Genomic DNA, 57,671 nt, shown 5'->3' with positions numbered 1-57,671 from the left:
CCAGGATTGACGCTTATTTTCGGGAATGGGGGACAAAGCGGAGTCAATATTTTCCTGCGATTTATTATTGATATTTTCCATAGTTAAAATTTTTAAGTTGTTAGTTCTTTAGTTGTAAGCCATTGTTGAAAATAGTTGTAGACTAATGCCAAAATCAAGACAAAAATGGCCGTTAAAACTCCAAGAGTAACGTTATAGTAATGCTCGATAGTTAGTGATATTCGAATTAGGATAGTTGCAAGAACGAAAGCGGTGTACCTAAACACTCGATAATAATTTATAGTGTAACGCAAAGCAACTAGAACTATAATTATATCTGTAAAAATTAAAACCGTATAGAAGGTATCGAATGAGTGTAGGTATATTCCAGTTTCAATAAGAACAACAAAATCTCTCATTCCTATGAGAAAGAATGAAATCAATAAGAATAATGCCAATAGTTTTTTTATTCTTACAAATTGTCTCTGATTTACATAAGTTTCGGATAGCCGTATTCGATTGTTTAATCTTTGAGTGAAGCCCATTATTGTAAATATTGCCAATGCTCCGAAGGAATAAACTAACATTTTGACAACCGTATTTTTAGTGTCGACCCATAAATGAAAGTTATCTAAGTGACTGAATTCTTTAAAAGCATCTCTTAAAAAAATTAGTGAGAGAAGCTCAAACTGCTTTCCCAAGGACCTAGATACTGATTTGGGTAATACAAAAATCAGACTAAGCAACTCTAAAATTAAAAGAATAGTGAAAGCTACTTCAATCGCAAAAAAGGGATGTTTAAAAAGAGAATTAAAAATACCTAATGAAATTATTTTGTAATAAACCAATGAGCTGCATAAACCGCATATTATGAACGATAGGACAAGGAATGAGCTTATTCTATGAATTATTTTCGGGCTTTCCCAAAACAAAACTTGTCTGTCAAATAATGTAATTAATGGTTTTAACATTGGAATTAAATAGAAATCAATCAATTGCTGTAGTCGAGATAAGCGAAATTTTTTCGCTTATCTTCGAGCTACTTTAAATATTAAACTTACACTTGAATATTATTTTCTTCAATCACTAAATAGGAAATACAGAATTTTACTATCTTCAAGAGTTTCCGTTTTGCGAACTTCCTCTTTGTTTAAATAGATTAACTCACCTGAATTCATTATCGTAGAACCTCCACCTTTTGTGGATACCTCCAGTTTTCCTGAAATCAAGTAGGATATTTCATGAAAATCTAATGCTTTAAAAGGAAGTATTTGGCCTTTCATTAACCTTACAGAACCACATTGTATCGATAAATGCTTTTCTTGTATCCGCATTATTTTTTTTAAATAAAAATCTTTTTCACTTGGGAATATCAATTCTTTTACTTCCATTTTTTTCTGTTTAGGTTTCAATAAAAATTATAATGTTCTATCGCTTGTTTTTTAGTGATAAACCCATTTTTTATGTCGCGCTCTACTTTTTCTAATGGACGATTTTTGGGATTGCCATAGCCACCTCCAGTTGCAGTTACTAGTTTAACTTTGTCTCCCTTATTTAGCTTTACGTTTGTAACAATATTATACTGTTCTTCCGTGCCATCTGTTCTTATAACAGTAAAATAATTGTAGCTACCCTCCTTGCCTTCATTTAATCCCCAGGTTGGTATGGAATAACCTAAAAAAGCTCCTGTTAAAAAAGCCTCTTCCGACAAAACTTTGAAAGTTAAATATTGTCCATTACCTCCTTGAAACTCTCCATATCCACCTCCTTCATTATGAAAAGCATATTCTTCTACTATTACTCCGTATTTTCGTTCTCTGGTCTCAGCTGGTATATTGTAGGATTCTCCATGAGCATAGGAAAATTGTCCTCGATTACCATCATGAAATGCGCATGCTCCCCAGCCACCAGAAAGGGGCTCTGCCTGTACATAAAATTCATTGGTAACTGGATGTATTCCTGAAATATAGGTTACGCACACGGACCTGAAATGACCAGCCGGTAATTTTTCAGGAACAATCGGGCCAAGCGTTTTTAACAACAAATCAATAGCCGCAAGGAAAATTTCATAATAAACGGATATGGGTGCTGGAGAATTAGCACTAACTACTGTATTCTCAGGACAAATTAGTTTGACATGTTTAAAAGACCCATTATTGGCCGGTAATGTTGGGGTGGTAATTGACTTGAATGCGGCTCGGACCGCAGTTTCCAAACCAGTTCTTGATAGGTTCAACGGGCCTTTCAATTGTTCGTGTGACCCCGTAAAATCACAGGTCATGTTCTCATTGGAGATAGTTATTTTTAGTTTTAAGGGAAACGGGCCATTACCAAATCCGTCATTTTCTATCCATCCTGTATTTTCATAAACTCCATTGGGAATCTTTTGTAACTCCTTAAGGCTGATACGTTCCCCGTATTCCATAAATTCTTTGGCAGCTTGTTTATATGCGTCTAAACCATACTTCTCTATAAGTTTTATAATTCTTTCAGCGCCAACGTCATTTGCTGCAATTCCTGAGAACAAATCACCCAATGTGCTTTTTGGAAGTCTTACGTTGGCCTCAAGCATTTTGATAACAGCTTCATTCAGTTTCCCTTTTTCTTTTATCTTGATAAAAGGGAAATGAATACCTTCTTGATAAATTTCGGTGGAGACAGTTGATACTGACCCTGGGTTGGTTCCACCTATATCTGTCCAATGCGCTTTGTTGACTGTAAAAGCTACTCGTTCTCCTTGGTAGAAAATGGGAGTAATTATTGCAATATCGGAAAGGTGAGTTCCACCTCCTACATAGGGAGTATTCGCTATTATAACATCTCCTTCTTCTAATTGATTATCGTTTCCGAATCGTTCCAAGGTTTCTTCTACTACAAGGCTCATTGCAGCAAGAAAAGTTATTACTCCATTTCCTTGAGCCAGTAATCTTCCTTCTCCGTCTGTAATACCTACAGCGTAGTCCAGTGCTTCGTAAATAATAGGGCTCATACTTGTTCGCTGTATAGTCTCGAACATTGCTTCGCCTATTGATATTAAAGAATCCTGAATGATATCTGATGTAAATTTATTTAAACTCATAACTACTATATTTTGCTTATTATAATGTTTGCATAATCATCAATTCTAAATTGATGATTCGGAGGCACAACTGTTGATGTAGATTGTTCAACAATGATTGCGGGACCATTGGTATTTATGCCAGGGTCTAGTTTGTCCCTATCAAAAAAATTAGTTTTATGAATTCCTGATTCATCGAAATCTACTTCTGCCTTGTCAATCAACGCTTCATCAATTGAATACCCTTTCTTTTCGACCTGAGCAATTATGGGTTTGTTTACAATGACTTCAGCTACCAAATGATAATTGACTATTTCAATTTTGGTATCATTAAGGCTGAAAGCATACCTTTTCTTATGCAATTGATGAAAATGATGTTCTATTTCATCCATTTTCAAGTTATCTAAATGAGATAATCTTAATTTCACTGAATGCTCTTGGCCATCGTATCGAAGGTCTAAATAATATTCAAATTCAATATCTTCTTTTCTATAAGCGTCCCTGACGTATGCTTTTATTGCTTCGTTTTTCATTTCAGCAAATACTTCGTTCAACACTGAAAAGTTACTTGAGTTTAATTCCATTACTTCGGTGCGAATATAGTCTCTCCTTAAATCGGACATCAGCATCCCAAATGCGGAAAAAACACCTGCATTCAGGGGTACGATAATCTCAGGCATTTGAAGGTCTTCCGCCAAAAACGCACCATGCATTGGCCCGCCACCTCCAATAACTACAAGTGAAAAATCTCTTGGGTCATATCCTTTGTTAACGGAAACACTTTTCAGCGCATTTACCATATTAGCATTAGCCACTCGAATGACACCACGAGCTATTTCTTGCAGATTCATGCTTAATTCTTCACACAGGGGTTTTGCGGCATTTTTAAGACTGTTAAAATCTGGTTTTAATTCTCCTCCCAAAAAGTAATCTTCGTGAATTCGATTACATACTACGTTGGCGTCGGTTGTAGTAAAACTTTTGCCACCCTTACCATAGGATGAAGGCCCAGGATTTGCTGCAGCACTTTTTGGTCCTACCCGCATTTTACCCCCATCATCCAGCCAAGCAATACTTCCACCTCCATTTCCAATTTCAACAATATCGATTACTGGGGTCAATATTGGGAAACCTGCCTGGGTCTTTGTCTTTTCTATATTATATGTGGTTACAATTTTCGGGATGCCATTTTCTATCAATGAACATTTTGCAGTGGTACCACCAATATCTAGGACCAATAGGTTTTTTTTCGCAATGGTTCTTCCTAGGACAACGGCTCCGAGCATGCCACTGGCTGGTCCAGATTCAATTAATGTTATCGGGTTCGCCTTCACATCTTCAACAGTAGTTATTCCACCATTGGATTGCATAATATAAAGATTGTTTTTATAGCCTAGATTTTGTAAATGATGAGTTAAATTGTTTAAATATTTTGTAGCTATAGGTTTTACATATGCAGACAGCACAGTGGAGCTAGTACGTTCATATTCTCTCCATTCCCTGGTTACCTCGTGAGATGTTATAACTTCAAAATTTGGATATTTTAAACGAATGTATTTCGCTAATTTTTTCTCATGAATAGGGTTTTTATATCCGTGTAAGAAACAGATGGCTATGGCTTCTACTCCCTCTTCTATAAATTCGCTTATATGTTCATCCACAGATTTTTCATCTAGTGGTGTAATTACCTCACCGAGATAGTTAATTCTTTCTTCAACTTCTTGCCGAAGATAGCGTTCAACAAATGGCTCTTCTTTTTTGAAGTTAAAATTGTAAAGGTCTGGTCTTGTGCCCCTGGCGATTTCCAATACATCTCTAAAACCCTTGGTAGTAATCAAAGCAGTTTTAGAACCTTTTCTTTCTGTTATGGCATTGATTACTACAGTCGTTCCATGGGCAAAGAATTCTATATCTTTTAAGTCCAAATCAATTTTTTTAATGGTATTAAGAATTCCTTTTTCAAATTCACCTGGTGTTGTACTTGACTTGGATACCTCTACGTTTTTGACTTCTCTATTATTTTTGTCGTAGTCAAAAAAAACTAAGTCAGTAAATGTACCCCCTATATCTGTTGCGACTCTCATAACTCTTATTATTAATTATTAACTCTCACTACAATTTTTCCTACCTGCTGATTTGACAGCATATATTCATAGGCTTTTTTGTAATCCTTGAAATCAAAAACTTTTCCTATCAATGGCTTTAACACTCCTTTTTCCACTCTATCTAAAATGTATTTCTTGCATTCGTTTAATTTATCAATATCCTCTACATGGTTAAATTGGGAATAGGCATCCATTATGGCTTTTTTTCTTATTAGTGGGACAAGCGGAAATAACGTTGGGTTTGGGTCTAGTAGCCCGTAAATGATTACAACGGCTCCTCTTGATAATGCTTCTAAATATTCATCACAAAAAGCACCTGCTACGGGGTCATACACAAAACTAACCCCAGCTCCTTGGGTTAGCTCCATCAATCTTTTTTCGACATTTTCTTCTTGCGTGATGATTAAATGATTAATACCCAGTTGTTCAAGTTCCATTTTTTTAGTGCTTGTTCTAGTAGAACCTATAATGGTTGCTCCTGCGTCTCTTGCCAATTCAAAACAACCATAACCTGCAGAACTCGAGATTGCTGGAATAAAAACATAATCTCCTTTTGTTACGTTACCTATGTGGAATAGTGCAAAATAAGCTGTAGAATATTGCATCCAAATTGAGCAAGCTTCCTCCACGGTTAAATTTTCTGGAACCTTGGTCAAGTAGTTTTGTGGCACTACCGCATACTCCCCTTGTACCCCATATTTTGCGGTATTGAATGGTATTGAAGTCACCCTGTCGCCAACTTTGAAATCAGTCACCTTATTGCCAATCTTTACAACCTCACCAGTGGCTTCAGAACCAATTCGGGAAGGAAAATCAGGTAATGTGGTATGAAAACCTTGGTAATGTAGAACATCGGCTCTATTAAGTGCAAAGGCATCAACTTTAAACAAGACTTCATCATTAACGGGGTCTTGTATGGTTACATTTTCCACATTTAACACATCTAGTTCTCCGCATTCATGGAAGCTTATTATATTACAATTTGTTTTCATGTTTTCTTTTTTTTAGTTGTTATTTAAAAATGGATATCTGTAATCTGTTGGTGACACAAAGGTTTCCTTTATAGTTCTTGGTGAAACCCATCTCAGTAAATTCCATATGGAACCAGCCTTGTCGTTTGTCCCAGAACTTCTTGAGCCGCCAAAGGGTTGTTGACCTACTACTGCCCCTGTTGGCTTATCATTGATATAGAAATTTCCAGCCGCATTTCTCAAGGCATCTTCAACGTAATCAATAACATATCTATCCTTGCTGAAAATAGCCCCTGTTAATGCATACTCTGAGGTTTCATCTACTAATCTTAATGTCTCTTTCCAATCCTTGTCTTCATAGACGTAAATTGTAATTACTGGCCCAAATAACTCGGTATGCATGGTCTTATATTTAGGATTGGATGTAAGGATTACAGTTGGTTCAATGAAATAGCCTTTGGTTTTATCGCATTTACCTCCAACTATAATTTGGGCTTCTTTATCTTTCTTGGCATACGCTATATATTGGGAAATTTTGTCAAAGGAATCTTCATGAATTACGGCATTTATAAAATGGCCTGTAATAAAAGGCCTTCCTAATTTCATGCTTTTTATGTCGCTAATTATATAATCCTTAATGTCGCTCCATAAGCTTTTTGGAATATAGGCTCTTGATGCAGCAGAGCACTTTTGACCTTGATATTCAAAAGCACCACGAGATATTGCCGTTGCTACTTGTTTCGAATCGGCAGATGGATGCGCCCAGATGAAGTCTTTCCCCCCCGTTTCACCTACAATTCTTGGATAGGATTTATAATTGCCAATATTTTTTCCTACTTGTTCCCATAACGCTCTAAACACTTCTGTTGAACCCGTAAAATGTAATCCTGAAAAGTTGGGATTTGCTAGTATCGTATTACTTATCATTACGGGGTCGCCATATACAACATTAATTACCCCATCGGGTAAACCTGCTTCCTTTAAAAGTTCAATAATAACATTAGCGGAATATATTTGACTATTTGAAGGTTTCCATACACAAACATTGCCCATCATCACCATTGAAGTGGGTAAATTTGCAGCAATAGCAGTAAAATTAAAGGGCGTAACTGCATAAGTAAACCCTTCTAAGGGACGGTATTCCATTCGATTCCATACTCCTTTTGAAGACTTAGGTTGATTTTTATATATCTCAACCATGAATTGAGCATTAAACCTAAAAAAGTCTATCATTTCACATGCCGAATCAATTTCAGCTTGATGCACATTCTTAGATTGGCCAATCATAGTAGTCGCATTCATTTTTGCTCGGTATGGGCCAGCCAGCAATTCTGCGGCTTTAAGAAAAATGGCTGCACGATGTTCCCAAGGCGTTTTAGCCCATAGAGCTTTTGCTTCTAGGCAACTTGAAATGGCTTGTATGACATGTTTTTCTTCTGCCTCGTGGTACTGGCCGACTGTTCTTTTAAAGTCATGTGGCGGATTAATGGCGACAGTTTTACCCGTCCTAACTTCTTCTCCATTTATTAACATAGGTATATCAACAAAGTCAAGGTTCATACTTTGATAAGTACTCATTAAGTCCTTGAGTTCCTGACTACCAGGGAGGTATTCTTTTACGGGCTCGTTTTCAATATTGGGAACATTATAAAATCCTGAAGCCATTTTTGTCTTAATTTTTAATATTGCGATTAGAAGTCTCTTCCAGCAAAATTTTTAAAATTTTGAAGGACTCAATTCGATAGAAATGTTTCAGCTTATTTAAAACCTATATGACAGGTCTATTCCAAAGGTTGTCGGTGTGTTGGGAAACCTCAAGTTATTGAATCCAAATTCTGCAGTAGGAAAGAATTCGGTATTGAATTCAGTATCAAAAATATTATTGGCCCAAAGAGTAAAAGCAAAGTTATTCAGTTTTAAGTTTACTCTGGCGTTTACAAGGGTATACGGTTCTTGCTTGTACTCTTCTAGCGGGTCCCAATATTGGGTACCTCTATTATCAACATTTATGTGAAACCCTAACTTGGAATTTTCACTGAGCTCAAAATTGGCATTTGCACCTAATTGAACCGTACTCTTTATAGTAAATGGTGACGTGTTACCGCTAACATCTACATCTTCATGTGTGTCATAATCAAAGGCAGCAGCATTAGTCAATCGGTTGTAGCTTCCTTTTTTAATCTCGCCATCGTTAAAACCTACGCTTGCAAAGAAATCAAGATTATTCGTGGCCCTGAATTTTATTTCCGATTCAAAACCTGAAATTTTGGATTCCTCAAAGTTGTATATACCCAATATTGAAGGTGTTAAAGGAATAAAGGTATATTGCTGCTGATTTTCAAAATCTATATAGTAAAATGAGTTATTAAATATAATCCTGTTATTAAGAAAACTTGTTTTTAAGCCGATTTCGTAGTTGTTAGTAAATTCAGGCTCATAAGTTTTGTTGAATTTTACTGTTTCATCAGAATTGAAGCCACCACTCCTATAGCCTCGACCATAATTCGCATAGGCCAAAACATTCTCTGATGCTTCATAAGCTAACGAAAATTTCGGTTGCCAAACGGTAATGTCGTTTTCTTGGGATGTATTTGAAATACGGGAGTCATTGGTTAGTTTGTCATAATCTACACGAACTCCAGCAGATAATGTGAATTTTGAAGATAATTTGAAATCTAAAAACCCGAATGCCGCAAGTGTTTGGATGGTGTTGTCATCATCGTTTCCAACTAATGGGTCCGTGCTGTAGTTTGCGTTTTCAGCTGAGGCATCGATAAATCCTCCTTCGTAAAATGTTCTGTTTAGAAATGTAGAAGTATTCAAATAGCGTTTACTATTTTGGTAAAGCGTTCCAAAAGTATAATTGAGTTTAGATTCATCACTGGCATTTGAAGTGAGTCTGATTTCCTGGCTGAATGTATCCGAATCAGATTGTTGAGAAACTTTGCTAAAGGCGTATTGAGAGTAGTCATTTTCACCTATATAATATCTTTTAGTAGCATTATAAGAAGTTACAGACTGAATTTTAGCTTTATTCAAAGTTCCCTCTATTTTAAAACTACTTAGTGAGTTGGATAATTCTGAATCTCCTTGAACGTCACCAAAAGGGTCATTTGAATAATCGTCATCTGCAAGTACTGGAATATTTGGGTCAAAGATATCCGTCTTGGTTACATAGTAGTTTCCACCAGCATCGATTTTAAAATTATCTTGGACAATAACTGCAGACCATCTTGGGCTGAATCTATACTTTAATTTAGCTCTGATATTATGTTCTTTCGAAAAATCAACTTTTTCGTTTAAAAAGGTATTATTAATTAGCCCGTCAAAGGAACTATATCTTCCAGTTACACTGTAGTAGAATTTATTCTTAGTGATGGCCCCAGAAGATGAAATCCCTGCACCAAAGAGACCTCCATTTCCTGTAGACAATGTCACTTTGTTTTTACTCTTATTGGTAGGGTCTTTTGTCGTAATATTAACTGCACCAGCAATAGCGTTTTTTCCATAAAGGGTTCCTTGTGGACCTTTTACAAATTCCAATAATTCAATATCATAAAGTGACATATTCATCGCGCTTGCATCTGGTAGTGTCATACCATCTATAACCACAGCTACTGGAGATTCTGCATTTCTGATTTGTGAAATCCCACGCACTGTTAGAAAATTGACACCTGGTTGTTGGGCTTCATTAAATACCACATTTGATATTTGTGAAGTAAATGATTGGATATTATCAATACCATTGGATTCTATTGTCTGAGCATTAACGGCAACTGTAGTTTCTGGTAGTGTTTGAATTGCTTGGGCCCTATTACGAGCCTTACTGGCCACAGAAGAAAAGCCTTGGATTGTAACACTTTTTAGTTGACTGAGCTCTTGTTTCAGTGCAACGCTTACAAAATCCCCTATTATCTCAACTGTTTTATTTTCATATCCTATAAAAGATATAACTAATTCCTTGGCGTTTTCATCAACAGATATAATGAATTCCCCATTAAAATCGGAAACAACTCCATTGGTTGGATTTCCCTTCTCGATAATAGAGGCACCAGGAAGAGGGATTCCCGCTTGGTCAACTATTTTGCCACCAACGTCTTTTGAAGACTGAGCATTAAAAGACATTGAATAGAAAAGTACGATTGCTAAACATAAATATTTCATTTTTGTAAAGTTTTTTAGTTAGTTAAATCATTTACGCTGGTAAAACTATTAACTAAAACCTGTTTATTCCATCATTCCTGTTAATTTGATATTATTTTTTTATAATAGGAATTTAACTGGAATATCCCTATATTCGTTGGTATTGATAATTTTCATATTATGAATACTAGAGGAATTCAAGTTTCGAACGATTTCATGTTAAGTCTTCACAAAGAGCTTCTAACGACATTTGCGAAACATTATTCCCTTGAAATTAAAACTCTTACCGTATTTCAATTGTATGGTTTTGGAAGCTATGATGATAGGCGACCTAGCTTAAAAGATTATATTACTGAAATCACAGGTCAATGGATAAATGGCAAATATTTATACAATAAAATAAGAGAGATTGAAAAAGGCAATAGTAAGTACCTAAAGCTTAGACGAGATTATTTGTCTCTTTTGATTTTAACTGCGGGTTACGATAACTATAGCGAATATTTGAACAATTCGCCATTTATAAGTTCTGAAACAAGAAAGCTTGAAGGCAGAAATTTCAATGAGCCCTCTAATGATGTTGACTCTCTATATTACATTGGCTATTATGTTGAAGACAGACAGTATTATATTAAATCAAAGTTCACAATAAACAAAATGAAAACTGCCTCTTGGGAGATTTTGTACTGGGAAAAGAGCTTTGAGCCGACATTCTATACTTATTACGGAAAATGCGTGCCAACAGGAGAAAGCGCATTATCTTTTTACTTTAGCAAAGAAAATTCCAGTTTGAACAAAGAGTGTTTTGTTAATTTATTTTATGGAAACAAGATGCAAACAAAACCAGTTCTTCTGGGAGCCTACTGTGGATTTGACAGAAATAACAATCCAGTTATTGGGAAATTGGTTTTTGAACAGGTAAATACGTCAGAGGAACAAAATGAAAAAGTTAGAAGTTCAGAAATAAATCCAATTTTTCATCATTATTTATATTCTCAGCGGATGGAAGTAGATGGAATTTTACCCCATAAGGATTCAGACCTCTCCATTTCTTTAAATAGGCTTGAAATTGTTAATTTTTTAATTGGTAGTTATCTGGGGTTTTACTTGGATAAAAATAACTATTTGATACCAGTTTCTTTTCAAATTTTAAATGAGCTGGGGGAGTTAAAGTTTAAAGTAAATAATACCAATTTCAAAGGGATTGGTAGGGTTAGTAGAACTGAAAACTATCTCATTTCTGAGTTTAGTGAAAAGAATAGCTCTTTTTCCCAATTCTCGATTCAAATTCAACCTCTAGAGCGAGACTTGTTTTTGGGACATATGCTTGTTTACTCTGGAGCAAATGTTTTAAATGGAAGAGTACTGCTTTGGAAAAACAATAAAGAGTTAACTAAGTTTATGGAAAACAACAAGGAATTTTACTTAAACATTAGTGATGTTGATGAATCTTTTGAGGACAAAATAGGGCAGTATTTAAAAAACTAAATAAATCCGTAAAAAATCATTTGGTGGTGGGTTTTGGTGGTGGGTTTTTGCATAAAAATGTATACATTTGCAAAGTTTTGCAAGTAATTACCCTTTTGCAAGGTCATTGCAATTGGCCTTTAAATGCTTGTAAACCCTGTAAATACAGTATATGGGGATGTAGCTCAGTTGGCTAGAGCGCTTGACTGGCAGTCAAGAGGTCGTCGGTTCGAGCCCGATCTTCTCCACGGTTAATGAAAAAGACTCCATTTTTTTGGGGTCTTTTTAGTTAATAGGGGTTTTCGTGATTGGGCGAGTTCACCTGCCTATGGCAGGAAGCCTGTCCTGAGCGAAGCCGAAGGGAGCCCGACCTGCCTGCCGGCAGGCAGGTCTTCTCCACTGAATTATACAAAAGCTTTCAAGAAATTGAAGGGCTTTGTTGTTTTTATAGGGGACACGATGAGGTGCCCGATGTTCTCTTCTGATGAGAACCCTCTTCCGGTTTGTCTTTTAATGTCCTTGACCGATTTCTTTTTTGCCGTAATGGTTACTTTTTAAGGTTTGTAATAAAGCCTTGAAAACATGCTTTCAAGTTAATGATCTATTGCTTAACTTTATTCCTTAACCAATAATCATTGAGCTGACGCTACACAAAGCCACGCGGATGTTAAATGATGTGTTGAAAAAAAATCAAAATGAATTTGAATTGAACATCACAAGGGAAAGGTATATGAAAATGAAACGACTTTCAATGACACTATTTTTATCACTATTTCTTTTGGGATGTACGCAAATGGAAGAAAAGCCAAATGTACTATTTATAATGATGGACGACCTGGGTTATGGCCAGTTTGGTGTTTATAATGATACGTTGACGGTCAATGGCTTTAATCCTTTTTTTGCACATTTGGAAGATAGCTTGCAGGGGTATTCAAAAGAGAAGGCTCTGGAATTTACAAAACTGGCAATTCCAACGATAACCACTTTGGTGGAGCATGGTGTTTTATTTACCAAAGCGTATACGTCAAGTAGTTTGTGTTCTCCATCACGTTTGGGAATAGCAACTGCTACCCTGCAAAATAAATGGGGGGTGTATACTCTTGAAGATGCTGAATCGCATGGCTTAGTTCCCGGTTCTCATTTGGCTGAGACATTTCAGCAATCAGGCTATAAAACCGCACATATTGGGAAATGGCATTTGGGAAAACACGACGAGAAAATCATACCTCATATTTTAAAGCGAAACGGGATCTATGAAAAATTGAGTAGACGAACGATTCGTGATCAATATCCGGATGTGTATAAAGAAATAGAAAATAGTGGCTATTTAGGTTCAGTAACCAATAAGCAAAACCCATTAAATAACGGATTTGACTATTATTACGGGTATAACTACTGGGCCAGTCAGTTTTATAACTCTACTCTGGTATGGGAAAATTTTAAGCATGCAGGCAAGCAGGAGGGATACAATACGGATGTTTTTACCGACAAAGCACTGGACTTTATGAAGGAAAAGGTTAATCGGAAGGAGCCATTCTATGTACAGTTGCATTATCATGCGGTTCATGATTCGCTGGAGCCCAAAGCCCCGGATTTGTATTTAAAACGATTTAACTCCGAGTCGTTTCATCTCAATAATTTTTATGCGCATATTTATGGCGTCGATTATAATATTAACCGGATTGTAGATTTTTTAAAGAAAAAGGGAATTTATGAAAATACCATTATGGTCTTTACATCCGATAATGGGGCTATGGCAGCAGGGAGTTATAATGGTGATAAAACGGGATCACCACTGCCAGGCAACGCTCCTTTTTCTGGTCATAAAGGAAATTATTATCAAGGGGGATTCAGGGTTCCCCTATTTATCCACTGGCCAAAAGGAATCAGAAAATCAGGTATTATGCGGAATATGGTTTCTACGCTGGATATCATGCCCACTTTATTGGAGGCAACAGGGTTAAGTACTCCGGATCGTTTGGATGGTAAAAGCTTGTTACCGGTATTAAAAGGACAGTTCAATGATACGCCTCATGATTATTTGGTTTGGTCTGGCATTCATTCCTCGGCATGGGGGTATTTAATTGAAAAAACCACAAAAACACACACCACTGAAAGGGAATTTGCACCCCCTGCCTGGGTAATCATCAAGGAGGACTATCTGTTACGCTTTACTGGTAAATTGGAGCCCGGTATATATTTAGAACACATGGCGGGCCGGGAACCCATTATGGAACTTTTTGATATTAAAAATGATCCGGCTGAACGCAATAATCTTGTAACAGAGATGCCCGAAAAGGTGAAAGAATTATCGAGACTCTATTTTGAAGACTCTCATAGTTTTCTTCCTCCTGTGCAATGGAATTTGGACAAGTGGAAAGAACTAAAGGCGTCGAAGTCTCTGTTCAATTAATAAATTAGGACCCGTTGCAGATAAAGGTGCAACATTAACAGATTACATTAATATTAAAAACCATGAATCATTTAATTAAAGTATTTAGAATCTCATTTGTTAGTTTAACGTTCCTGTTTGTATTGGGGCAGGAGTCTTCAGCTCAAGAGACCGATAAAAAAGATAATTCCGGTTCTTCTGGACACCATTCTTCTCATATCAGGACGTCAGAATTATCCTTGGCAGAAGACAAAGTAAAAATGACTGAGGAGATGTGGGAGTTGCCAACATATAAAGTAGAGGCTTCAGAAAAAGCACCCTATTTCTACACCGGAGAAAACTATCAGGGGGCCAGAAAAGTGATCTACCCCTATGCCTTAAATGACGTTATTTCTAAAACCAAAGTAATACAGGCATGGAAAACCTTGAAGCTGGAGAACGAATATATAGCATTGGGCATCACCCCTGAAATGGGGGGTAAATTATATTATGCCACAGATAAATCCAATGATTACAATTTTATTTATAAAAACAATGAAGTAAAACCTTCAAATATTGGGATGACTGGTGCCTGGACTTCAGGGGGCATTGAATGGTGTGTGTTCCATCATCATCGCCCGTCAACCATGTTACCGATGGATTACAGTACGGCAGTACATGAAGATGGCAGTAAAACCATTTTTATAGGAGAAACCGAACCCCGCCATCGTATGCGTTGGACTGTTGGAATTACCGTCCATCCTGGCAAATCTTATTTTGAAGCAGAGCTGTCAATATACAATCCAACACCCTATACCAATACCTTCTTATATTGGGCAAATGTGGCGGCACACACTAACGAAAACTATCAGATCATATTTCCTCCTAGTGTAGAATTTGCGACTTTTCATTCCAAAAATGATTTCACGCAATGGCCTTTTTCAACGGTGGAATACAAAGGACAGGATTTTACCAAAGGTGTAGATATTAGTTACTGGAAAAATGTTAAGCAATCCGCATCCTTTTTTGCCTGGGATTTACAAGAAGATTTTATGGGAGGCTACGACCATGGAACCAATACGGGTACCGTACATATTGGAGACCATAATATTGTTAAAGGGGCCAAATGCTGGGAGTGGGGCTCAGGACCCGTAGGGCAAGCCACCGAAGGGCGCTTAACCGAGACCAGTGGACCCTATGTAGAAATCATGGTGGGCGCTTATTCAGACAACCAACCGGATTATACATGGATTAAACCCTATGAGGTTAAACGATGGAAACAATACTGGTATCCCGTAAAAGATATTGAAGGCTTTAAAAATGCGAATCTTGATGCAGCTGTCAATCTTGAAAAGCGAAAGGGGAATCGTGTTTTCCTTGGGTATTATTCCACTCAGAAATTAGAAAACGCAAGGGTTATCCTTAAAAAAGGGAGTGAAGTCGTCTATCAAAAGGATATACAGATATCCCCGGATAAGGCCTTTGCGCAATATATTAAAATGAAAGATGATTTTAATGAAACCGATTTGTATACCGAAATGGTTGATTTAAAAACGAATACGACCATCATATCCTACAAGCCTCTTGAAAAGAAAACGTCTGGTGATTTACCGGAAGAAGTTAAACGACCGCCCCTTCCAGAAGATATTGAAACGGTAGACGAATTATATACGACAGCCAGTAGAATGGAGCAATTCTATAAAAATCCGGATCAATATTACGAAGAGGTGCTCAAGCGAGACCCAAATCATGTGCAAACCAACACCGCCATTGGCAATCAATATTTAAAAAACGGCGATTACAAGACGGCCAGAACCTATTTTTCAACGGCGATAAAAAGGTTGACAACCGATTATACTCGCCCTAAAGATTGTGAAGCATTGTATCTTCAAGGCTTAACTTTAAAAGCACTGGAGCTGTATGATGAAGCTGTTGACACATTATATCGTGCTACCTGGGATTATGCCTATCACTCCGCTGCTTATTTCGAGTTGGCTCAGATTTCGTGTATCAACGGGGATTTTGAAAAAGGACTTCATCAAATAAACGAATCCTTATCTACAAATACCCGAAATACCAGAGCTATTGGCTTAAAAGCTTCCATTCAAAGAAAATTGGGAGATCTTGAGGGCGCCGGTGAGACCCTTTCAAATAATCTGGAAACCGACCCTCTTAATTTTAGAATGGCTCATGAAGCCTATCTCGTCGCCAAAGCGTCCGGGAACGCTGACATGGCCGAAAAGGCAAAGGCGTCGTTCACGAAAAAAATGAGGAACTTCAATCAAAACTATCTCGAACTTGGTGTAGGCTATATGAATGAGGGTATGCTCAAAGAAGCAAAAGAGGTGTTCTTGGGATATGAGGGAGCAGATCCCATTATACACTATTATTTAGGATTCATTGAAAGTGAATGGGGTCATAAAAATGAAGCCGCTGCCCTTTTTAAAAAAGCGCAAAATCTATCGACAGATTATGTTTTTCCATATCGTTTGGAGACCGTTAAAATTTTAAATAAAGCACTAGAGTATAATCCGGGAGACGGTAAGGCCTATTATTATCTTGGAAATATATTGTATAACAAGCAGCCAAAAAAAGCAATTGAGTACTGGGAGAATGCTATAAAAAATGAACCGGATTTATATATGGCCTATCGCAATTTGGGATGGGGGTATTACAGGCATTACAACGACTTTGAAAAAGCGATTCCCTATTATGAAAAAGCACTGGATCTTAACAAAAGTGATGCCATTTTATATACCGAACTGGATAATTTATATGAATTGAATAACAGTCCCATAAAAACCAGATTAAAGATATTTGAAGGTAACGAATCCGCAGTCAATGATCGTGATGATGCCTTTATACATCAAATTACCGTGCTTACATTGGCAGGAAAACCAGAGCAGTCCGTTGCCCTATTAAAAGACAAAGTATTCAGTTATCGCGAAGGAAGTTCCAGAGTACGTGAAGTCATTATTGATGCACAATTAGCAATGGGTTTGCAATACATGGCCAAAAAGGCGTATGATAAGGCTTTAGCACATTTTTTAATGGCACGGGTTCCAGATGAGGAGGCAGGAAGTGCCAGGTCAGGAAACAGAAATATTCAAGTGAATTATTTTATTGGTAAAGCCTATGATGCCTTAAATGAGAAGCATACCGCCAAATCGTTTTATAATCTGGCAATTAACGAGGAAACATCAAGGCGATCAGGTATCATGACCTATTATAAGGGGATGAGTAATTTAGAGCTTAACCATAAGGCTAAAGCAGATGCCATTTTTAATGAATTGATTGAAGCAGGCAATGCGATTTTAAATGCAGATGATGAAGTTGCAGATAATTACTTTGCCATTTTTGGAGAAAGAGAAAGAGACAATGTTAAAAATTCCAGAGCTTATACCCTAAGAGGATTAGGATACAAAGGTCTCGGCGAATCCTCAAAGGCAAAGGAGGATTTGGAAAAAGCTATAGCATTGTCGGTAAGTAATTTATGGGCTAAAGTAGAAATGGAAGATATGGGTTCATTTTAAGCGTTTTATGTTGTCAGACTAGTCCATTTAAAATTATAAATCAAACTCGTTGAGTATTTTGAATAAAATTTGTCAACCCGCCTGACCGGACGGGCAGGTTCGAGTGAATTTTACGAATGGAAATGAAATAAATTAGCCTGCCTGTCTTTGGTAGGTATCGAGAATCAAATTTTAGTTCTTAAACTAGTGTTCTCGATACAATTTTCTATCGAAAATCACTCGAACTGACATTTATTTGTAACCTATAAATCAAAATGACAACGGGTAAATCAATAAAAAAAACGAAAGTCAGTTAACCTTGTTATGTGTATTACTTTACGGTACAAGGTCTTTAATGTATGGGCAGGCCCCATTTAATCACAGGTGTATAATACGCGCTCCGATAGGGAGTCGGTTAATTTGATCAATTCCAGGATCTTTCTAAATATAATGCTGCAACATAAAAATTAGTTATGTTTTAATTGCAGTGAAGCGTCATTAATTTCAAAATCATTGTATTTTATAAGTTTTAGAATTTCTGCTCCGGCTAAAATGACCGGACCATAACCGTGAGCGGCAAAGACATGGATAGGACGATTGTAGTAGAATGCGGGATCGAAGGCCATACCGGTTCCCACACAGGTTCCCTCAACCTGGCCTTTTTCATTAACTTTTGTGGATACGGCATTCCAGGCCAAAAGAACCGCAGGGGAATAGGCGGTCTTATCGATAAACCCCCTATTAATGGCGCGTGCCATGGCGTAGGTATATATAGCCGTGGCGGAGGTTTCCAAATAACTGTCGTTACGATCTATTAATTGATGCCAAAAACCCGTTTGATCCTGATAGGCGGCCAAACCTTCTACGTGTAAGTTTAATTGCTTTAAAACAGTAGGATAGCCTGTATGCTCTTTTGGAAGGACATCCAATAATTCCACAATGGCCATGATTGCCCAACCATTGGCACGAGCCCAATGGTATTGCGGGTGTACCTCCATATCCTGAACCCAACCATGCATGTAAAGCCCTTTGTCCGTATTAAACATACGGTCCGAAAACTGGATAACCTGTTTCACGGCATCGTCATAATAGGTTTTTTCACCGGTAAGTTTTCCCATCTGAGCTAATGCAGGGACACTCATAAATAAATCATCCAGCCACAGTGTATGGGGATGCGGACGATTTCTGGCCAAGGTGCCATCGGTTAAGCGAAATTGTTTAAAACTTATGTAATCAATGAAGTTGTCAATATAGGGTCTTAAATTATCCCCCATTCCCATGCGATTAAGCTTTATCATGGCCGCGCAAATAGCCCCGGCATCATCAAGTGCTCCCGGATTTAAAACAGAATGCACCGGAGAATCGTCGGCCTCATTATGGGTGTTTTGGGTTTTAAAATAGTCTGCCAGATGGGCAATTAAGTTTAGTCTCTCTCTGGAGTAGTCCGTATATTTTTCATTTCCGGTTTCTTTACCGGCATGAATCATGCCTGCATAAGTCACCCCCCATTCATAACTGGTCAGCCGGAAAAGCCCTTCAGCGAAAACAGTATGATTATTGAGTTCTTTAAAATTGTTCAATTCCTTTTTAGTTCTGCGGTCCATGAGTCTGGCCGGTGTCGCATCATTTAGAAAGGTATATACACGACCAATAGTTGCTTTTACACTTTCGGCTGTTGGTGGTCCGTAAAGTGTTGGATAATCCGGTTTCATGAGATGCAAAGGATTCGTCACATCATTGATGGGTGTATCCTGGGCTGATATCACTTGGCCTGTAAAGGTGATAACCGTTAAAACGATAAATTTTGATAAGGCCTTAACGGGGTATAGTTTTGTCTTCATTGATTCGTTGTTTTGCGTTTGTTATGTCGAGGGATCGTAATACAAGGTATGGATTAGAAAATAGTCAGCCATAACCATAAATACTGGATCTTCTTGCTGTTATCCGATAGTCATTTTATGATAAAATGGCGTAAAGCCGGTAATATAAACATGAACACCATCGGTACGCAGGGTTCCTTGATGATAGGTGTACTGCTCACTGTCTAATCTATTCACATTCACATGGGCTATCTTTCCCGGCCCCACTTTTATGACATCCGAGCCCACTGACAATTCACCAAAACCGGATTTTAATAAATAGTTTCCATCGGCATCCCTGTCTGCTCCCGTAAATGTACTACCTTCCTTAAAACACATCTCTATGGTCACTTCAACATGGGGAGGCCCTTCTACTTTAAAATCCAAATCCAGTGTGCCATTATTTTCTGTAATTTCTATGATCGTATCTTGTTGTTTAACATCGCTAACGTTTCTGGATTTGAAATCCATCTTATTCCAGAAGCGTCTGTCCAACGACTCGGATAATTCATAATCGCCATCTTCTTTGAGATATTTTTCTTCGAGTGGCTGATAATAATAGGCTTTTTTAGTTTCCCTTAAAATATAGGTATTCCCTTGTTTATTTATACCATCGCTACTGAAATATCCCATTCTGAAAAATGAAGTCGATAGGCGCATGTATTTTAAAATGGCCTCTCCCTTCCTGTACATTAAAAAGTTGGGATTTGAAGATCTCCCCGAAACAATCATCACCGGTTTATCGTTTCCTCCAAAAAGGGTAATGGACGTGTTGCCGCGTCGTATTCGTGCTAAATTTGATAAGACAAAAAACGTTTCAAAGTCATTCACAGCTTTAGGCTCAACAGTTATGTCCTGCTGAAGCAAGTCGTCTGCCATAAATAACACCAGATCTTTAGATAAAATACTGGTCTTAAAATCCGGTAGATTTTCAATGAATTTTACCATATAGGCAAACATGGGATCCTTTGCATAGATCGCCATAAAGCGATACTGTAGGTAAAAGTGGGTTACGGTTAAGGTCATGAACTGATCCTGCCTTCTGGAATCCACCGATACCACATCGCCATTAGGTTCTGTGTGATAATAGTAGGTCCTTAGATTTTTAGTCACTTTTTCAAGCAACTCCGGCTTATTTAGTAATCTGGCCATCGTTATTAAAGCTCTATTTATGACGGCCGAATACACCCCACTGCGTTCTGAGTAATGCCCATCTTCGTTTAAATAAACCCCTTCTGCCAACCATTGATCAATGCGTCGCAGATATTTAGGATGGGGATAAAGCGAATTAATATGGGCTAAGGCCGCAGAGACCACCCATCTGTGATTTGGAGTATGCACCCCCCCGGAAACCAGGGCCTCTCCGGCATTGAGGATGAAGGTTTTTAATTTATCTCTAAGACGCTGCAATTCCGGGGCCTCATTCAATCGTAATACCGTAGCCGAAGCACACATGGATTCTAAAATAAATCCGGTATCCGGTGGGGATTGTCTGTTACCTCCGGCATCTAAAGTACCATTTTCATATTGGACTTGAAGCATGGCATCCAGAGCGTCGTCAATTCGCTTAACCACAACTTCAGAGTTGTAAAACTCAGACATATTATGACACAAAGAAGCCACCATAATGGAAATCTCTGAACCTAAATTCCTGAAATTATTAAGTTTTTGAATTTGGTCAAGGGTATTATTTTTTAATATGTGGTCTACTTTTATATCGTTGTTTTCAACAAACTTTTTTAATAAGTCTTTGTCCAATTTAATCGAATCATTGCGGCCCATGGTTGACGTGCCAAATGCAAAATCATGCGTTAAAAGACCTAATAATGTTAAACCTCCCAGTTTAATAAATTCTTCACGGGTAACTTTATGTTCCAAAATAGTTTCTTATTTAGTTCAAATTAAAAACGCTGTATAGTTTCACTAGAAAATTAAGGTGCAAACCTCAAAATAAAATAGTGATTGGTCTAATTTAAAAATAATTCTTGATACTGTTTTTTTCCGGGGTTTAAATTTTGAGTTTACTTCATTTTCATGTGTCATCTCAATAAGGCCAGTTTAGAAATGAATTCTTTGATCTCTACTTTAAGACCACCAATATACCAGGCTTCCCATGGGGATTTTATTTTATAAGCATCCCTTCGGAAATCTGTAGTGAAGGGATTGAAATTTCTTAGGCATCCATAAGAGAAAAACTCCTGTGAATTTTGAAAATTCACAGGAGTTTTTGAAAAATTTACAGGAGTTTTTGAATGGTTCCCGGTTACAAATGAACATGCCCATAAGGATGGCCTGTCTATTAAGTAACCAAAGGTTTTAAAATGCCACACCGGTCATGGATGTTCCCTTGTGAGCCTCATCGATTCTAAACGTAAAAATGACTTCCTGAATAACGATTTGGACCCTTATCCTTCAGCGGTCCATTAATTCACCTTAAATTCGAATATGGAAGAACTTGAATGACTGCCCTGACCGTCTTTTGTAATGACCTGCCAGTAATAGGTGACTCCCGAAGTTACCGGTACCAGTAACTCAGAATCGCTTAAATTGGTGGCCTGGTTGTTGGTAGGGGGATTACCCGTTCCAAAAAGGACATCATAACCAACGATGTCATTATCGACGTCGCTACCCGACCACTGTAGAAGCACATTGGGGGTCGATGCATTTAAGGACACGCCCATTTGTGGAGCAACCAGTTCTGCGGGAAAGGGAGCATACGAGGAGGCGCCCACACCGGCATTATAAAATTTCCAGGTGGCACTCGGCGTGGTTTGGGTTCCCGAATTTTTGGAAATCACATACCAGGCATAGGGCGTCCCTCTTAACAGGGTGACGTTAATTTGTGAATCGGCGGTGTTGTATTGCGCTGTGGTTTGGGCCGACAAATTCTTCACTACCAACTGGTACGCGTTGGCATGGGGTGCATCGTTCCAATTGAACAACACATCGCTTTCGGTGTCGGTTGGGTTGGTGCCTTCGGTACACTCCGAATTCTGTTCCGGAAATACCAGGGCAGCGATACCCGGGGGATCGATTTGACCTGGACCCGGATCCGGATCCGGAGCGTCACTCCCACTACTGCAACCCATAAGGATCGTGATCGATAATACTAGTATGTAATATTTAGAGTTCATTATTGCTTAACGATTTTGAAACTTTTCCTTGCATGAGGACTATTAACATGTAACATATAAATACCCTTTTTAAATCCGGCCATCGTAATAGCTAACCGGCCTTGACTGGAGGATTCCTGATAGACCAATTGGCCAACCACCGAATAGAGCTGAATGATTTTTTCGGTTTTTGTATTCCCCAGGTACACCGTTAAAATTTCCCGAACCGGGTTGGGATAGGCCATGATGGCCTCACCATAATACAGGGTGTCCTCATAAGTGCCCTGACATCCTTTGTCACCGTCGACTTTCAAATGGTTACTTCCGGATTGTAAAGGGAGTTCGACAGTTGAATCGGACGTTTCCATCAGGTTACCGTTTAAAGTAATATGGTACACCGAACTGCCGCTTAAGTTTAGGGAAACCACACCTTTTGATGGGTTCACTTTGGAAAGGACTGCAAGATCTTTGGGTTCTGTAATGGTAATGACAAAACAGTGTTCAAATCCGGGTTGCCCGTTAACGGTAATACACACCGTATAATCACCGGCCGCCAAACCATTGTGGTTGAAGGTAGCAGTAAAGTTATCTTGAATGGTAACACCATTACCTGTAATGACCACCTGATAATCCAAGGGGGTTGCTGCCACTATGGATACCCCGCCGTTGTTACTGCTGCGACAGGTCTCGTTGGTGATCTGCAATGCAAAATTATTGGCTGGTAAGGTATATACTTCACAGCCATTGGCATTTACCGTAGCTCCAAGAGGGGTATCAGCACAGGTATCGTTGTTATTGGTTACCCCATCGCTATCCAGATCATCGGGGTCTATAAAAGGTTTATCACCATAAATAACATAGGTCCCCGGTGCCAGGGTTATGGGATTGGCCACATTGGTGACCTCCATAGGCCGGTTTTTGTCCATGAGGTTGTACCAGGTCCCTGTTTTCTGAAAGTTCGGCGTAACGTTGGCGCTGGACGAACCAAAGTTTCCAATAATGGTCACGTGCTGGATCTCGTCACCTGTGGCGCTGTCCAACGTTAGGTGTATCGTCTTTGCAGTATTGGATAGGTTTACGTTGAAATTTGTGGTTTTAAAAACGGGGGCCTTTAATTTTAATTGGATGAGTTTGGTCCAGTTCTCGTAGACCGCGCGACGCCTGGCATCATCAAAGTACTCCCAAAGTATGGGTTTTTCACCGGTACGCCCATTAAAATCGATACTGATGTCGTAGCCCAATTCGCCAAACTGCCAGATCATTTTAGGGCCGGGAATCGTAAAAAAGAAAGCGCCTGCCGCTTTTAAACGGTCAAGTCCGTTTTCAATATTGCTCACGCCGTACATGAGGCGCTGCTGATCGTGGCTTTCCATATACGATACGGCAGAAGGACCATCAAAGCCTTTGACTTTATAGGATACTTCTGAAATATTGCTATTGCTGCCTTTAATGAGTGGGGCATACCGTTCATCGAGTCTGTTCCAAAACATAATGCCTTTGCCTTCATCGGCACGGTAATCGGCCCATTGCTTTTCCTCTTCGATACCTCCTAAATGCTCAAAAATGATATAGAATTCAGGATCGACTTCCCATTGATAGTCCGCGTAGGTTTTTAACACTTCAATACGGTCTTCCTGCAAGCCATTGGTACATCCTTCCAGGTTATCAGGATTGGTACAATTTTGTGTAAATCCCTTGGTTAAATCCCAGCGGAAACCGTCAATATGATATTCGTCTATCCAATATTTTACGGTACGTTCCACGTAATACTGCGTGGCCTCGGACTGGTGATTGAAATCATTAAAGAAGGCATAGGCATGGGTGGCCGTTTCATTGAAAAACGGATTATCGGCTGCGGGTTGTCCGTTATAATTTCCATTGTCCGTGTTCCACATGCGGTAAAACGGATTCTGCCCGGAGGCATGGTTATACACCACGTCTATGATAACGGCAATACCGCGTTTATGGCATTCGTCAATGAGTTGCTTGAAGGCCGTTGGCGTGCCGTAGTATTTATCCAAAGCCATGTGGAATGAGGGGTTGTAGCCCCAGCTTAAGTTACCGTCAAACTCATTAACAGGCATGAATTCGATGGCATTAATACCCAAGGTTTCCAAATAGTCCAGTCTGGCTTTAACGGCGTCAAAACTATGCAGTTCATCAAAATCCCGGATAAGCAATTCGTAAATAACCAAATCGGTTTTCTCCGGTCTTTGAAAATTAGGGACTTCCCAGTTGTAGGGCGTGTCACCGGTACGCAATACAGTAACCGCATGATTGGTCGAACCCGAAGGATAGGCCGGTAAATTGGGATAGGTCGTGTCATCGATATACTGGTCGTTGGACTCTGCCAAAATGGTTGTGGAATAGGGGTCTGCAACACGAATGTCTGAATCCACCAGGTACTGATACATATGGTTGAACTGGGGGGTGAGCCCCGTGAGTTCAATCCAAAACTTGTCCCGTGCGGTATCTTTGTTCATCAAATAGGTGTTGTCCTCGGTCCAATTGTTAAAATCGCCAATAACATGCACCGTGGTTTTGCCCGGAGCGTACAGTACCAAAGTGGCTTTGGTGGGATCGTTAGGGTCCGGGTTTAAACCGTCCAGCATTCCATCGGGTACCGGAAAGAGTGGTGTTAAACGGGCCTTGAAGGTTTCGGTAAGAAGGACCTTGCCATCATGGGCTTCCAATACAAAATCAGTATCTTCATTAATAAGATAATCGAAACTGTATTGGGTGATCCCGGAAACCATATCAATCACGGCCCCATTGGCTTTTAAAGTAAAGTCGGACACAAACGATGTGCTAGCCGAAATGGAGAATAAGGTACCGGAATCGACAATGGTTAAATTGGCGGTGGGAGCGGTTAGGGTAATGGTATTGGTAGCGGGATAAAGGAATTTATCATTCGATTTTTTTTCACCGGAGCCCGTGTCCGAACCATTTTTTGCTTTAACCAATACGCCCATACGCGATATGTCTGTTGTGCCGTAAAACGTGCTAGGGGTTAATGAAATGCTATAGGTGCCATCGCCATTATTGCTTAGTTTCTGGGCCTCATTGGAATTGGTCCAATCTCCATTGGTTGGCGAATCACCTCCACCACCACTTAAATCGTCATACCAGGCCCAAAGATAAATATTATCCGGTTCATTGGCATTCCAAATGGTGGGATCGACATTTGAGAACGTTATTGTAATTTCCTCGGTTACCGTAAATTCTACAGGGGAAGTGGTTACCTCTACATTTTGTACCTGACAAAACCCATAGAACGACACCAACCCGAGAAAAAGGAGTAAAAGTCTTTTCACATGTTTAGGGTTTAAAAAGGGCAGACTCATGCTGCCCTTTTTGTTGTTGTTTGAATGAATTATTGCACTTTGTTGAGGGCATAGGTGCCATCGGCCAAATTGAGATTCACATGATAATCACCTGCGGTAACTATAATGTTATCGCCACCGGCATCCAATGTACCATCAGCTCCGGTATCACCATAATTGGTATCCCATGCATTGTTTGCCCTAAATTTAATTTCACCGTCAACTAAGGTTACAATATGACCCACATATTCATCTGGCCGTACTTGAGAGATGCTAAAATCTGGACCGTCACCACCCCAATCGTTATAACCGGAGCCTACAATACCCAGTACATTAGCAGATTCCATAGTAAATGTATTGGCATTAAAATCCAAGGTAATGTTATAATGACCTGCAGTAGAGACAATGTTGTCCCCACCGGCATCCAAGGCACCATCGGCTCCTGTATCACCATAATTGGTGTCCCAGGCATTATTCAATCTAAACTTAATTTCGCCATCCAATAATTGGACGCTCACTTTAAAGGTATCTGTAGTGTAATCGTAATAGAATTTCGCATCCGGACCGGCTCCTCCCCAATCGTTATAACCAGAACCTACAATGCCCCAACTATAAGGATCAATGGCGTACGTATTGTCGTTGGTATTAAAGATAATTTTGTACGTTCCTGCAGTAACGACAATATTATCACCGCCGGCATCTAAAACGCCATCTGCTCCGGTATCTCCAAAGTTATTGGTCCAGTCGTTGTTTTCCCTAAATTTAATTTCACCATCCACCAAGGTTACATAGGCGGCTAGCACACCACTGTCACCAGTGGTATAGAACGGGGAATCTTCAAAGGCACCCCAGTTATTATAACCGGAACCTACAACTCCCCATGAAGAAATTTCAAAAGCACCACCACCCACTATTATTTCTGGGATGGTAACGTTTAATTCCTGTACCGCAGAATAGGTTGGTAACCCTTCCGTGCCAACGAAGGCCTTTAACCTAAAATACAGTTTGCCCATATTGGGTTCGGGTGTATCGGGATCATCGTCAAGCCCTGCAGCGGCTGCAAGGGTTAACATTTTGCCTATGGTTACGGCAAGCTCATTGCCATCGGTTGTTCCAACGGTTGTGGCATCCGTAAAATTACCAATAATAGAGTTTTCCAGTTCGTAAGACACATTGGTGGGAACGCCAAAATCGGCATCCTCCCAGGTAAAGCGTTCACCAAGGTTACCCGAGGCATTTTTATTTAATATATATTCTTCCGAAAAGCTATTGGAAAAGCTTACGCCTTCAACAGGTTCTTGAGCTGTGAACACGAGATCATCTTCCTGATCACAGGAATTAAAGCTTAATAAAGCGATAATTAAAAGCGACAAATATGTTATATTTTTTTTCATTGTATTGAGTTTTAGTATCCTGGGTTTTGTTGTAAATTGGGATTGGCTTGTAAGGCCGATGACGGAATGGGGAACAGTTTGTAGTTGTCGGGAATGGCAACGCCGTCTTTTACGCCACCTTTCCAGGGCCAGAGATAAGACCCTCCCGTAAACATGTTAAAGCGAATTAAATCGGTTCGTCTATGCCCTTCAAAGTTTAATTCCCTGCCCCGTTCATCGATAATAAACTGTTCGGTTAAATCACTTTGAGTAATGCTGCTGGCATGCGATCGATTCCGTACTTTGTTTACGTATTCTACGGCCGTATTCTTATCGGTACCCGGGGCATTTCTTACGGCGCACTCGGCATAGATAAGATAAGCGTCGGCCAATCTGAATAAGGGGAAATCGGTACCTGAGAAACTGGTTGCGGTGGTGCCTCCCGAAAAATTGGAGTTTCTAAATTTTATGGATGGATACCCATCGACCCATGTTTTATAATCCTCCATTTCGTAGTTGTGCCCCTCGGTCCAAAACAGTTTTGCACGATCGTCGGTAGAGGTGTCCAAATCCCCAAACAAACCATACCAGGCTTTGCTCGATCTGTGGCCGCCCCAACCTTCGGTGGCTCCAAAATCGGCCAGTGGCATGGTCGCGGAATTTAAACTACCGTTCACGATGTAAGTGGTGTTCCCAAAACTCTGGCTTACCGTCGCATCGGCAATAAGCGGGAATATGATTTCCGGAGACGTATTGTTATCTCCTGAAAACACACTTACGAAATCGGGTGCCAAGCTGTAGTTCCCCTCTGTGATCACCTTATTGGAATATTCAGCAGCTTTATCAAAATGCTCCTCTCCAATATACACTTTGGCATTAAGGTATAATTTAGCCAAAAGCATTTGAACGGCACCTCTGGTAGCCCTTCCATAGGTATTCGAAGCCGGAATGAGTGGCTCAATGTCCTCTAATTCGGTTTTTACATATTCGAATAATTCGTCTCGACCCACTTCCGGAAGCGATTCGGTCTGCCCGTAATTTTCTTCGGTGGCTTTCACGCCTTTTCCAAAGACATCAATTAAATAGTAGTAGGCCAGTGCCCTAATGAATCGGACTTCTGAAATGATACCCTCTTTATTGTCTACATCCACATTCGGTAATATGGATAGCAAATTATTACACTGTGGAATGGTAAAGTATATTCTATTGTATAAATACCTAAAGAATTTATTTTCCGGATTCCAGTCGCTGGTAGTGGTCAACTGGTCCAAACCATTATCGCCCCAACGGTTTTTCATGGCATCGGCAGAGAAATCCTGGAGGTTGATGATCCCTCTTAAAAATGGAGATTCACCAGCATCGTCACTAATATCCGAACTTGATGCACCTTGAGCCCCGGAAAGGGCGAAGGATCCATAAAGTCTGGATAAAATGCCTTCAACGGCATCGGGATCGCGTTGCAAAAGCTCGTCGAGTGATAGCTCAATTAAAGGTTCTGTGTCTAAATCGCTGGTACAGCCTATAGTTGAGGTGCTGATAACGAATAGAACAAGAAATAATTTAAACATGTTATTTTTCATAGTCGTCTTATTTAAAAATCAATAGTTACACCCAAATTATAGATAGTAGCCCGTGGATAGAAGTTTTTATCTATGCCTGCAAAATTCTCGGGATCCTGTCCTGTATAATTGGTAATGATAAATGGATTGTTTACGGCACCATATACCCTTAGAGTGGCATTTTTAATAACCTGACTAAGGGTGTGAGCCAATACAATGTTTTCGCATCTTAAAAAGGAGGACCCTTCAATAAAGTAATCGGAGTACTGGACCGGGTCCAATATGTTTGTAAAAACGGGGTTGGCTGCTCCAGTAAAGAAATTCAATTGATTGAATAGGGAGTTGCCGTCCAGGGAGGTCGCATTATTAATAGCGCCCTGTGATAGTCTTCTGGAGTTGTAGATGTATCCATCCAACTGACCTCTCAGACTGGAACTGAGTTCCCAATTTTTATAGTTTAAGGTAAACCCAAGACCAAAGGTCCAATTGGGTTGCATGGGCTTATAGTATCGGTCGTCGTCTGTGATACTGCCATCCCCGTCCAAATCCACAAAAGACCCTAGAATGGGATCGCCATTCACATCATACACCTGTTTTAGAACCCATGCCGATCCGGCTTGCTCGCCAACGGCATGTCTGAGTAAGAAGTTACCGGTTCCGGTATCCAGTCTGGCCTCATCCTTATTAACGGTAATACGTTCCACACCTTGTAAATCGACCACTTCGGTAATGTTATAGGAGAGGTTACCGTTTAAGGACAATCTCACCTCATCCGTTTGTACCGGGTTGAGGTTAAGGTTCAATTCGAAACCTTTGCTTTCGGTTTCCCCCACATTCTGAATCACCTGGTCACTTAAGGCCTGCCCGGGAGGCACACCTGTTAATACCAACAAATCGGTGGTTTCCCGTAAGAAAATATCAAACGATCCTGATAAAATGCTGTTATTGAAGAAATCGAAATCTACTCCGGCGTTATAGGTGGTGGTTTTCTCCCAGGTTAGATCGGGATTAAACTCCAGGGCGTTATAAAGATTAACGCCACTTATGTATTGACTCTGTTGGCCTCCGATTTCAAATAAGGGGATGGAAGGATAAAACCCTACTTGTCCCGACACATCTTGCTGTCCGGTTTGTCCCCAGCCCAAACGAATTTTAAAATCGTTGATAAAATTAACCTCCTGTAAGAAGGGTTCTTCTTTGGCCTTCCAGGCTAAAGCCGCCGATGGAAAATAGCCCCAACGGTTTTCTTTGGTAAAGAAGGAGGAGGCATCGGCTCTAAATGAAGCGGTTAATAAATAGCGGTTTGCTAAATTTACATTCACACGACCAAAAAAGGATTGCAGGTTCACCTCATTAAAATACCGATTGTTGGGATTGTTGGGGTTGATGTTTCGCACGCGGTCGCCCGTAATGCCATCATTGTCCAAATCGTATTCGTCTTCTTCCAGGTCGGCACTGTACGCGGGATCGCTGGTGTATTCCTTTTTGTTACCATCATTTTTAAAGTTCTGATACGAATACCCTGCTTGTATATCGAAATTATGAATAAAGAAATTATCGAATTCTTTTCTATAGGCCAGGTACGATTCCATGGTAGTATTGGTAATGTGTTGGTTTTCCCCAAAACTTTGCCCCGGTTGAAGAATGTAGGTGCCCGTTGGTAAGGGATCGTTAGGGTCGGCACTACTCACTTGCGTATAACTGTTCACGGCACCATCTCTGTAAAACTCACCGATTTTTGCCCTGGAAGCTTCCACTCCCAAATTTACAACCGCTCGTAATTCCGGAAGGGGATGGAATTTATAGTCTAACTCGATATTACCTAAAAGGCGGTCTACTTCTTCCGGTCTGGTTCGTTGAAGCAATACAGCTAGGGGATTGGTAGATCCCACTTTTTCGTTAGGCGCATTAGGATGATCGGAAGGTCTTAACTGCTGGTAGTAACCCCCAAAAATCGAGTTGGCATCATAAATGGGTTTTGTGGGATCCATGGATACGGCACCACCAATGGCACCCCCTTCATCTACCGAATTCTTTTCTACAGAAGTCCCTTTAGCATTGATATCCACCTTTAAATGGTCGTCAAAGAACTTGGGTGAAATTCTAACGGACGCCGTTATCCTTTCATAATCGTTTGTTTTTACAACACCTTCGGTCTCGTTGTAACCAAGGGAGGCTCGAAACGGAATTTTTTCAAATAAATTGGCACGAACACCAAAGTTATAGTCTTTGGTTACCGCCGTTCTATAAATGGCGTCTTGCCAATTGGTATTGTATATGGCTCGGTTCCCACTAGGTGTGCTAATCACTTGGGCCACTTGCTCGTTGGTGACCACCGATCCTACAGGAACACCTATGGCATCCATGCTATCCGGGAAATAGGTTTCCACAAAGCGAACAAAGGTATTACCGTCCATGACCTCAATTTGGTCCCGGGCACTGATGTTACTCAGGGATGTTCTGGCCGAAAAATTAAATTTAGCTTCACCCGAAGTCCCTTTTTTAGTAGTAATGATAAGCACCCCATTGGAGGCTCTGGAACCATAAATAGCGGTAGCCGAAGCATCCTTGAGGATACTGAAACTTTCAATGTCGTTAGGGTTGATGAGGCTTAATGGATTGCCTACACCCGCAATCCCTCCGTTATCCAAAGGGACACCGTCAATAACAATAAGCGGTGAGTTATTTCCGGAAAGCGATGACCCTCCACGAATACGAATATTGGGAGCGGCATCGGGTTGCCCACCGGCACTTGTAATTCTTACACCGGCAGCCTTACCCTGAAGCAGTTGATCCGGGGATACCATGGCTCCTTGATTGAAGTCGTCTGAGGTTACCACATCGACAGACCCCGTTAAATCTTCTTTCTTTACGGAACCATAACCAATGATTACGATTTCGTCCAGCTGTGCAGCATCTTCTACCAACATCACATCGATGGTGGCCTGACCGGAAAACGTAATTTCCTGGGATTGATACCCGACATAAGAAAATAAAATAACATCACCCTCGTTGACTTCCAATTGATAATTACCGTCAAAGTCGGTCGCCGTCCCTGTTGAGGTTCCCTTAACCAAAACATTAACGCCCGGAAGTGGTATGGAGGTTGATTGTTCGATTACCGTTCCTGTTACCAAATTTTGCCCCAACATCAATAGGGGTGCCAATAACAGAAAAAACAGTAAACTAGTAGTAGTTGTTTTCATACGAGTTAGTTTAAAATGTCTTTTGAATAGTACTTAGTTATATTCTCACTTCTCGCATCAAACATATGTAAAGGAAATGTTAAAAAATAATTACGAATTACGAAATATTTAGCGAAAACGTTTTCGTGTTGAAAACTTTTTAGTATTTGCCAAAAAAATCAATAATATCGCATAGTTATAGCATTATTTTTTTTGCAAATCTTCATGAAAACATGATAATAATTGCCTACTTTAGAAATGAATTATTAAGGGGTGAAAAGAAAGATTACTTTAAAGCAAATTGCAAGGGAATTGGACGTCTCGGTCTCTACGGTGTCCAAGGCGCTTAGTGGGAGTAAGGAAATAAGTGAAGATACCACACAAAAAATCCAGGCTTTTGCGAAACTCTACAATTACCGACCCAATAATATTGCACTGAGTTTAAAGAACAGAAAGACCAAAACCATTGGGATCCTCATTCCGGAAATTGTTCATCATTTTTTCTCGACAGTTATTCGGGGTATTGAATTGATTGCCAATCGTCGCGGGTATAATGTGATTGTTGGATTATCCAACGAATCCTTTGCCAAGGAAATTATAAACATGGAAATGCTGGCAAACGGCAGTATTGATGGGTTTATCTTATCCATTTCCAAAGAAACCTTATTGAAGCAGGATTACCATCATTTTAACGCCACCATTCAGCAAGGCATTCCCATTGTCATGTTCGATCGCGTGGTTAACGACGTGCTCTGCGATAAGGTTGTTGTCGACGATTTTAATGGAGCTGTTAAAGCTGTAAAATTACTTTTGGAAAATGGCTGTAAAAATATCGCCCTGATTACCACGGTCGATTATGTGAGCGTGGGACGCTTACGTACCCAGGGCTATATTGAAGCCTTGCAATTGAATAAAATGGAAGCGAATCCTCAGTTAATCCTAAAGATAGAAGATAATTTGAACGTAGAACACCAGCTGGAGGATTTAGAAAACGAGATAGCGCATTTTTTTAAGTTAAATCCAAGCATAGATGGCGTTTTTGCAGTAAACGAATTGTATGCGGTTACCGCAATGAAGGTGGCCCGCAAATTGGGACGTCATATTCCAGACGATATTCAGGTTATTGGATTTACAGATGGCGTCCTGTCTAAACACGCTACCCCAAGTCTGACCACAGTAAGCCAACATGGTCAAAAAATGGGTGAGCAAGCCGCTAATTTGCTAATCGACAGGCTCGAGGCAATGGATGCGGAATCTAGTCAATATATGGGTGATGGCGGGGGGAAATCTGATTTTATAAAGGTGGTTATAGAGACCGAAATTATTAAGAGAGAATCTACGAAATAATTTTTTATTTGCAAAAAACAAAAAATCTTTTATATCTTTGGCAAGATCAAAACTTATATTTTCACTTCTCACGTGTAAGTTTTGATAAGTTAATATCGCTTATCAAATAGTATTAATATAAACATACTATTTTATGGAAAAGCGTAAATTAAGTTTCTGGGAAATCTGGAACATGAGTTTCGGATTTTTGGGAATTCAATTCGGTTTTGCACTACAGAATGCAAACACTTCCAGAATTTTTGAAACCCTTGGTGCTCAAGTTGAAGACATTCCAATTCTTTGGATCGCTGCTCCGGTAACCGGCTTAGTGGTGCAGCCCATTGTAGGGTATTTTAGCGACAGAACCTGGACCAGCCTGGGCAGACGAAGACCTTATTTCCTGGTAGGGGCCGTTTTAGCCTCTTTGGCCTTATGTGTTATGCCCAATTCCCCTTCCTTATGGATTGCTGCCGGTATGCTGTGGATTATGGATGCCTCCATAAATATTTCCATGGAACCATTCAGGGCATTTGTTGGGGATAATCTACCGGCAGATCAGCGCACCCTGGGATTTGCCATGCAAAGCTTTTTTATTGGGGTGGGTGCTGTTGTGGGTTCGATGATGCCCTATGTATTTACCAATTGGTTGGGCATTAGCAATACCGCTCCGGAAGGTATTATTCCGGATTCGGTGAAATGGTCGTTTTACCTTGGCGCTTTTGTGTTTTTTGTGGCCGTTTTATGGACAGTGATACGCTCCAAAGAGTATTCCCCCGAGGAAATGGAAGCCTTTGAGAAACAAAATGCGAGCGAAACCATAGTCATGTCACCTGAAGAAAACCAAAGAAGAATAAAAAAATTATTCAACTATGGGATGGTGATGACCGTGCTGGGGATGGTGTTAACCTCTGGACTGGTGTATTTGGATCTTGAAAAAGAGTTGTACGTTCTGGTGGTTGGTATTCTTGTTGTAGGATTGCTCTTTGTGTTGGCCTCCTTTGTGAGAAAAGCGCGGGGGCGTAACGGGTTTGTTATCATCATGACCGATTTAATTTATATGCCAAAAACCATGAAGCAACTGGCCTCCGTTCAATTTTTTTCCTGGTTTGCACTCTTTTCCATGTGGATCTATACTACTCAAGCGGTAACAAGCCATGTTTATGGGACCTCCGATGTGACTTCAAAGTTGTATAATGATGGGGCCGACTGGGTAACCGTCCTGTTTGCCGTTTACAATGGCGTGGCTGCACTGGTGGCGTTTGTACTGCCTGTTGTGGCAAAAAGGACAAGTAGAAAACTCACGCACCTGATGGCCTTAGTGGCTGGTGGCCTGGGGTTAATTTCCGTATATTTTTTCAAATCACCGCAGATGTTAATTGTATCCATGATAGGCATTGGAATGGCTTGGGCCAGTATTCTTTCGATTCCCTATGCGATGTTAACGGGAGCCTTGCCATCCAACAAAATGGGGTATTATATGGGGGTGTTTAATTTCTTTATCGTTATCCCCCAAATGGTAGCGGCCACCATTTTAGGGTTTATCGTTTCCAATGTGTTTAATTCACAACCTATCTATGCCCTTATCACAGGAGGGGTATCCATGATTTTAGCGGGCTTTTTAACCCTAAGGGTAGATGATAAAGCCGCCGTGGATATTACAGAAGAAGCCGCATAAATGATGAATAAATTAGGCGTCATATTCGATTTGGACGGGGTTATTGTGGATACCGCAAAATACCATTATTTAGCGTGGAAAACGTTGGCGGATGAATTGGACATTACATTTACGGAAACTCATAATGAACGTTTAAAAGGGGTGAGTCGTGAAAAGTCCTTGGACATCCTATTGGAATTGGGTCGCGTCACCCTGTCACAAGCCCAAAGAAAATTGGTTTTGGAACAAAAAAATAAGGACTATTTGAGCTTTATTGCAAAAATGGGTCCCGAAGAAATCCTACCTGGAGTAACCCCGCTTTTAGATTTGTTAGACCGCCTGGCCATTCCTTATGTTCTCGGATCCGCCAGTAAAAACGCGGCACTCATTTTAAAACAAGTCAACCTCTTTGACCGGTTTAAGGGTATTGTTGACGGAAATAGTGTTACCAAGGCGAAACCGGATCCTGAAGTATTTTTATTGGGAGCACAACTGCTCCACCGTTCCCCTTATCAATGTATTGTCTTTGAAGATGCCATAGCCGGTATTGAGGCAGCCCATAAGGCCCAAATGATTGCTGTTGGCGTTGGCCATAAGGAGACGCTCAAAGCAGCAGATTATAATGTTAACCATTTAACTGAAATAACAGAAGGGTTCTTTACAGCCCTTATTTAAGAAAAAAGAACTGATAATAATGAATCAAAATTATATAAAACCAGATAATTGGTCGATCATAGAAGAGGGCTTTGTCCCTGAGCGTGTAAAATCGTCGGAGAGTTTATTCAGTATTGGTAACGGGGCTATGGGTCAGCGTGCCAACTTTGAAGAACAGTATTCCGGACCCACTTTTCGGGGAAGCTATGTCGCTGGGGTGTATTATCCCGATAAAACCCGTGTGGGCTGGTGGAAAAATGGCTATCCGGATTATTTTGCCAAAGTACTGAATGCTCCCAATTGGATTGGCATTAACGTAACCATTAACGGTGAAGTTTTAGATTTATTTGCCTGTAAGAAGGTAGAGCACTTTAAAAGGGAGCTCAATATGAAGGAGGGTTGGTTGTCCAGAAGTTTTACGGCCACCTTGAAAAATAAAATACGGGTTCAGGTAAGGACCAAACGGTTTCTGAGTTTGGAGGCAGACGAGATAGGAGCAATTGCTTATGAAGTAATACCCTTAAACAAGGACGCCGATATTGTTTTTGAACCTTACTTGGATTCGGGGATCACTAACGAGGACACCAACTGGGATGACCAATTTTGGGATATCCTAAAGGTCAGTCATGATGCCAACCAAGGGTTTATAGAGGCCAAAACCATGAAAACCGCATTTCACGTGTGTACCTTCATGGAATCCAAGTTATTCGTAAACGACCAATCCATGGACGCATTGCCCAAAGTTGATGCCACAGACAGCAGATTGACCTTTACGTACACCTATTCGGTTAAGCGGGGCGAGCGATTCACCATACATAAATATGGAGGCTATACCGTAGATAGAAACCATGATAAAACCAAGCTGGTATCGGCAGCCCAAAAGGCATTGAACCTGGCCACGACCAAAGGATTTTATGCCTTATTGGAAGACCAAAAACAAATCTGGGCTACTATTTGGAGTATGTCTGATATCACCATTACGGGAGATGTTAAGGCTCAGCAGGGCATTCGGTTCAATATTTTTCAGTTGAACCAAACCTATTTGGGTAAAGATTCCAGATTGAACATTGGACCTAAAGGGTTTACGGGAGAAAAATATGGGGGAAGTACCTATTGGGATACCGAAGCCTATTGCATTCCATTTTATATGGCCACCAAGGACCAGAAGGTTGCGAGAGCCCTGTTGGAATACCGGTATAACCATTTGGGGAAAGCCATTGAAAATGCCGAAAAATTAGGATTCACCCAAGGGGCGGCATTGTATCCCATGGTAACCATGAATGGTGAAGAATGTCATAACGAATGGGAAATTACTTTTGAAGAAATACATCGTAATGGGGCCATAGCCTTTGCCATGCACAATTATTGTCGCTTTACCGGCGATTATCGTTATATCCCGGAAAAGGGATTGGAAGTGTTAATAGCCATTGCCCGATTTTGGCAACAACGTGCAACCTATTCCCAGCCTAAAAAGCAATATGTTATTTTAGGCGTAACCGGACCCAATGAATACGAGAACAACGTAAACAATAACTGGTATACTAATTATTTGGCCCGATGGTGTATTAATTATACCATTGAAAACTTGAGTAAGGTAGAAGCCGAATATCCCGAAGACTTTTTAAGAATAGGAAAGAAAGTAAAGCTCACTAAAAAGGAAGTGGCCCTTTGGAAGGCCGTGGCGGATAACATGTATTTCCCATACTCGGAGAAGCATGGAGTCTATTTGCAACAGGACGGCTTTTTAGATAAGGAATGGGTTACCGCAGATCAATTACTGCCATCGCAAAGACCCATTAACCAAAAATGGAGCTGGGACCGTATTTTGCGTTCACCTTATATCAAACAAGCAGATACGCTACAAGGGTTTTACTTTTTTGAAGATCAATTTTCCGACGAGGAGTTGGAACGCCATTTCGATTTTTATGAGCCCTTTACCGTTCACGAAAGCTCCCTGTCCCCCTGTGTGCATAGTATTCAGGCCGCAAAACTAGGCAGATTGGAGCAGGCCTACACCTTGTATTTAAGAACCTCGAGACTGGATTTGGATGATTACAACCATGAAGTCCATGAAGGATTGCACATTACTTCCATGGCAGGAACATGGATGAGTATTGTTGAAGGATTTGGAGGCATGCGGGTTAAGGATAACACCTTGTGCTTTACACCCAGGATCCCGAAACAATGGGAGGCCTATTCGTTCAAGGTCAATTTTAGAAATCAAATCTTAAAAGTGAATGTTTGCCAGCAAGGCACCACCTTCGAATTGGAGGGGAATACCCCCTTACCATTGAAAGTAAATGATGCTTTGGTAATCATTGAACCCCATAGTTTGGTTACCGTGTAAATGACCAAGAACCCTGATGAAAAAATTTAAGCACATCCAGGTGATGTCGGGGAAATTGGTTTGGATATAGGAAATTGTTCGCTTTAATACAGGCTGTATATGCCTTAAGAACGCGTGCATCGGATTAATAAAACATTAGCCTTATGAATTGTATGTATTGGAATATAAAATCTTTTGCAAAAGCCTTCATCCTTCTGGCGATGACCCTGTTCTATGGATCCTGTAAAGAAGAGGCCCGCAAACCCATGAACCTTGCAGAACCCATTACAGAGGAACAACGCGATCTGCAGCGTGTAGAGCCACCATATTGGTGGGTTGGCATGAAAAACTCAGCATTGCAACTACTCATAAAACATCCCGACATTTCAAAAAAGGCACTTAGAATAACGTATCCCGGGGTAACGGTTAAAAAGATCCATTATGCCGATAGCCCTAATTATGTGTTCGTGGACTTAGAAATGGACCGGACGACTAAAGCGGGGAAATTTAATATTATATGCTCACAAGCAGGGCATGACGACTTGATATATACCTACGAGCTGAAGCCCAGAGCGCAAGCGGCTGAAGATTATGTTGGTTTTGACAGTGGTGACGTTATTTATTTGATTACGCCGGACCGATTTGCCAATGGTAACCCCGATAATGATATTGTAGACACTTTAAAGGAAAAAACTATTGATAGGCGCGATGATTATGGGCGCCATGGAGGGGATATTGAAGGCATCATCAATCATTTGGATTATATCGCAGATTTGGGGCTTACAGCGGTATGGCCCTGCCCGGTGCTTATTAACGATATGCCTGAGGCTTCCTATCACGGCTACGCCATTACCGATTATTATGAAGTGGATCCGCGATTTGGGACCTTGGAGGATTATAAAGCCCTGTCGCAAGGCTTGCACCAAAGAGGCATGAAGCATATCATGGACCAGGTGGTCAATCATTGTGGTGTTGAACATTGGTGGATGCAGGATTTACCGTTTCACGATTGGTTGAACTATCAGGAACAATTTGTGAAGGACGGGCTTCCGGTCATTACCGAACATCGAAGGACGACCAACCAGGATCTGTATGCCTCCCAGGTGGATAAGAATTTGGAAACGGGAGGGTGGTTTGTATCTGATATGCCCGATTTAAACCAAAACAACCCCTATATGGCCACCTATCTCATACAAAACAGTATATGGTGGATAGAGACGTTACAACTTAACGGGATTCGACAGGACACTTACCCATATTCCGACAAATTCTTTTTGAGTCACTGGGCTGGAGCCATCATGAACGAGTATCCCAACTTTAGTATTGTTGGTGAGGAATGGTCCACTAACCCCTTATTGATTGGATACTGGCAAGACGGTGCAAAAAATAAAGACGGTTACAAATCCAACTTAAAATCGACCATGGATTTTGCCATGCAGGAACAAATTGTAAAAGGGCTCAAGCAGGAAGAAACTAATGATACAGGATTAATTACCATTTATAACGCGCTGGCCAACGATTTTGCTTATGCCCATCCAAACCAAATTCTCATATTTCCGGATAACCACGATATGAGTCGCATCTTCACCCAATTGGAGGGCGATGTCATGAAAACAAAAATGGCTTTAAGTTATATGCTTGTATTGCCAAGAGTCGTACAACTTTATTACGGTACTGAAATTTTAATGAACGATTTTGAAAAGCCCGGAGACCATGGCTTAATACGTACCGATTACCCCGGAGGTTGGACAGGAGATCCCATAAATGCCTTTACGGGCGATGGGTTGTCGCAGGACCAAATAGACATGCAATCTTTCTTGAAAACCATACTTAATTACAGAAAAGACAGTAAGGCCATACACGAGGGCAAGACCGTACATTTTGTGCCTAAAGAGGGGGTCTATCTGTTGTTTAGGATTGGGACTGATGAAACGGTTGTACATCTTATGAACACCAATGAACAGTCTGTTGATCTCGATTTGAGCCGATTTGATGAGATAGGGCTCAAAGGCATGTCGTTAAGGGATATCCTCACCGGAGAGGAAGTGATCTGGAAGGACCATTTGATGCTGAAAGGCCCGGGAAGTCGCCTGTTAACCTCAAAAAATTAAGTATAAAAATGAAGATCCGATTTATTTTTATAGGCCTTGTTATTTGTTGCTATTGGTCCTGTAAAGATCACACCAACAGGACAGATGATAATCCGATCTTAGGGGATGAGGGCGTTACGTTTAGAATTATGTCTTTACCCTATAATCACGATTTTAGTAAGGATATCTATCTGTCCGGAAATTTTGAAGGGTGGTCTGGTGGTCGGGAACAGTTTAAATTAAAAAAAACACAGGACCAATACCTCATAAGCATACCAAAATATAGGAACCAGATACAATTTAAATTCACTAAAGGCCACTGGGAATCGGTAGAGTGTGGAATGGATGGGAACCCGATAGCAAATAGAACCTATACCTTTACAATCCAGAATGATACGGTTGATATTGCTATTGCACATTGGAACGATGAGATGCGAATGGAGGGACCTTCAACGGCACAGGTAAATGTTCAGGTGTTTGATGAAGCTTTTCCCATTCCACAATTACATAGGAAACGTAAAATTAGTGTCTATTTACCTCCAAACTATAACACATCCGGGGCACACTATCCCGTGTTGTATATGCAGGACGGGCAAAACCTATTCGATTCAAAAACATCATATGCAGGTGAATGGGAAGTCGATGAAACCTTAAATGCCTTATATAATGAGACCCAATTTGGTTTAATAGTGGTAGCTATCGATCATGGTGGTGACCAGCGTTCCAATGAATATGCCCCAGTGGACCACCAAAAATATGGTAAGGGTGAGGGTGATGCTTATGTCAATTTTCTGGTGAACACCTTAAAACCGGCTATCGACAAAACCTACAGAACAAAGTCCGATAAGAGTCATACAGCCATAATGGGTGCTTCTATGGGAGGATTAATTGCCCATTATGCCCTATTTAAACACTCCGATGTTTTTGGGAAAGCTGGTGTATTTTCACCTGCCTTATGGTATGCCCCCGAATGCTTTCAGTTTACCGCCGAACGTGCTCATTTAAGGGATTCAAAATTATATTATGTTGTAGGAGGAAAGGAAGATGGGGAGGTCCTTGATAATGTCACCAAGATGACCCGCCTTTTGATAGCCCATAACTTTCCGGAACAGCAACTATATACCCGTGTGGTAGAGCAAGGGAACCATAACGAATCCTTGTGGAAATCAGAATTTAGAAATGCCATCACATGGTTATTTAATATCAATTAAGAGCGTATGGGTAAAACAAATTTTCTATTAATTATTTCTGCACTGGTCATTATTTTAAGTTGTAACCATTCGCAAAAAACGATTGTATCGGGGGATACAACTTTCAATAAACCGCATCACAAAGAAGTCATCTATCAGGTATTTACACGATTGTTCGGTAACACGAATACGACCAACCAACCTTGGGGAACCATAGAAGAAAATGGTGTTGGCAAATTTAATGATTTTACCATAAAGGCCTTAACAGAAATTAAAAACCTGGGGGTAACCCATATATGGTTTACAGGGGTGCCGCATCATGACCTTATTACCGATTACACTTCCTTTGAGATTTCAAATGACGATCCCGACGTGGTGAAAGGGCGGGCCGGATCACCTTATGCCGTAAAAGATTATTATAACGTAAACCCTGATTTGGCAGTGAACGTAGAACAGAGGCTGCAAGAATTTGAAGCTCTTATTGAGCGGACCCATAGTGTGGGATTAAAAGCCATTATCGACATTGTTCCAAATCATGTTGCCCGAAATTATAAAAGCATATCCAAACCTAAAGGAGTACAGGATTTTGGAGAAGATGATGACACATCGGTTACCTATCACGTAAATAATAATTTTTACTATAACCCCATGGAAGCGTTTAAAGTTCCGGAATGGGAAAATGGGTACTTACCTCTTGGCGGAGAACCCCATCCTTTAGTGGATGGAGAATTTTGGGAATACCCTGCAAAATGGACAGGAAATGGATCACGATTATCGCGCCCTAAAATGGGGGATTGGTATGAAACCGTAAAAGTAAACTATGGCATCTCCCCGGAAGGCCGTAAGGATTTTGATACTTTGCCGGAAGGTTTTGAGCATAAAAACTACAGGATGCATTTTGATTTTTGGAAGGATAAAACCCTTCCCAATTCATGGATCAAGTTTAAGGAGATTGCCTTATATTGGATGGATAAGGGTGTAGACGGGTTTCGATTTGATATGGCCGAAATGGTCCCTGTCGAATTTTGGAGTTACATGAATTCGGCCATTAAAATGAAAAATCCGGAGGCCTTTTTATTGGCTGAAGTGTATAACCCCGTTTTGTACCGGGATTATATCCATAAAGGGAAGATGGATTATCTGTATGATAAAGTGCAATTATACGACACCTTAAAACACGTCGTCCAGGGCTATGGTAAAACGGATCATATTCCCCCGATTTTGGAGAATTTAAAGGACATAGAGCACCATATGTTGCATTTTTTGGAAAATCATGATGAACAGCGTTTGGCCAGCCCGGAATTTGCGGGGAACCCTGAAAAAGGAAAGCCGGCCATGGTGGTTTCGGCCACCTCCTCAACTGCTCCTACCATGATCTATTTCGGGCAGGAGGTTGGAGAAGACGGGTCGGAAGAAATGGGTTTTGGTGACCCGTCACGGACTTCTATCTACGACTATACCGGGGTACCGGCACATCAGCGGTGGATGAATAATGGCGCTTTCGACGGGAAGACACTTACGGAAGATGAAAAACGCTTAAGGGATTTTTATAAACGACTATTGAACTTTACGGTACAGAGCACCGCCTTAATGGGACATTACCAGGACATTCATTCATTTAACCGAAAACATACCGAAAAGTACAGTGATAAACTTTTATCTTTTGTAAGATGGGATAAGGATGAAAAGCTCGTCATTGTATCTAATTTTAGCGATAAAATAGAGTATAGCTTTTCTTTGGTACTTCCAAATTCCTTTAAAAAAACCTGGGGATTGCAGCAGCAAACTTATAAATTGAGCGATCAATTATATGGACATTATAACACCGATTTGAGAGCGGAAGAAAACAGGGTCTTTATTCCCCTTAAAATAAAGCCGTTGGAATCGTTTATTTTAAAACTGGAGGAAGATGCGGGTGATGAGGGTATTTAGTGTTGGAATTTTAGTCCTCTTTTTGGGGTTGGGGTGTGGTCATAACCCTCAGTCGGTGAAATCTGAAACCCCATTTATTTGGGAAGGCGCCAATGTATATTTTGTATTGATCGATCGTTTTAATAATGGCGATCCAAATAACGACGTTAATTTTAACAGAACCCTTGAAGCGGATAAATTACGTGGTTTTGAAGGGGGAGATATTAAAGGCATAACCCAAAAAATAAAAGAAGGGTATTTTACCACATTGGGGGTTAACGCCATTTGGATGACTCCTGTCGTGGAACAAATCCATGGAGGAACTGATGAAGGGACCGGACTTACTTATGCCTTCCATGGGTATTGGGCCAGGGATTGGACGGCCATAGATCCTAATTTTGGATCTCCTGAAGATTTGCACGAACTGGTGGAAGTGGCCCATAACAAAGGCATTCGTATACTATTGGATGCCGTGATAAACCATACCGGGCCGGTTACAGAACAAGATCCTGTGTGGCCAAAGACTTGGGTTAGAACGGAACCTACATGTGATTATACGTCGTTTCAATCGACCGTAACATGCACCTTAGTGGATAACTTACCGGATATAAAAACAGAAAGTCAGGAGGATGTAGAATTACCACAATGGTTACAGGAGAAATGGATGGCAGAAGGGCGTTATGAGAAAGAAATACAAGAATTGGATGACTTTTTTGAACACACGGGATATCCTCGGGCACCCCGGTTTTATATCATGAAATGGCTAACAGACTATATAACCGAATTCGGAATTGACGGTTACCGCGTAGATACGGTTAAACATACGGAGCCTTATGTATGGCAGGAGTTTAAAAAGGTGTGTGATTATGCCTTTGCTGCATACAAAAAGAACCATCCCGATAAAGTATTGGATGATAACGGATTTTATTTGGTTGGGGAAGTGTATAACTATGGGATTTCTGGAGGTAAGGCCTTTGATTTTGGAGATAGGACCGTCAATTATTTTGATCGGGCCTTCAACAGTTTAATCAATTTTGAACTCAAATATCATATGGTGCAACAGTCTACGGAGCAGCTGTTTAAAAATTATTCGGAGATTTTAAATACCGATTTAAAGGGCTTTGGGGTTTTAAATTATATCAGTTCTCATGATGATGGGGAGCCTTTTGATGCGAGTCGTCAAAACCCTTTTGAGTCCGCTAACAAACTTTTACTTAGCCCCGGGACTTCTCAGATTTATTATGGAGATGAATCGGCACGCCCCTTGATTATAGCGGGAACCCGAGGCGATGCCACCTTGCGGTCCTTTATGAATTGGGAGGCCATACAACAAGATCCTGAAACCAGAGACATTTTAGAACACTGGCAAAAACTGGGAAGATTTAGGAGGGACCACCCTGCTGTTGGTGCCGGGAGCCATCAGATGATAACCCAGGATCCCTATTTGTTTTACAGGAGTTATCAAGATTTGGAATATTCGGATTTTGTTGTTATCGGAATGGGTTTACCCCCGGGGAAAAAGGTATTGGATGTTTCCAAGGTGTTTGAAGATGGTGACCAGTTGCGGGAAGCCTACTCTGGAACCGCCGTTGAGGTTGAACAGGGGCAGGTGGTTCTCAACACCCCATTTAACCTGGTTTTATTGGAGTACCTATAGGCTTACCTTAAAAATTTGATGATGCAATTTGTGGCCTGAAGCAATTGGTCTGGCAGCTTTTGCTCCGACCAGGGATGATGGGCGCCAAAAACATGATTGGCGTCATTAACCACAAACAATTCACTACTGGGACTCCATTCACGTAGTTGGTAGGCTTCATCTATTGAAACACTCGTATCGGCATTACCATGAACCATTAAAAGAGGCTTTTTTAATTGCAATACGGCCCGTTTAATATTGAGGCGTTCTTGATTGGCTATAAAGTCTTCATAGAATTGATAATAATGTGGCATTAACTGCTTGGTACGTCCATTAAGGACATATTTAACACCGTCTTTCTGCCATTGTTCCAGATCCCCTGTAGTAGCACTTCTTTTGCCAAAATCGGAAACACCGGATAAGCTTACCACCTTTTTCACACGAGGGTCTTCTTCGGCCTTAATTAAGACTATTCCACCTCCTCGACTATGGCCCATTAAGTACATACGTTCAACATCTCCCGTGTTTTGAATGGTTTCATTCGTACAAGCCCAATCCATTACCGTTTCCAGATCGTCTAATTCTTTAGTGTAGTTATTGTTTCCAAAAGCCTCTAAGTCCGGGAAATCCAGGGGTTGTTCAACCGTTCCTCCATTATGGGAAAAATTAAATTTAATGAAACAAAAACCGGCTTCTGCAAATGCTTTTGCCATAAGAGTCCAGGCCCCCCAATCTTTAAAACCTTTATATCCATGACAAAAAATGACCATAGGTTTTAAAGAGGGGGTTTCATTAAAGAACGCATCCACAAGAATGGGTTTGTTATGTTTCCCTTCTATTACGATATTGATTAATGCATTCATTTTAGAGCTCTTTTTCAATAAAATCACTATTTGGATTACAGATTTCAACAATAAGGGTTTTAAGCTCATTTTCAAAGTCTGAAAGGATGTCTTTAGTTATTAAGGAATTTTTTTTCGCACCATTACCGGCGCGGTCTTTTTTGGTAAATTTAATAAAACCGGAACTTAAATTTTTAAGCGATATTATTCCAGCTTCAACAGGTAATTGAATTTGATTGGATTTCCACATCATATAGGCGTAGGTTAACACCTGAAAACTTTTACTGTATTTTGTATAATCTTTGGTGATGTCTTCCCAATTTATAATGTCCACCTGATTTTGTTGAACATGTCCTGTTTTGTAATCGATGATTCTTGTGATGCCATTAAAGACATCCACACGGTCCACTTTCCCGGTTAGGTTTACCGGAAAGGCTATTTCCGGAATGTCGATGGCGACAAGGTTTTTAGCTTCAACAGCTATAATTGTAATGGTATTTCCATCCTTTAGCTGTTTCATTTCCAGATCTAAAAAATTAGAAACATACCGTTTCGCAATTTCATAAATGATTAAATTTTTCCCCTTGGTAATAGCACCATCCTTGTATTCTTTTTTAAAATGATGCCTTACGGTTTTCGATATATCAGGTTTTAAGGCTGCAATGGCATCGGGGTTTAGAACATGTCCTACCAAAGGCTTGTAAAGGTCTTCCAAGGTGTTGTGGACTACAGTGCCGAGCGTGTTGGCGGCAATGGTTTCTTCAACTTCATTTAATTCGTGGATGCCAAGAATTTTTTCATGGTAAAAATCGATCGGATTGCGAATATAATTGGTTAGAGCGGATGGTGAAAACCCTTTAAGGGCTATTGCTTCTAACGCAGATATAACGGCTTGGGTCTTTTGGATTTTATGTGATGAGGATTCAATTACCGGGATTTCCGGGGCAATAATGGCGTGGTGGATGTTATGGATGTTTTCTATTTCCAATTGGGTAATGAATCTACTTTTTTCACCACCTGCCAATACATCCGCTTCCGTATTGTACAATAAATAAATGTTTTTGGCACGCTGGAGCAATCTGTAAAAATGATAGGTGTAAACAGCATCCTTTTCTTTATAGGTTGGTAATTGGTATTCCAGTTTAACATCCAATGGGATAAATGAATTCCTGGTTTTTCCGGCAGGTAACAGCCCTTCATTTACCGATGAAATAATAACCGTTTCGAAATCCAATACCCTGGATTCCAGCATGCCCATTATTTGTAGACCCTGTAATGGTTCGCCTTGAAAATCCAGGGTCTCGGAATTTAAAAGTTCTTTATAGATCCCATATAAGGTCGAAATATCTTTTATGTGATTGGTAGTTGCGTGTAATCTGGAGAGTTCATTAAACAGGGTATTAAAGCGATAAAGGTATTCCAAGCTCAAGACATGAGAAGACGGGTCTTTCTTGAACGCTGCTTTTAACAGAAGAATTAGGCTCGTGCAGTTTTCAATGACATTATCCATTGAAGCGCCCCAATCCGAAAATAACAGGTCCAGAACGTCATCATAGCCTTTAGCCATTTCTTTAATTTTCACCAGGGACACATGCACTATATTGTTGCTGTTAATGGTATTTATGATGGTTATGGCAGAATCATTACCATCCGAATTAAAGAGAGGTCTAATGAATTGATGGGATAGTAATTTAATGACATCTTTAAAATAAAAGATCTTGGAACTTCTTTTATGAATATCAAACAGGTTTTGAAATAATGACGCTAAAGGAATGGAACTTAAAGGAAGCCCCATAGTAATGTTCAAAACATCGAGTTCTTTGGGAAGCGAGTTTAAAACGGGTATTAATAAATTTTCATCGCCCAGGACTACAGCTGTCTTTTCCAGTGAACTATGGTTTTGCTTTAGATCTTTTAGGAGGGTTCCAATGTGTTTGGCCTGTCCCACTTGTTTTGGGATACCATATATGGATATGTTTTTTGGTGTACCATAATGCGTGGTTACCCAGTTAAAAGGTTGACGTCTAAAATAGGGCCATTGGGTTTTGTAATGTCGCATAAACAGGCCGGCATCGTGTATTTCATTTTCTATAAAAACCTGGTCTATATCCCAATACATATGTGCCAGATTATTTTCCAACAATTCTTGGATTAGTATTTCCTCGGCTGCATTTAAAGCATTAAAACCTACAAAGACATGATTCAAATCTGAATTGTTCTGAATATAAGTTTCAATATTCCCAACGGCTTCACGATATATTAAACCTTGGTATCCCATACCCTTGTTTAACATAGCGTTGGTAAAATGGCGGTAATAGTCATATATTTTATTCCATAAGGACAGGTATTTTTTAACGAACTCCGTCTGGGGTTCCTCTAAAGACCAATGGTGCTGTTCTAGTTCTTTAATGGCACTTAGGTAATTAAATATCTTTTCTTGCGGGACCAGGTAGCGATCAACCTCATTAAAATCCTGTAGTAATGATTGTCCCCATTTTAAAAAGGATTCGAATGATTCTACATCTTCTTTTGGAGTTAATTGGACATAACTATCATAAAATAAAAACAGAAGTTCTATGGTATTGACTTTTTTTAGTTGGGATAAATCTTCAACAAACTCTTCAATACTTAAGATTTTTGGAGAGAAAATGGGTTGATCAATAAATTCTGGCAGTTGATGTTTTAAAAAGAGCCCCGCTCTTTTACTGGGTAAAATAAAAGTCGTTTTAGTTAAGTTGGTTTGCTTTCGTTGTAAATCGGTTAGAACATCAAAAATAAAAGTAGTCATTACATAAAAATAAAAAACGCTTCGGATATCCGAAGCGTTTTTTTACTTATTTTAAATTTTACCTGGCTTTATTTCGCTAAGTTTATTTCAACACGTCTGTTATTAGCTCTACCAGCTCTCGTTTTGTTGGTGTCAATTGGTTTAGCTTCACCATATCCAAGAGCAGAAAGTCTGAACTCGTCTACACCGTTGGCCACGAGATATTCCTTTACTGAAAGCGCTCTAGCTTCAGATAAGGATTGGTTTAATTTTTCACTACCAGTACTATCTGTGTGCCCCTCTACCGTAAATTTAGCTGTTGGGTATTCGTTAAGAATTTCAATAATATCCTTAAGTACGGATTCAGATTGTGATTTTATAGTTGATTTACCAAGATCAAATAAAATGGTTTTAGCGTACTCGTTCAATGTTTTTTGAATTTCCTCTGAAACTTCAGGACAACCGTTGTTTGCAACAGTACCTTTAACATCCGGACATTTATCATCTTTATCTAATACACCATCACCGTCACCATCTGGCCAAGGACAACCTTTGTTGGCTGCAGGACCAGCAGTATTAGGACAAGCATCGTCACCATCAGTTACGCCATCACCATCAGCATCCGGACAACCGGCTAAAGCTTTTAAACCAGCTACAGATGGACAGTCGTCATCTTTATCGGCAACACCATCACCGTCAGAATCCGGACATCCGTTAAATTCAGCTGGACCAGCTGTGTTTGGACAATCGTCTTTGCTATCTTCAATACCATCGCCATCAGAATCCGGGCAACCGTTAAAGGCTTCTAGACCGGGAACATCTGGACAGGCATCATCCTTATCATATATACCATCTCCATCAGTATCTGTTCCTCCAAATTTAATGGAGATACCAGCGGTATGTTGGAAATGGGTTTGTAAGTAATCCTCAAATGCATGTTTATAAGCAGACTGGACAGTAAAGCCGACATTTTCGCTAAACCATACATTGAAACCAAGGGTTCCGTTTAAGGTACCGGCTCCAATTTCATCAACCCAGGTGTAACCTCCGCCAACGCCTAAAAAGGGCTCGAAAGTATTCCAATCCAAAGCCTGACCAATACTATATTTTATGGTTCCGTCTACACCATAGTAAGATAAATCATCTACAGCTATAGCCTCTCCGTTTGAATCCTCTCCCCAACTGTCAATTTTATTTAAAGATCCAGTTACTCCAAAAGAAAATCCATCTCCAACATATTTAGAAACTGAAATTGAAGATAAGGAAGGTAAAATATTGTAATTGTCCACGTCAAAATATTTACTAAAAATAGTTTCACTAAATGGAGCACCGTCACCTGATGGATAAGCATCAACTGCATTTACACCAATAGTAATTTGCCACGGGTTGTTTTCGTCTTGCGCATTTACGTTGCTATAACCAAGTACAAGCAACATAGCGAACAATAATCTGCTAAGATTTTTCATATTCAAAAGTTTAATTTTTAAGTGTTAATTGTAAACAAATGTAAGTTGTTAAAATTTATTAACAAAGACAAATATATAAAAATATTAAAGATTCCATGAATCCTCAATCATTATATGTTTACCTTATTTATGGGTTAATAATCATTTGAATATGGTATTTAGACGGATAAAATGTAAATCGAGCCCTATTTTTTTGTGTATAAATACTTTCAAAAGAATCCAATAGCATATCCGCCTTGCTTTCAAAATGTTATGAAAATTAAACATGGTGGACGACCAGGTCCTTATTTATATAGACTAAAAACTTCTTTTTAACACGATAAGACATGTGTTCAAGGACCTCTTGATATAAATTTAATTGTTGCCTGTGTTTTTCGTCAACCAATCCTGTTTTATAATCAATAATGACCGCTTCCCGGGATGCATTTATGACCACCCGGTCCGGTCTTAGTACCACATTTTGGTTCGTTATGATGTCCTGTTCATTATAAATGATCAGATTGGCATTGAAATAGGGGGCCAAGTCGGGGTGCTCAATAATTTTTAAAACCTGTTCTTTTAGCAATATGGCTTGATCGCCATTCACCATGCCCTGGTTAAGGCTGTCGTTAATTGCAAAGTCAACATCCTCCTTTGTACGTATTTGAGCCATAATATGATGCACTAAATTTCCCTTTTCGATGGCTTCTTCCTGATGCGTATTCCATAGAACCCCGGATTTGGTCACAATTTTAATGTTATGATCTTTTTTATCTGTTGAAATAAATTCAGAAGGGGATTTGGACACCTCGTCCACATGTTCTTTTTTAAGGGGTCGTTCAGCTGTTCCAAAACGGTAAGTGAATTGATGGTCTTGCCAAAGATTGAGATGCTGAAGGTAATCGATTAGCATTCCGGAATAGGTATTCGATTTGGCGTCATTTTTTGAGAGGATGTAAAGCTGTTCCTTTGCCCGAGTTAGAGCGACATACAATAAGTTGATATGGTCTAGTTCCTGCATGGATCTGTGGCGATCATAGATGGTTTTCCCCGCACTGCCAAAATGTTCAAAATCCCTGTTAAAATTAAGGAGTGCATGTGTAAAACCAGCGTAAGTTTCAGGGTCAATGGGAACCCATTCTTTAGGGTCTCGTTCGGAATAAATATCTAAATCGGCAAATGGAAAAATGACCACCGGGAATTCAAGGCCTTTAGACTTATGAATCGTCATTATTTGAATGGCATTTTCCGTTTTGGGAGATGCTATGCTCAGAGCGTTTTTCTTTTTATCGAAATAGGCGATAAAAGCCATTATATCCGAACCAAATGTATTGGAAAACTCTAAGACCACATCCAAATAAGACTGCATGTAGGCATTCGAATGTTTCACCAAATGAAACTGTCTAATAAGGGTTTCAACTAATTCATATAAGGGTAGTTCCAGTAAGTTTTGATAACTTAAGTATACCTTATAAACTTCAAAACTACTGAACAATTCATGAAGCGGTTGGTTGATGTGCTTTGTAAAAAAGGCATGTTTGTCTACAATTTCAAATAAGGATGAGAGGTAGCTTAAGACCTGTATTTTAATGCTGTTATTTTTGGGTTGGGTTAACAAGCACAATACATTATGTACAAAAGCAATTTCCGGTGAACTGGAAAGCATTAAGCCATCTTCTGAAAGGATGCTTAAATGGTCCTGGGCAGCTAAAAATGACGCCAAGTGTTTCTCATCTTTTTTATAACGCGTTAGAATGCAAATGTCCTTAAGAGCATACCCGTTTTGAAGACATTGTTCTATGGTTTGTAAGACCTTATCCGCATATAAGGCATCTCGATCATCATCCTTTTCGATGTTCAAAAACGATAATTCAACATAGCCTTGCTCATGAGATGTTGGTTTTTGACCGGAGCTGGAATATATTTTTTTATAGAGATTATCACTTAACACGATATCCGATAAATATGAAAAAAGGCCATTGTTGAAATTTACAATTTCTGTGTAGCTGCGGAAATTAAATTGAAGGTTTTGAACGTCCTGTTTTATTTGAAATGGTTGTGATGTCTCGTTGAATAAATGGATGAACTGTTCTGCCACACCGCCACGCCATCTGTATATGGCCTGCTTGGCATCGCCAACAATTAGAGCACTGCCGTTTTCGGATGACAAGGTGTTGTCTATAAGGGGTATTAAATTTTGCCACTGCAATTTTGAAGTATCCTGAAACTCATCTACAAAATAATGCCGGAATTTTTCCCCCAGGCGTTCATAAATAAACGGAATGGGTTGGTTCTTGATTTCATTGCTTATAATGCTGTTAAACTCTGAAATCAACAATTTATTTTGGTCTGCCTTTAGGACTTCCAGTTCATTGCTAATCGCATTTAACACGGATAAAGGGGTAATATTCTTATAACAAGCGGTTAAAAATTTAAGTTGAAAAACATCTTGTTTGGTGTCGTAAAAGGCATTTGCCAATTGGGGTTGAATGTTTTCGATTACCGAGGCAATGGAAGGACTAACTCGCTTGGGGAATAATGTTTTGTGCGCAATATCTTCCTGCCATTTGGCATTAAAGTTTATATCAAATTTTTTATTACTGAGATTAATAAAGTGCTTAGGCAGGTAACTTGATGTAAAATCACCATATTCCAGTCCCGCTTCATGTATTAGAGTTAAAACCTTACGGGCTGTATGAACAATTTGAGACTCTAAAGCGGCTATGCCTGATTGTAAATGCTGTTTAAGGACTTTAAAATCTGTCCAATTCCTTTTCGTCAGGGTTTTGACATAGGAGATGTGGTTTTCATTAAAAAGTAGTTTGCCAATGCTATTGAAATCATATGCAATGTCCCAACTTTTATCGTCATCGGCTTTTTCTATGGCAAAATCTACCAGTATTTTTGTCAAGGCCTGATCTTCACCAGCCTGCGCAATTAAATTGTTTACGGCTTCATTGAGTAAAGCTTCTTGATCCAGATCCACTTCAAAATGTAAGGGTAATTTTAGATCATAGGCAAAGGTTCGAAGTAAATTATGTGTAAAGCCATCAATCGTCGATATGTTAAAAGCGGCATAATTATGGACAATGGTATGCAACAGTGTTTTTGCTTTTAGGTGAAGTTGTTCGGGACTGAGATCCATTTCGCTACAAATAGCTTCAAACATTTTACTGGGGTCTTCTAATATTCTTTCATTAGAAAATTCTTTTAATGTATTGATAATGCGGTCTTTCATTTCGGCTACTGCCTTATTTGTAAAGGTAATGGCCAGGGCACTTTTAAAGAGGTACTTGTTGTTGGATTGAAATAAGACTTTTAAAAATTCTTTCACCAGGGTATAGGTCTTACCACTACCGGCAGATGCATTATAAACTGTAAATGAATTGTTGTGCTTCAAGAAGAAAAATTTTATTAAAGATAAAAAGTATTAATAGTTCGATAACAATATATTATTTTTAATTGAAGCGTTTTATCCGTAATTTTGAAATAAAATAAATATTAATAGTTTAAAACAAAAAATTATGGCTTTTGAATTACCGGAATTAGGATATGCATATGATGCTTTAGAACCAAATATAGATGCACGGACCATGGAGATACATCATACGAAACATCATGCAGGATACACGAACAATTTGAACAATGCGATTGCAGGAACCGGTTTAGAAGGTAAATCGATTGAAGATATCCTCGTAAACTTGGACATGAATAACGCCGCAGTACGAAATAATGGTGGCGGGTTTTATAATCATTCCCTGTATTGGCGAGTGATGAATCCAGAAGATAAAGGATATCTCTCTGGGGAACTTAAGGATGCTATTGAAGCCACTTTTACGTCTAAAGAAGGGTTTATGGAGACGTTTTCCAAATCGGCAGCAACGCGTTTTGGATCTGGTTGGGCCTGGTTGTGTGTTCATAAGGGCGGCAAGTTAGATGTATGTTCTACACCAAACCAGGATAATCCGCTTATGCCAGGTGTTGGTTGCGGTGGTACGCCTATTTTGGGAATTGATGTTTGGGAGCATGCCTATTATTTACATTATCAAAATCGGCGTCCGGATTACATTAAAGCATTTTTTAATGTGATTAATTGGAATGAGGTCGAGCGACGCTATGCAGAATCAAAATAACTAGCGAATCCTTTTGCAATTTACTGGCGCTGAGGGTGCAGGCCACCATCCGTTTGTGAGCTGGAAAGGGAGCGTTTAAAACAAAAAATCGTCCAAACCTGGTTTTGGACGATTTTTTTATGGAAAATAGTTTCTATCAAATGAAAAAGGTGAACGAGTGTCCACCTTTTTGCCCCAAATCTACCATAAACTTAACCTACTTATGTTATGGTAAGGGCAAAAGTACATTAGTTGTGCGGCTTAAAAAAATATTTTAGGCGAACTACTCATAAATTGGCTTAATGGGGATTACTGAAGAGGCAGTTAATGGCACCTGGAATTCAAATAGGGTTGTGTTTTCTTCTGAGTACACTTTGGGTTTACTCAAAAAAAAAGGCGAACAAATGTTCACCTTTTTAGCCCCAAATCTACCATAAACTTAACCTACTTATGTTATGGTGATTCGAATATATAGGAGTCTGCTGCATCTAGGAAATATTTTAGTTGAACTACCTATTTATCGGCTTAAAAGAAATGGATGATAACGTGGCAACGGAGTGGGTAAAAATCTGAAGATTTAAAAAAAGGGCATAAAAAAAGGCGAACGAGAGTTCACCTTTTTTTGCCCCAAATCTACCATGAACTTAACCTACTTATGTTATGGTGATACCAAAGTAAATCTAAAAAACATATTTTGCGTATTTTATAGATGAACGGCATTTTTTTTAGATTAAAGGTTGATTTTATAGATTAATGGTCCTGTTTTTGGTAATTCATACTTAATAAGCACGTTCATTATTCCCTTCATAAAAATTAATGAATGCCCGGTTTACGACCCTATTTCCTCCAACGGTTGGATAGTTGCCTGTAAAATACCAGTCTCCTAAATTTTTAGGACACGCCAGATTTAAATTTTCCACACTTTGAAATAGGATTTTTACATCGGCTTTAATACTATCATCACTCAATAATTCAGCTATTTTATCTGAGATTTCGTCATCGGTGAAGGGGTCATAAATTTCTTTTACAAAGTTTTGTACATACCGATCTTCCAAATCAGTTTGTTCAATACATTTTTTGTAGACTTCCTCAACTAAATGAAATTTATTATGGTCTTTTAAGAGTTCAAGTGCTGCTCTAAAGGCAACTAAGCTTTCAAGATTGGCCATATCAATACCATAACAATCCGGGTATCGGATTTGAGGTGCGGAAGACACTACAATAATTTTCTTTGGATTTAGTCTGTCCAACATTTTCAAAATGCTCTTCTTTAAGGTGGTGCCCCTAACAATGCTGTCATCAATGATAACCAGGTTATCGGTTGGTTGAATGACACCATAGGTAACGTCATACACGTGCTCCACCAAATCATCCCTGCTACTGTCTTCCGTTATAAAGGTCCTGAGTTTAACATCCTTGATTGCTATTTTTTCTACTCGAGTGCGCTCCGAAAGTATTTCGGTTACTTTTTTCGCAGAAATCGAACGTTGTCCACTCAGGATAGCGGCTGTTTTCTTCTTGTTAAGCAGAAATTCGGCGCGTTCAATCATTCCAAAAAAGGAAGTTTCTGCCGTATTCGGAATGTATGAAAAAACTGTATTCTTGGTATCGTTATTAATGGCCTTCAATACTTTGGGCATTAACAATTCACCAAGTTTTTTGCGCTCCTGGTAAATTTCAGCATCACTACCACGAGAAAAATAAATGCGCTCAAAAGAACAGGATTTCCTTTCTAAGGGGTCTAATATCTTTTTTATGGATACCTGTCCAGATTTTTTAGTAATTATGGCATGTCCGGGTTCCAATTCTTTAACGTCCTCAAATTTTACGTTAAAAGCGGTTTGAATTACCGGACGCTCAGAGGCGATAACAACCACTTCATCATCTTGATAATAATAGGTGGGTCTTATACCCGCAGGATCTCTTAAAACAAATGAATCGCCATGGCCAATAAGACCCGCCATGGCGTATCCTCCATCCCAGTTTTTTGCTGCGCGTCTCAAAATTTTGGATACCTTTAACCGTTCAGCAATTAGTGGAGAGGCTTCTTTTTTATTGAAACCTTCCTTTTTAAGGTCTTTATATATTTTGCTTACGGCGTCATCTAAAAAATGACCAATTTTTTCCATAATGGTTATGGTGTCGGTATACTCTTTAGGATGCTGCCCCAATTCTATAAGGTTGCTAAAAAGCTCTTTAACATTGGTCATGTTAAAGTTTCCAGCCATGATTAAATTTCGGTGCATCCAATTGTTTTGCCTTAAAAAGGGGTGGACACTCTCCACACTATTTTTACCAAAAGTTCCATAACGCACGTGCCCCAACAAGAGCTCTCCTATATATGGGATGTGTTTTTTTTGCAAAGCAACATCATCGATATATTCCGGGTGCGCTTTGTATTCTTTGTTAACACGTTCGTTAATTTGCGCAAAAATATCCTGGATAGGTTGCTGTTGCACCGAGCGAATTCTGCTAATGTATCTATTTCCGGGATCAGTGTTTAATTTTATACTTGCAAAACCAGCCCCATCTTGTCCTCTGTTGTGCTGCTTTTCCATCATAAGATACATCTTATTCACTCCATAAAATGCAGTGCCGTATTTTTCTTTATAGAATTCCAGTGGTTTTAAGAGCCTGATAAGCGCTATTCCACATTCGTGTTTCAAAACATCACTCATTTTTAGTACTCGATTTTTTGCATTTACGCGAAAAGTAAATTTTAATTAAAAAACGCGCTTCTTTTTGGAGCGCGTTACATTTATGTTAATTCAATATCAAACTGAGTTAATTGCTTGAATTGCATTAATCGTTTGAACACTTCGGTGTTCGATAAATTAACCATACGCTCTGTTCCAAACTTTTCTACACAAAACGAAGCTAATGTCGAACCGTAAATAATGGCATTTTTCATATTGTCAAAAGAGGTGTCACCTGTTTTGGCCAAATAACCGGCAATACCTCCGGCAAAAGTGTCACCCGCCCCAGTAGGATCAAAAACTTCTTCCAACGGAAGGGCCGGAGCAAAGAACACATGACCGTCATGGAATAACAAGGCACCGTGCTCTCCTTTCTTAATGACTACATACTTTGGTCCCATTTCATGAATTTTTCTCGCGGCAACAACCAAAGCATATTCTCCTGTTAATTGTCGGGCTTCTTCATCATTAATGGCAATAACGTCCACCCGTTTGATAACTTGTAGCAAATCATTTAGGGCACTGTCCATCCAAAAATTCATGGTATCCAAAATAACCATCTTGGGTGTTTCGGACATCTGGTCAAGAACATTGGATTGCACCAAAGGGTGTAAATTCCCCAGCATGACCACATCAGCATTCTGGTAATTTTTTGGCACCTTTGGTTTAAAATTTCCCATTGTATTGAGTTCTGTTACCAAAGTATCCCTGGTATTCATATCATTGTGATACCGTCCGCTCCAAAAGAAGGTTTTCCCCTCTTTAACAATTTCAACACCAGTAAGATCTATGTTTTTGTTTGATAACAAATCAAGGTATGCCTTAGGGAAGTCTCCACCAACCACTGAAACAGCAGCGATATCTACATTAAAATGAGAAGCAGCAAGACCAATAAACGTTGCAGCTCCACCAAGAATTTTATCGGTTTTACCAAAAGGTGTTTCAATAGCATCAAAAGCTATGGTTCCCACGATTACTAATTTACCCATAGAGGAGGAGCGCTAATT

33 protein-coding genes and 1 tRNA gene (1 of these 34 cut by a window edge) are annotated in these 57,671 nt (G+C 39.7%); 13 read left to right on the top strand and 21 right to left on the bottom strand.

All coding sequences use genetic code 11. From position 1 onward, the window contains the following. The 7 genes from MR054_RS07225 to MR054_RS07195 form a co-directional block, all read right to left on the bottom strand. Positions 1-81, bottom strand: the 5' portion of a protein-coding gene (locus MR054_RS07225) for a cytosine permease (RefSeq protein WP_242157192.1). 1,218 nt of this gene lie to the left of the window's left edge; 81 of the gene's 1,299 nt are visible here — the first part of the coding sequence; its start codon is at positions 79-81; its stop codon lies off the left edge, out of view. A gap of 977 nt (positions 82-1,058) precedes the next feature. Next, positions 1,059-1,370 (bottom strand): cupin domain-containing protein, encoded by a 312-nt coding sequence (locus tag MR054_RS07220; RefSeq protein WP_242157191.1) that lies wholly within the window; start codon positions 1,368-1,370, stop codon positions 1,059-1,061. A gap of 17 nt (positions 1,371-1,387) precedes the next feature. Then, positions 1,388-3,058, bottom strand: a complete 1,671-nt coding sequence (locus tag MR054_RS07215; protein ID WP_276520158.1) for a hydantoinase B/oxoprolinase family protein — start codon at positions 3,056-3,058, stop codon at positions 1,388-1,390. Between the two features lie 5 nt (positions 3,059-3,063). Continuing rightward, positions 3,064-5,121 (bottom strand): hydantoinase/oxoprolinase family protein, encoded by a 2,058-nt coding sequence (locus MR054_RS07210; RefSeq protein WP_242157190.1) that lies wholly within the window; start codon positions 5,119-5,121, stop codon positions 3,064-3,066. An 11-nt stretch (positions 5,122-5,132) separates the two neighbouring features. After that, positions 5,133-6,134, bottom strand: coding sequence for a zinc-dependent alcohol dehydrogenase family protein (locus MR054_RS07205; RefSeq protein WP_242157189.1), 1,002 nt, complete (start codon positions 6,132-6,134; stop codon positions 5,133-5,135). Between the two features lie 12 nt (positions 6,135-6,146). Continuing rightward, positions 6,147-7,778, bottom strand: coding sequence for an L-glutamate gamma-semialdehyde dehydrogenase (pruA, locus tag MR054_RS07200; protein WP_242157188.1), 1,632 nt, complete (start codon positions 7,776-7,778; stop codon positions 6,147-6,149). A gap of 96 nt (positions 7,779-7,874) precedes the next feature. Continuing rightward, entirely contained in the window at positions 7,875-10,277 is a 2,403-nt protein-coding gene (locus MR054_RS07195; protein WP_242157185.1) for a TonB-dependent receptor, read from the bottom strand. 159 nt (positions 10,278-10,436) lie between these two features. Here MR054_RS07195 and MR054_RS07190 point away from each other — a divergent pair, with 159 nt between their 5' ends. The 4 genes from MR054_RS07190 to MR054_RS07175 all read left to right on the top strand — a co-directional run bounded on the left by MR054_RS07190 (position 10,437) and on the right by MR054_RS07175 (position 17,624). After that, the gene (locus MR054_RS07190; RefSeq protein WP_242157183.1) at positions 10,437-11,741 is read left to right on the top strand and encodes a hypothetical protein; all 1,305 of its coding nucleotides are present in this window, start codon (positions 10,437-10,439) and stop codon (positions 11,739-11,741) included. A gap of 153 nt (positions 11,742-11,894) precedes the next feature. Further along, positions 11,895-11,968, top strand: a tRNA-Ala gene (locus MR054_RS07185). A gap of 503 nt (positions 11,969-12,471) precedes the next feature. Continuing rightward, positions 12,472-14,133 carry a sulfatase family protein gene (locus MR054_RS07180; protein WP_242157181.1) on the top strand — a complete coding sequence of 554 codons (1,662 nt, stop codon included), beginning with the start codon at positions 12,472-12,474 and terminating at the stop codon, positions 14,131-14,133. A gap of 62 nt (positions 14,134-14,195) precedes the next feature. Further along, positions 14,196-17,624 (top strand): DUF5107 domain-containing protein, encoded by a 3,429-nt coding sequence (locus MR054_RS07175; RefSeq protein ID WP_242157179.1) that lies wholly within the window; start codon positions 14,196-14,198, stop codon positions 17,622-17,624. A 446-nt stretch (positions 17,625-18,070) separates the two neighbouring features. On the opposite strand, the gene MR054_RS07170 is transcribed toward MR054_RS07175, so the two are convergent. From MR054_RS07170 to MR054_RS07135, 8 genes are all read right to left on the bottom strand, one after another. Further along, the gene (locus MR054_RS07170; RefSeq protein WP_242157177.1) at positions 18,071-19,444 is read right to left on the bottom strand and encodes a glycoside hydrolase family 88/105 protein; all 1,374 of its coding nucleotides are present in this window, start codon (positions 19,442-19,444) and stop codon (positions 18,071-18,073) included. Positions 19,445-19,543: 99 nt separating this feature from the next. Further along, positions 19,544-21,340, bottom strand: a complete 1,797-nt coding sequence (locus tag MR054_RS07165) for a hypothetical protein (protein WP_242157175.1) — start codon at positions 21,338-21,340, stop codon at positions 19,544-19,546. Between the two features lie 161 nt (positions 21,341-21,501). Beyond that, positions 21,502-21,681, bottom strand: coding sequence for a hypothetical protein (locus MR054_RS07160; RefSeq protein WP_242157174.1), 180 nt, complete (start codon positions 21,679-21,681; stop codon positions 21,502-21,504). 204 nt (positions 21,682-21,885) lie between these two features. After that, the gene (locus tag MR054_RS07155; RefSeq protein WP_242157173.1) at positions 21,886-22,596 is read right to left on the bottom strand and encodes a hypothetical protein; all 711 of its coding nucleotides are present in this window, start codon (positions 22,594-22,596) and stop codon (positions 21,886-21,888) included. Then, positions 22,596-25,889: an alpha-amylase family glycosyl hydrolase gene (locus tag MR054_RS07150; RefSeq protein WP_242157172.1), complete on the bottom strand. Its 3,294-nt coding sequence runs from the start codon at positions 25,887-25,889 to the stop codon at positions 22,596-22,598. The genes MR054_RS07155 and MR054_RS07150 overlap by 1 nt, the downstream gene beginning before the upstream one ends. 59 nt (positions 25,890-25,948) lie before the next feature. Continuing rightward, entirely contained in the window at positions 25,949-27,292 is a 1,344-nt protein-coding gene (locus MR054_RS07145) for a SusF/SusE family carbohydrate-binding protein (protein ID WP_242157171.1), read from the bottom strand. Between the two features lie 11 nt (positions 27,293-27,303). Beyond that, positions 27,304-28,851 carry a RagB/SusD family nutrient uptake outer membrane protein gene (locus tag MR054_RS07140; protein ID WP_338081513.1) on the bottom strand — a complete coding sequence of 516 codons (1,548 nt, stop codon included), beginning with the start codon at positions 28,849-28,851 and terminating at the stop codon, positions 27,304-27,306. 11 nt (positions 28,852-28,862) lie between these two features. Continuing rightward, positions 28,863-32,036, bottom strand: a complete 3,174-nt coding sequence (locus MR054_RS07135; protein ID WP_242157170.1) for a SusC/RagA family TonB-linked outer membrane protein — start codon at positions 32,034-32,036, stop codon at positions 28,863-28,865. 252 nt (positions 32,037-32,288) lie between these two features. Between MR054_RS07135 and MR054_RS07130 the strand changes: the two genes are divergently transcribed. The 8 genes from MR054_RS07130 (at position 32,289) to MR054_RS07095 (ending at position 44,823) form a co-directional block, all read left to right on the top strand. Then, complete coding sequence (locus MR054_RS07130) at positions 32,289-33,362, top strand: LacI family DNA-binding transcriptional regulator (protein WP_242157169.1); 1,074 nt, start codon at positions 32,289-32,291, stop codon at positions 33,360-33,362. Between the two features lie 133 nt (positions 33,363-33,495). Beyond that, on the top strand, positions 33,496-35,016 hold the full coding sequence (locus MR054_RS07125; protein WP_242157168.1) for an MFS transporter: 1,521 nt from the start codon (positions 33,496-33,498) through the stop codon (positions 35,014-35,016). Further along, the gene (gene pgmB, locus MR054_RS07120; RefSeq protein WP_338081512.1) at positions 35,017-35,670 is read left to right on the top strand and encodes a beta-phosphoglucomutase; all 654 of its coding nucleotides are present in this window, start codon (positions 35,017-35,019) and stop codon (positions 35,668-35,670) included. 19 nt (positions 35,671-35,689) lie between these two features. Further along, complete coding sequence (locus MR054_RS07115) at positions 35,690-37,996, top strand: glycoside hydrolase family 65 protein (RefSeq protein WP_242157166.1); 2,307 nt, start codon at positions 35,690-35,692, stop codon at positions 37,994-37,996. A gap of 143 nt (positions 37,997-38,139) precedes the next feature. Beyond that, positions 38,140-40,086, top strand: coding sequence for a glycoside hydrolase family 13 protein (locus MR054_RS07110; protein ID WP_242157164.1), 1,947 nt, complete (start codon positions 38,140-38,142; stop codon positions 40,084-40,086). 8 nt (positions 40,087-40,094) lie between these two features. Then, complete coding sequence (locus MR054_RS07105; protein ID WP_242157162.1) at positions 40,095-41,276, top strand: alpha/beta hydrolase; 1,182 nt, start codon at positions 40,095-40,097, stop codon at positions 41,274-41,276. Between the two features lie 6 nt (positions 41,277-41,282). Further along, positions 41,283-43,187: an alpha-amylase family protein gene (locus MR054_RS07100; RefSeq protein ID WP_242157161.1), complete on the top strand. Its 1,905-nt coding sequence runs from the start codon at positions 41,283-41,285 to the stop codon at positions 43,185-43,187. Next, on the top strand, positions 43,174-44,823 hold the full coding sequence (locus tag MR054_RS07095) for an alpha-amylase family glycosyl hydrolase (RefSeq protein WP_242157390.1): 1,650 nt from the start codon (positions 43,174-43,176) through the stop codon (positions 44,821-44,823). Before MR054_RS07100 ends, MR054_RS07095 begins: the two co-directional genes overlap by 14 nt. Before the next feature lie 2 nt (positions 44,824-44,825). Here the strand turns inward: MR054_RS07095 and MR054_RS07090 are convergent, their stop codons facing one another. The 4 genes from MR054_RS07090 to MR054_RS07075 form a co-directional block, all read right to left on the bottom strand. After that, positions 44,826-45,665 carry an alpha/beta hydrolase family protein gene (locus tag MR054_RS07090; RefSeq protein WP_242157159.1) on the bottom strand — a complete coding sequence of 280 codons (840 nt, stop codon included), beginning with the start codon at positions 45,663-45,665 and terminating at the stop codon, positions 44,826-44,828. A gap of 1 nt (position 45,666) precedes the next feature. Then, on the bottom strand, positions 45,667-48,432 hold the full coding sequence (locus MR054_RS07085; protein ID WP_242157157.1) for a PD-(D/E)XK nuclease family protein: 2,766 nt from the start codon (positions 48,430-48,432) through the stop codon (positions 45,667-45,669). A 68-nt stretch (positions 48,433-48,500) separates the two neighbouring features. After that, positions 48,501-49,877 carry an OmpA family protein gene (locus MR054_RS07080; protein WP_242157156.1) on the bottom strand — a complete coding sequence of 459 codons (1,377 nt, stop codon included), beginning with the start codon at positions 49,875-49,877 and terminating at the stop codon, positions 48,501-48,503. Between the two features lie 259 nt (positions 49,878-50,136). Further along, positions 50,137-53,256: a UvrD-helicase domain-containing protein gene (locus MR054_RS07075; RefSeq protein WP_242157155.1), complete on the bottom strand. Its 3,120-nt coding sequence runs from the start codon at positions 53,254-53,256 to the stop codon at positions 50,137-50,139. 124 nt (positions 53,257-53,380) lie between these two features. On the opposite strand from MR054_RS07075, the gene MR054_RS07070 reads away from it, so the two are divergent. Next, positions 53,381-53,989, top strand: a complete 609-nt coding sequence (locus tag MR054_RS07070; RefSeq protein WP_242083337.1) for a superoxide dismutase — start codon at positions 53,381-53,383, stop codon at positions 53,987-53,989. Positions 53,990-54,747: 758 nt separating this feature from the next. Here the strand turns inward: MR054_RS07070 and MR054_RS07065 are convergent. Together MR054_RS07065 and MR054_RS07060 are read right to left on the bottom strand one after the other, a co-directional pair. Next, on the bottom strand, positions 54,748-56,646 hold the full coding sequence (locus MR054_RS07065) for an amidophosphoribosyltransferase (protein WP_242157154.1): 1,899 nt from the start codon (positions 56,644-56,646) through the stop codon (positions 54,748-54,750). Between the two features lie 80 nt (positions 56,647-56,726). Further along, positions 56,727-57,653 (bottom strand): PfkB family carbohydrate kinase, encoded by a 927-nt coding sequence (locus MR054_RS07060; protein WP_242157153.1) that lies wholly within the window; start codon positions 57,651-57,653, stop codon positions 56,727-56,729. Between the last annotated feature and the right edge of the window lie 18 nt (positions 57,654-57,671).

This window comes from Aestuariivivens sediminis (assembly GCF_022662105.1).
GTDB classification, from domain to species: Bacteria; Bacteroidota; Bacteroidia; order Flavobacteriales; family Flavobacteriaceae; genus Aestuariivivens; species Aestuariivivens sediminis.
Note: the sequence above shows the minus strand (reverse complement) of the source record. Positions and strands in the feature narration are given on the sequence as shown.

Bases quoted from the DNA above. Each gene is read 5' to 3' on its own strand.
- MR054_RS07065 (WP_242157154.1), bottom strand. From the start codon at position 56,646: ATGAGTGATGTTTTGAAACACGAATGTGGAATAGCGCTTATCAGGCTC.
- MR054_RS07210 (WP_242157190.1), bottom strand. From the start codon at position 5,121: ATGAGAGTCGCAACAGATATAGGGGGTACATTTACTGACTTAGTTTTT.
- MR054_RS07090 (WP_242157159.1), bottom strand. From the start codon at position 45,665: ATGAATGCATTAATCAATATCGTAATAGAAGGGAAACATAACAAACCC.
- MR054_RS07100 (WP_242157161.1), top strand. From the start codon at position 41,283: ATGGGTAAAACAAATTTTCTATTAATTATTTCTGCACTGGTCATTATT.
- MR054_RS07205 (WP_242157189.1), bottom strand. From the start codon at position 6,134: ATGAAAACAAATTGTAATATAATAAGCTTCCATGAATGCGGAGAACTA.
- MR054_RS07060 (WP_242157153.1), bottom strand. From the start codon at position 57,653: ATGGGTAAATTAGTAATCGTGGGAACCATAGCTTTTGATGCTATTGAA.
- MR054_RS07195 (WP_242157185.1), bottom strand. From the start codon at position 10,277: ATGAAATATTTATGTTTAGCAATCGTACTTTTCTATTCAATGTCTTTT.
- MR054_RS07095 (WP_242157390.1), top strand. From the start codon at position 43,174: ATGAGGGTATTTAGTGTTGGAATTTTAGTCCTCTTTTTGGGGTTGGGG.
- MR054_RS07175 (WP_242157179.1), top strand. From the start codon at position 14,196: ATGAATCATTTAATTAAAGTATTTAGAATCTCATTTGTTAGTTTAACG.
- MR054_RS07085 (WP_242157157.1), bottom strand. From the start codon at position 48,432: ATGACTACTTTTATTTTTGATGTTCTAACCGATTTACAACGAAAGCAA.
- MR054_RS07180 (WP_242157181.1), top strand. From the start codon at position 12,472: ATGACACTATTTTTATCACTATTTCTTTTGGGATGTACGCAAATGGAA.
- MR054_RS07220 (WP_242157191.1), bottom strand. From the start codon at position 1,370: ATGGAAGTAAAAGAATTGATATTCCCAAGTGAAAAAGATTTTTATTTA.
- MR054_RS07080 (WP_242157156.1), bottom strand. From the start codon at position 49,877: ATGAAAAATCTTAGCAGATTATTGTTCGCTATGTTGCTTGTACTTGGT.
- pgmB (WP_338081512.1), top strand. From the start codon at position 35,017: ATGATGAATAAATTAGGCGTCATATTCGATTTGGACGGGGTTATTGTG.
- MR054_RS07135 (WP_242157170.1), bottom strand. From the start codon at position 32,036: ATGAAAACAACTACTACTAGTTTACTGTTTTTTCTGTTATTGGCACCC.
- MR054_RS07155 (WP_242157173.1), bottom strand. From the start codon at position 22,596: ATGAACTCTAAATATTACATACTAGTATTATCGATCACGATCCTTATG.
- MR054_RS07125 (WP_242157168.1), top strand. From the start codon at position 33,496: ATGGAAAAGCGTAAATTAAGTTTCTGGGAAATCTGGAACATGAGTTTC.
- MR054_RS07170 (WP_242157177.1), bottom strand. From the start codon at position 19,444: ATGAAGACAAAACTATACCCCGTTAAGGCCTTATCAAAATTTATCGTT.
- pruA (WP_242157188.1), bottom strand. From the start codon at position 7,778: ATGGCTTCAGGATTTTATAATGTTCCCAATATTGAAAACGAGCCCGTA.
- MR054_RS07105 (WP_242157162.1), top strand. From the start codon at position 40,095: ATGAAGATCCGATTTATTTTTATAGGCCTTGTTATTTGTTGCTATTGG.
- MR054_RS07145 (WP_242157171.1), bottom strand. From the start codon at position 27,292: ATGAAAAAAAATATAACATATTTGTCGCTTTTAATTATCGCTTTATTA.
- MR054_RS07115 (WP_242157166.1), top strand. From the start codon at position 35,690: ATGAATCAAAATTATATAAAACCAGATAATTGGTCGATCATAGAAGAG.
- MR054_RS07190 (WP_242157183.1), top strand. From the start codon at position 10,437: ATGAATACTAGAGGAATTCAAGTTTCGAACGATTTCATGTTAAGTCTT.
- MR054_RS07215 (WP_276520158.1), bottom strand. From the start codon at position 3,058: ATGAGTTTAAATAAATTTACATCAGATATCATTCAGGATTCTTTAATA.
- MR054_RS07070 (WP_242083337.1), top strand. From the start codon at position 53,381: ATGGCTTTTGAATTACCGGAATTAGGATATGCATATGATGCTTTAGAA.
- MR054_RS07140 (WP_338081513.1), bottom strand. From the start codon at position 28,851: ATGAAAAATAACATGTTTAAATTATTTCTTGTTCTATTCGTTATCAGC.
- MR054_RS07110 (WP_242157164.1), top strand. From the start codon at position 38,140: ATGAATTGTATGTATTGGAATATAAAATCTTTTGCAAAAGCCTTCATC.